The 57,671-nt window shown below is 43.1% G+C and carries 50 protein-coding genes (1 of these 50 running past the window's edge); 29 read left to right on the top strand and 21 right to left on the bottom strand.

Annotation, left to right across the window (positions count from 1 at the left end; all coding sequences use genetic code 11):
* On the bottom strand, positions 1-602 hold a 602-nt coding region (locus Q0R52_RS05520; RefSeq protein WP_366520855.1), incomplete at its 3' end, for a peroxidase family protein.
* A gap of 201 nt (positions 603-803) precedes the next feature.
* Complete coding sequence (locus Q0R52_RS05525; RefSeq protein ID WP_295792901.1) at positions 804-1,472, bottom strand: cytochrome b/b6 domain-containing protein; 669 nt, start codon at positions 1,470-1,472, stop codon at positions 804-806.
* Positions 1,473-1,839: 367 nt separating this feature from the next.
* Here Q0R52_RS05525 and Q0R52_RS05530 point away from each other — a divergent pair, with 367 nt between their 5' ends.
* The 3 genes from Q0R52_RS05530 to Q0R52_RS05540 all read left to right on the top strand — a co-directional run bounded on the left by Q0R52_RS05530 (position 1,840) and on the right by Q0R52_RS05540 (position 5,374).
* Complete coding sequence (locus tag Q0R52_RS05530) at positions 1,840-2,043, top strand: hypothetical protein (protein WP_295792902.1); 204 nt, start codon at positions 1,840-1,842, stop codon at positions 2,041-2,043.
* A gap of 103 nt (positions 2,044-2,146) precedes the next feature.
* Positions 2,147-4,180, top strand: a complete 2,034-nt coding sequence (locus tag Q0R52_RS05535; protein WP_295792904.1) for a glycoside hydrolase family 65 protein — start codon at positions 2,147-2,149, stop codon at positions 4,178-4,180.
* A 30-nt stretch (positions 4,181-4,210) separates the two neighbouring features.
* Positions 4,211-5,374 carry a glycoside hydrolase family 130 protein gene (locus tag Q0R52_RS05540; protein ID WP_295792905.1) on the top strand — a complete coding sequence of 388 codons (1,164 nt, stop codon included), beginning with the start codon at positions 4,211-4,213 and terminating at the stop codon, positions 5,372-5,374.
* Positions 5,375-5,601: 227 nt separating this feature from the next.
* On the opposite strand, the gene Q0R52_RS05545 is transcribed toward Q0R52_RS05540, so the two are convergent.
* The 3 genes from Q0R52_RS05545 to Q0R52_RS05555 form a co-directional block, all read right to left on the bottom strand.
* Positions 5,602-5,901, bottom strand: a complete 300-nt coding sequence (locus Q0R52_RS05545) for a hypothetical protein (protein WP_295792907.1) — start codon at positions 5,899-5,901, stop codon at positions 5,602-5,604.
* Positions 5,902-5,984: 83 nt separating this feature from the next.
* Positions 5,985-6,701 carry a pirin family protein gene (locus tag Q0R52_RS05550; RefSeq protein ID WP_295792909.1) on the bottom strand — a complete coding sequence of 239 codons (717 nt, stop codon included), beginning with the start codon at positions 6,699-6,701 and terminating at the stop codon, positions 5,985-5,987.
* A 208-nt stretch (positions 6,702-6,909) separates the two neighbouring features.
* A complete protein-coding gene (locus tag Q0R52_RS05555) occupies positions 6,910-7,494 on the bottom strand; it encodes a Crp/Fnr family transcriptional regulator (protein ID WP_295792911.1) in 585 nt (194 codons plus the stop codon).
* Positions 7,495-7,660: 166 nt separating this feature from the next.
* Here Q0R52_RS05555 and Q0R52_RS05560 point away from each other — a divergent pair, with 166 nt between their 5' ends.
* Positions 7,661-8,527, top strand: coding sequence for a phosphatidylinositol-specific phospholipase C/glycerophosphodiester phosphodiesterase family protein (locus Q0R52_RS05560; RefSeq protein WP_295792912.1), 867 nt, complete (start codon positions 7,661-7,663; stop codon positions 8,525-8,527).
* Between the two features lie 4 nt (positions 8,528-8,531).
* Here Q0R52_RS05560 and Q0R52_RS05565 read toward each other — a convergent pair whose 3' ends face one another.
* The 4 genes from Q0R52_RS05565 to Q0R52_RS05580 all read right to left on the bottom strand — a co-directional run bounded on the left by Q0R52_RS05565 (position 8,532) and on the right by Q0R52_RS05580 (position 13,451).
* The gene (locus tag Q0R52_RS05565) at positions 8,532-8,753 is read right to left on the bottom strand and encodes a YdeI/OmpD-associated family protein (RefSeq protein ID WP_252791238.1); all 222 of its coding nucleotides are present in this window, start codon (positions 8,751-8,753) and stop codon (positions 8,532-8,534) included.
* An 83-nt stretch (positions 8,754-8,836) separates the two neighbouring features.
* Positions 8,837-9,616 (bottom strand): GLPGLI family protein, encoded by a 780-nt coding sequence (locus Q0R52_RS05570; protein ID WP_295792916.1) that lies wholly within the window; start codon positions 9,614-9,616, stop codon positions 8,837-8,839.
* A 4-nt stretch (positions 9,617-9,620) separates the two neighbouring features.
* Positions 9,621-12,428 (bottom strand): outer membrane beta-barrel family protein, encoded by a 2,808-nt coding sequence (locus Q0R52_RS05575; protein ID WP_295792917.1) that lies wholly within the window; start codon positions 12,426-12,428, stop codon positions 9,621-9,623.
* A gap of 129 nt (positions 12,429-12,557) precedes the next feature.
* The gene (locus Q0R52_RS05580) at positions 12,558-13,451 is read right to left on the bottom strand and encodes a GH25 family lysozyme (protein ID WP_295792919.1); all 894 of its coding nucleotides are present in this window, start codon (positions 13,449-13,451) and stop codon (positions 12,558-12,560) included.
* Between the two features lie 66 nt (positions 13,452-13,517).
* On the opposite strand from Q0R52_RS05580, the gene Q0R52_RS05585 reads away from it, so the two are divergent.
* The 4 genes from Q0R52_RS05585 (at position 13,518) to Q0R52_RS05600 (ending at position 15,403) form a co-directional block, all read left to right on the top strand.
* Complete coding sequence (locus Q0R52_RS05585; protein ID WP_295792922.1) at positions 13,518-13,859, top strand: nuclear transport factor 2 family protein; 342 nt, start codon at positions 13,518-13,520, stop codon at positions 13,857-13,859.
* A gap of 155 nt (positions 13,860-14,014) precedes the next feature.
* On the top strand, positions 14,015-14,356 hold the full coding sequence (locus Q0R52_RS05590) for a hypothetical protein (RefSeq protein ID WP_295792923.1): 342 nt from the start codon (positions 14,015-14,017) through the stop codon (positions 14,354-14,356).
* Positions 14,357-14,417: 61 nt separating this feature from the next.
* Entirely contained in the window at positions 14,418-14,606 is a 189-nt protein-coding gene (locus Q0R52_RS05595) for a hypothetical protein (RefSeq protein ID WP_295792925.1), read from the top strand.
* 356 nt (positions 14,607-14,962) lie between these two features.
* The gene (locus tag Q0R52_RS05600) at positions 14,963-15,403 is read left to right on the top strand and encodes a response regulator (RefSeq protein WP_295792927.1); all 441 of its coding nucleotides are present in this window, start codon (positions 14,963-14,965) and stop codon (positions 15,401-15,403) included.
* Positions 15,404-15,500: 97 nt separating this feature from the next.
* Here the strand turns inward: Q0R52_RS05600 and Q0R52_RS05605 are convergent, their stop codons facing one another.
* From Q0R52_RS05605 to Q0R52_RS05620, 4 genes are all read right to left on the bottom strand, one after another.
* A complete protein-coding gene (locus Q0R52_RS05605) occupies positions 15,501-17,000 on the bottom strand; it encodes a response regulator (RefSeq protein WP_295792929.1) in 1,500 nt (499 codons plus the stop codon).
* Entirely contained in the window at positions 16,987-18,144 is a 1,158-nt protein-coding gene (locus tag Q0R52_RS05610; RefSeq protein ID WP_295792931.1) for an FIST N-terminal domain-containing protein, read from the bottom strand. Before Q0R52_RS05610 ends, Q0R52_RS05605 begins: the two co-directional genes overlap by 14 nt.
* Positions 18,145-18,149: 5 nt before the next feature.
* Complete coding sequence (locus tag Q0R52_RS05615) at positions 18,150-21,620, bottom strand: PAS domain S-box protein (protein ID WP_295792934.1); 3,471 nt, start codon at positions 21,618-21,620, stop codon at positions 18,150-18,152.
* A gap of 193 nt (positions 21,621-21,813) precedes the next feature.
* Positions 21,814-23,160 carry a sigma-54 dependent transcriptional regulator gene (locus tag Q0R52_RS05620; protein WP_295792935.1) on the bottom strand — a complete coding sequence of 449 codons (1,347 nt, stop codon included), beginning with the start codon at positions 23,158-23,160 and terminating at the stop codon, positions 21,814-21,816.
* Positions 23,161-23,510: 350 nt separating this feature from the next.
* Between Q0R52_RS05620 and Q0R52_RS05625 the strand changes: the two genes are divergently transcribed.
* Genes Q0R52_RS05625 through Q0R52_RS05650 form a run of 6 tightly spaced genes read left to right on the top strand, consistent with a single transcriptional unit; the run spans position 23,511 to position 32,889 of the window.
* Entirely contained in the window at positions 23,511-26,801 is a 3,291-nt protein-coding gene (locus Q0R52_RS05625) for a PAS domain S-box protein (protein WP_295792937.1), read from the top strand.
* A 1-nt stretch (position 26,802) separates the two neighbouring features.
* Positions 26,803-28,035: a glycosyltransferase gene (locus Q0R52_RS05630; protein WP_295792940.1), complete on the top strand. Its 1,233-nt coding sequence runs from the start codon at positions 26,803-26,805 to the stop codon at positions 28,033-28,035.
* 5 nt (positions 28,036-28,040) lie between these two features.
* Positions 28,041-29,354, top strand: a complete 1,314-nt coding sequence (locus Q0R52_RS05635; RefSeq protein ID WP_295792942.1) for an oligosaccharide flippase family protein — start codon at positions 28,041-28,043, stop codon at positions 29,352-29,354.
* 4 nt (positions 29,355-29,358) lie between these two features.
* On the top strand, positions 29,359-30,798 hold the full coding sequence (locus tag Q0R52_RS05640; RefSeq protein WP_295792944.1) for a hypothetical protein: 1,440 nt from the start codon (positions 29,359-29,361) through the stop codon (positions 30,796-30,798).
* Between the two features lie 4 nt (positions 30,799-30,802).
* Positions 30,803-31,699, top strand: coding sequence for a glycosyltransferase family 2 protein (locus Q0R52_RS05645; RefSeq protein WP_295792945.1), 897 nt, complete (start codon positions 30,803-30,805; stop codon positions 31,697-31,699).
* 11 nt (positions 31,700-31,710) lie between these two features.
* Positions 31,711-32,889: a glycosyltransferase family 2 protein gene (locus Q0R52_RS05650; protein ID WP_295792947.1), complete on the top strand. Its 1,179-nt coding sequence runs from the start codon at positions 31,711-31,713 to the stop codon at positions 32,887-32,889.
* A 668-nt stretch (positions 32,890-33,557) separates the two neighbouring features.
* On the opposite strand, the gene Q0R52_RS05655 is transcribed toward Q0R52_RS05650, so the two are convergent.
* Positions 33,558-35,621, bottom strand: coding sequence for an LruC domain-containing protein (locus tag Q0R52_RS05655; RefSeq protein WP_295792949.1), 2,064 nt, complete (start codon positions 35,619-35,621; stop codon positions 33,558-33,560).
* A 240-nt stretch (positions 35,622-35,861) separates the two neighbouring features.
* Between Q0R52_RS05655 and Q0R52_RS05660 the strand changes: the two genes are divergently transcribed.
* Genes Q0R52_RS05660 through Q0R52_RS05670 form a run of 3 tightly spaced genes read left to right on the top strand, consistent with a single transcriptional unit; the run spans position 35,862 to position 38,047 of the window.
* A complete protein-coding gene (locus Q0R52_RS05660; protein WP_295792950.1) occupies positions 35,862-36,725 on the top strand; it encodes a universal stress protein in 864 nt (287 codons plus the stop codon).
* 29 nt (positions 36,726-36,754) lie between these two features.
* Positions 36,755-37,171, top strand: a complete 417-nt coding sequence (locus Q0R52_RS05665) for a hypothetical protein (RefSeq protein ID WP_295792952.1) — start codon at positions 36,755-36,757, stop codon at positions 37,169-37,171.
* Positions 37,172-37,195: 24 nt separating this feature from the next.
* A complete protein-coding gene (locus tag Q0R52_RS05670) occupies positions 37,196-38,047 on the top strand; it encodes a universal stress protein (protein ID WP_295792954.1) in 852 nt (283 codons plus the stop codon).
* Positions 38,048-38,136: 89 nt separating this feature from the next.
* Here Q0R52_RS05670 and Q0R52_RS05675 read toward each other — a convergent pair whose 3' ends face one another.
* A complete protein-coding gene (locus tag Q0R52_RS05675) occupies positions 38,137-39,918 on the bottom strand; it encodes a hypothetical protein (protein WP_295792955.1) in 1,782 nt (593 codons plus the stop codon).
* 198 nt (positions 39,919-40,116) lie between these two features.
* Between Q0R52_RS05675 and Q0R52_RS05680 the strand changes: the two genes are divergently transcribed.
* The 12 genes from Q0R52_RS05680 to hemH all read left to right on the top strand — a co-directional run bounded on the left by Q0R52_RS05680 (position 40,117) and on the right by hemH (position 52,619).
* Positions 40,117-41,409 carry an acetyl-CoA hydrolase/transferase C-terminal domain-containing protein gene (locus Q0R52_RS05680; RefSeq protein WP_295792956.1) on the top strand — a complete coding sequence of 431 codons (1,293 nt, stop codon included), beginning with the start codon at positions 40,117-40,119 and terminating at the stop codon, positions 41,407-41,409.
* A 46-nt stretch (positions 41,410-41,455) separates the two neighbouring features.
* Positions 41,456-42,346, top strand: coding sequence for a universal stress protein (locus tag Q0R52_RS05685; RefSeq protein ID WP_295792957.1), 891 nt, complete (start codon positions 41,456-41,458; stop codon positions 42,344-42,346).
* Positions 42,347-42,476: 130 nt separating this feature from the next.
* Complete coding sequence (locus tag Q0R52_RS05690; RefSeq protein ID WP_295792958.1) at positions 42,477-44,867, top strand: heavy metal translocating P-type ATPase metal-binding domain-containing protein; 2,391 nt, start codon at positions 42,477-42,479, stop codon at positions 44,865-44,867.
* On the top strand, positions 44,864-45,022 hold the full coding sequence (gene ccoS, locus Q0R52_RS05695) for a cbb3-type cytochrome oxidase assembly protein CcoS (RefSeq protein WP_295792960.1): 159 nt from the start codon (positions 44,864-44,866) through the stop codon (positions 45,020-45,022). Before Q0R52_RS05690 ends, ccoS begins: the two co-directional genes overlap by 4 nt.
* 85 nt (positions 45,023-45,107) lie before the next feature.
* Positions 45,108-47,234: a cytochrome-c oxidase, cbb3-type subunit I gene (ccoN, locus tag Q0R52_RS05700; protein WP_295792961.1), complete on the top strand. Its 2,127-nt coding sequence runs from the start codon at positions 45,108-45,110 to the stop codon at positions 47,232-47,234.
* Positions 47,235-47,241: 7 nt separating this feature from the next.
* A complete protein-coding gene (locus Q0R52_RS05705) occupies positions 47,242-47,433 on the top strand; it encodes a hypothetical protein (RefSeq protein WP_295792962.1) in 192 nt (63 codons plus the stop codon).
* Positions 47,430-48,329 (top strand): cbb3-type cytochrome c oxidase N-terminal domain-containing protein, encoded by a 900-nt coding sequence (locus tag Q0R52_RS05710; RefSeq protein ID WP_295792963.1) that lies wholly within the window; start codon positions 47,430-47,432, stop codon positions 48,327-48,329. The genes Q0R52_RS05705 and Q0R52_RS05710 overlap by 4 nt, the downstream gene beginning before the upstream one ends.
* A gap of 3 nt (positions 48,330-48,332) precedes the next feature.
* Positions 48,333-49,706 (top strand): cytochrome c oxidase accessory protein CcoG, encoded by a 1,374-nt coding sequence (gene ccoG / locus Q0R52_RS05715; protein WP_295792964.1) that lies wholly within the window; start codon positions 48,333-48,335, stop codon positions 49,704-49,706.
* 3 nt (positions 49,707-49,709) lie between these two features.
* Positions 49,710-50,132, top strand: a complete 423-nt coding sequence (locus Q0R52_RS05720) for a FixH family protein (RefSeq protein WP_295792965.1) — start codon at positions 49,710-49,712, stop codon at positions 50,130-50,132.
* Positions 50,129-50,818, top strand: coding sequence for a sulfite exporter TauE/SafE family protein (locus Q0R52_RS05725; RefSeq protein ID WP_295792967.1), 690 nt, complete (start codon positions 50,129-50,131; stop codon positions 50,816-50,818). Before Q0R52_RS05720 ends, Q0R52_RS05725 begins: the two co-directional genes overlap by 4 nt.
* A 159-nt stretch (positions 50,819-50,977) precedes the next feature.
* Positions 50,978-51,322, top strand: coding sequence for a hypothetical protein (locus tag Q0R52_RS05730; RefSeq protein WP_295792969.1), 345 nt, complete (start codon positions 50,978-50,980; stop codon positions 51,320-51,322).
* A gap of 232 nt (positions 51,323-51,554) precedes the next feature.
* The gene (hemH, locus tag Q0R52_RS05735; RefSeq protein ID WP_295792971.1) at positions 51,555-52,619 is read left to right on the top strand and encodes a ferrochelatase; all 1,065 of its coding nucleotides are present in this window, start codon (positions 51,555-51,557) and stop codon (positions 52,617-52,619) included.
* 128 nt (positions 52,620-52,747) lie between these two features.
* Here hemH and Q0R52_RS05740 read toward each other — a convergent pair whose 3' ends face one another.
* The 6 genes from Q0R52_RS05740 to Q0R52_RS05765 all read right to left on the bottom strand — a co-directional run.
* On the bottom strand, positions 52,748-53,182 hold the full coding sequence (locus Q0R52_RS05740) for a response regulator (RefSeq protein ID WP_295792972.1): 435 nt from the start codon (positions 53,180-53,182) through the stop codon (positions 52,748-52,750).
* Entirely contained in the window at positions 53,179-54,318 is a 1,140-nt protein-coding gene (locus tag Q0R52_RS05745; RefSeq protein ID WP_295792975.1) for an ATP-binding protein, read from the bottom strand. The genes Q0R52_RS05740 and Q0R52_RS05745 overlap by 4 nt, the downstream gene beginning before the upstream one ends.
* Positions 54,319-54,581: 263 nt before the next feature.
* A complete protein-coding gene (hemN, locus tag Q0R52_RS05750) occupies positions 54,582-55,952 on the bottom strand; it encodes an oxygen-independent coproporphyrinogen III oxidase (RefSeq protein ID WP_295792978.1) in 1,371 nt (456 codons plus the stop codon).
* Positions 55,953-55,960: 8 nt separating this feature from the next.
* Positions 55,961-56,413: a lactate dehydrogenase gene (locus tag Q0R52_RS05755; protein WP_295792980.1), complete on the bottom strand. Its 453-nt coding sequence runs from the start codon at positions 56,411-56,413 to the stop codon at positions 55,961-55,963.
* Between the two features lie 83 nt (positions 56,414-56,496).
* Positions 56,497-57,549 (bottom strand): response regulator, encoded by a 1,053-nt coding sequence (locus Q0R52_RS05760; RefSeq protein ID WP_295792982.1) that lies wholly within the window; start codon positions 57,547-57,549, stop codon positions 56,497-56,499.
* On the bottom strand, positions 57,546-57,671 hold the 3' end of the coding sequence (locus Q0R52_RS05765; RefSeq protein ID WP_295792984.1) for a PAS domain-containing sensor histidine kinase. The gene runs 1,062 nt beyond the window's last position; only the last 126 of its 1,188 coding nucleotides appear in the window; its start codon lies off the right edge, out of view; the stop codon is at positions 57,546-57,548. The genes Q0R52_RS05760 and Q0R52_RS05765 overlap by 4 nt, the downstream gene beginning before the upstream one ends.

Consider the following 57,671-nt stretch of genomic DNA (forward strand, 5'->3'; position numbering starts at 1 on the left):
CGCTCATCTCCCAGCCATTCTTTTTCAGATCCCCAGTAAATATCTTCAGCCGGCTCCCAAACGTCGGCACGGCCACCGGCAAAACCAAAGCTTTTAAAACCCATCGACTCAAGAGCGCAGTTGCCTGTAAGGATCATGAGATCTGCCCAGGATATCTTTTTGCCATATTTCTTTTTAATTGGCCAAAGCAAAAGCCTTGCCTTATCAAGATTTGCATTATCAGGCCAGCTGTTAAGCGGCGCAAAACGCTGGGTGCCAAAACCCGCGCCGCCACGACCGTCAGAAACGCGGTACGTACCTGCACTGTGCCAGGCCATACGGATGAAGAACGGCCCGTAATGGCCGTAATCTGCCGGCCACCAATCCTGCGAGGTGGTCATCAACTCAAAAACATCTTTCTTCACGGCACCCAGGTCGAGGCTTTTAAACTCCTCAGCATAGTTGAATCCATGCCCCATCGGGTTGGTAAGCGATGAGTGCTGGCGCAGTATATTCAATTTTAACTGGTTAGGCCACCAGTCGCGGTTCCTGGTGCCACTACCCGCACTTTGCTTTAGGGCTCCATTTAAAAACGGGCACTTGCTGCCGCTTTCGCTGTTCATGTCGTGCAATATGCCCTTATCAGATGCATTATTTCCCATAGTTTTTTGTAATTGATTTATGCATCTAATTTATTACATTATCTTTTAACTTGATAGGCCGCCGGCTTTTATAAATTAATAATTTACATCATTATGGCTGATTTGCAGGCATCGTGTTTTAATCGGAGTGGCTTGCTATCAAATAGAATATAATTCAGCACATTACGCTTCGCCACCGTTGATCATGTCCGAGACAATCCCCTTATGCTTTTTCAGCTCGCCAATAATTACGCCGGCAATATGAATAACTATAAAGCCAATAATAAGGTACATCGTAAATTCATGTATATCCCTGATAAAATGCATCGCCTTAATTGCTGGTATACTATCCCTAAATGCCAGCGACAGGCCGGTTATTACCATAACTAACAATAACACATAAAATAAAGCATACGAAGTTTTAATAAGCATTTCATTCCGGGCCGCTATCCGGCTTTCCTGTCTTAATTTATACGAGTTTTTTGCGGCCTTAATCTTCCGGATAAGTTTTTGGTCAGCCAGTTCGAAAAATTCGAAGATTATACGAAATAAAAACAGCCCGGCCAATGCATAGCCCAGGTAGGTGTGTATTGCCCATACCTGGTCGCTTAAAGCAAAAGCTACAGGCTTAACTTCGTCGCGGGATACCTCAACGCCCTTTTCGTTTAGCTGGTCGGCTATAAAAGCTGCATTTTTCCATGGCTTCAGCACCGTGGAGTTGACCAGGACGGTTAATAACGACCCCGTAATTATTAAGGCATTTAACCAATGCCACAAACGGATGTTAAACGAATATTTTTTTGTGCGGGCTGTATCAACTGATGCTATAACCCCGGTTTCCAGTAGTTCCATATTTTGCTTTTTTTATTTGACAGTGCGAATAAACTCCAGCTCTTCGACGTGTCGAAATGAAATAGACCGCGGCAACAGATTAACCGACTACCTGTCTTTTTTAGCAGATGATGGTTGCAATTAAAAGGATTTAAAGCTGTGGTCGACTAAAAACGGTCTCCTGTCTATTACCGTCCCGGCATCGTCGGTTTACGGATGATTTCTTACCGGGATTTGCGATTGCTTGTTGTCCCTATGGGGGCTCATTTTTTTAATTGAACAGGAGTTTGCCTGTGAGTTTTTTTTTTGAATACTGTTCTTACATTACTTTTCTGTTTTCAAATTATTATTCATCATTTTACAGCTTATATTTTTAACAAAATTTATCATGAAACACGAAGACGTGGTTGCGGCCCTAAAAGTAATTGCTGATAAGGGGATGGCCATCAATTTAAGCAAGGATGACTTGAAAGATTTACAAACTTATAAGCTGATTGATGTTGTAAAAGGTGCAGAGAACGACAGGTCGCCGGCTTGTGCGTTAACCAAAAAAGGCAAGGTGATGCTTAAAGCGAATTCAAAACCTCAATAGTTTTTACCCGGATAGACCGGCAGAGACTGTAAAGTCCCGAAAATACACAACGGGGAAATTTCATCATTTTGTTTAGCTTAGATTTTTAAAACCAGTTAACTAAATGAGGAAGCTATTTTCGGTTGTGTTTGCAGCTGCCCTGTTTTGTGCCAGCCACTCCACAGCACAGGACAAATGGATAATTAAGGCTGATAAAATTGACCCCGCCAATTATTACGGCATTACCGTTGCCAACGGCATGATTGGCATCGTATCGTCGCCCGAACCTTTCAAAGTCAAAAATGTGGTGCTTGCCGGCGCCTACGATTTATATGGGCGGGGCAGGGTAAGCAATTTCCTCAACAGTTTTAACCTGCTGAACATGTACCTGGAGATTAATGGCAAGCGCATCAGCGCAGGCAACATCAGCAATTTTAAGCAACAGCTGGATATGGAGCATGCCGCGTTTACTACCAGCTTTGATTACGGCGATGAAGCATCCATAAAATACACCTATTACTCCTTGCGCCAGCTGCCATTTACCGTTTTGATGGACGTATCCATCATCGCCAAAAAGCAAATAACCGTTACCGGGGCAAGCGTAATGGAAGCACCGGATGCACTGAAAGAAGTGCAGAATTATTATAACGAGATTGACCGTCCACACGTAACCATCAGCCTGCTTACCTCAACAGCTAAAAGCCCGACCGGTAAATTACAGCTGTGCGCCTCAAATACTTTCCTGTTTAACGAAGTTCACGGCCAGGAACCTCGCGTGATACACGAAATGTGGGACAATAATATGCACCTGATGAAATTCAGCAAAAGCATAGCTGCCGGACAAACTTATAGATATGCACTGGCGGGATCGTCTATCACATCGGCCCATAATGCCGACCCGCTGAACGAAGCCGAGCGCCTAACCATGTTTGCCAAGCTGGAAGGAGTTGATCGCCTGATTCAATACCACAACAATGCCTGGAACGAACTTTGGAAAAGCGATATAAAAATTGAAGGCGACGACCAGGCGCAACAGGATGTGCACAGCATGCTTTACCATTTGTATTCCTTTTCGCGGGCGGGAACTAGCTACTCGCCATCGCCAATGGGATTATCGGGTTTAGGTTATAATGGCCACGTATTTTGGGATGCAGATTTATGGATGTTCCCGGCACTGCTGGTTTTGCACCCGGAGATAGCCCATTCAATGGTTGAATACCGTTTCGAGCGGTTAACAGAGGCTAAAAGGAATGCATTTGCCCACGGTTATAAGGGCGCGATGTTCCCCTGGGAAAGTGCAGATAGCGGCGTAGAAGAAACTCCCGTTTGGGCATTAAGCGGCCCCTTTGAACACCATATAACCGCCGACGTTGCCCTTGCCGCCTGGAACTATTATTGTGTAACGCAGCACAAGGACTGGCTGCGCGAAAAAGGCTGGCCAATCCTATCGGCTACGGCTGATTTTTGGGCAAGTCGTGTTGAACGTAATGGGCCGGGACATTATGATATAAAGGACGTTGTTGCCGCCGACGAGTGGGCCGAAAATGTGGACAACAATGCTTTCACCAACGCCGCCGCCAGTGCCAATCTGCGTGCAGCTACAGCCGCTGCAAAAATATTAGGCGTGAAAGCTGATGCAGACTGGGAAGATGTGGCTCAAAATATCCCGGTGCTAAAATTCCCTGACGGGGTTACCCGTGAATTTGCCGCCTATAACGGCGAAGGCATCAAACAGGCTGATGTTAACTTGCTAGCCTATCCCTTAAAAACCATCACTGACCCCGCACAAATAAAAAAGGATCTGGAGTATTATGAAACCCGGATACCCAATGAGGGCACCCCGGCTATGACGCAGGCGGTATTTGCGCTGCTGTACTCGCGCCTTGGCAATGGCGATAAGGCCTATCACTTTTTCAAGGACGCTTACGAGCCAAACCTTAACCCGCCATTCAGGGTAATTGCCGAGACCAAAGGTGGTACAAACCCCTACTTTGCAACGGGTGCGGGTGGAATTGTGCAATCATTACTGATGGGATTTGGTGGGTTGGATATAACGCCAAATGGTATCGTGCAAATCAAAAGCAAGTTGCCTGCTAACTGGAAATCTGTTACTATAACCGGCGTTGGACCGGGGAAGAAAACCTATAGCGTAAAATAAAACGCTTTTTATTACTCCTATTTACTGAATATGAAGATTAACTCTGTATTGTTATTCGTAATTGCAGCTGCACTGTCGGCCGGTTGCGGCCCTAAACAAAATAACGCTCTTGTTACTGCAGTTGATACTTCGCAAAACTGGGCGCTTATCCCGTTTAAAAAAGTTGACAGCCTGAATCCCGTGTTAAACCCCGGCACAGGTCGCTTTACCGACCCAATATTAAAAAAGACAGTTTTATGGGAAGAAAAAGATGTGTTTAACCCTGCCGTAGTAAACCGTAACGGCAAAATTTATATGCTCTATCGCGCACAGGATAAGGCCGGCACATCACGTATCGGTATGGCCGTAAGTACCGATGCGCTGCACTTTACGCGTATGCCCGCGCCTGTATTTTACCCGGATAACGATGCCTATAAAACGCTGGAATGGAAGGGTGGCTGCGAAGACCCGCGGATTGTTGCTGATGATAAAGGCATGTATTACATGACTTATACCGCCTACGATGGAAAAGTAGCCCGCCTGCTTGTTGCTACCTCGCCTGATTTAACGCATTGGAAAAAATATGGGAGTGTATTTGCCAAAGCCTATAATGGTAAGTACGCTAAATTGTGGAGTAAATCGGGTTCCATTATATCTGCTTATAAAAACGGGCAACCAATAGCCACAAAAATAAACGGCAAGTACTGGATGTACTGGGGCGACACCCAAATATGGACCGCCACATCCGACGATTTAATTAACTGGACCCCGGTTGAAATGAAAGCGGGAGAACAGCCGCCGGTAAAATTAAGGGCGACAGCTCTCGATATGCCACTGCTAAAAATTGCCTTGCCTACCCGTGAAGGCAAGTTTGACAGTGATTTGGTGGAATCAGGCCCGCCGGCTATGCTTACTGATAAAGGAATCTTATTGATTTATAACAGCCGCAACGTACCCGCATTTGGTGATAAAACATTGAGCGAGGGCACCTACGCCGCATCGCAGGTATTGTTTGATAAAAACGATCCAACCAAAATATTAAAACGATTGGATAGCTATTTTATGAAACCCGAAAAACCCTACGAAATTACAGGCCAGGTAAACCAGGTGTGTTTTGTTGAAGGGCTTACACAGTTTAAAAACAAATGGTATTTATATTATGGCACCGCCGATTCGAAAATCGCAGTTGCGGTTGACACGGTCAAGAAATTTTAATGCGTCAATTTGCCCCACCATCCTGGTTTTAGCCGTTACTGGGCAAAAAACTGTTAGCGATACCTGGTCGAAAACATCCGGACTACCTGGCGAATTTCGACATTGAAGATGATGATCGCATTTTGCGCGTTGAAAGCACAACAACCCAAATAAACAGCGTTGAAATTGAATCGCTGCTTAAGGGTATTGGTGTGTACTGCAAGACATTTATGAATTAAGCTCCGTGGCTATTTCGCAAGCGCCTGGAAAATTTCGGCCGACAACAAGCCACTGCCACCACCATAATGCTGCACAATAATAGCATCGGGGTTTAACGAATTAAAAGCGGTACGGAGCCTGCCTTCACTATCCGGTTCGATACCACCGCAAAGCAGCACAATTTTAAACGACTGGGTGCTAAAAAGCAAAACGGCTTCATCATCGGTATTTGCACCGATGCCCTCCCATTCGGGGTTATTGTTTATCAACCGCACCACCGTTTGCAAAATTTCCGGGTGCCTGCCTATGGCTAAAATTTTTGTCTTCATGCCGTCGCTATATCCTGTCCTTTGTCAAAAAACACAAAGGACAGGGTTCTTTTAATTTTGTTTTCTAATCTCTAATCACTATCTCAAAATTCCATCGGCACTTCCATCAGCAAAAACTCAGCGTCAGTTTCGGCGGTGATGATAAATTTGTCGGTGTCCCAAATGCCGTAGCCATCGCGGGTGTTTAACAGTTGGTCGTTAACCTTTACATCGCCGCTTAAAACAAATACATAAACGCCGTTACCTTTGCCTTTTACGGTATAATCTGTGCTTACGCCTTTATCAAACTTACCTAAGTGGAACCAGGCATTCTGGTGTATCCAAACACCTTCGTCGTCAGGATTTGGCGAAAGTATTTGCTGCAACTTGTTATGCCTGTCGTCGAGGTTCAAAGTAATCTGATCGTACCGGGGTTCAACATTCTTTTTGTTGGGATATACCCATATCTGCAAAAATTTTACGCGTTGTTCCCTGTCTTTGTTATACTCGCTGTGATAGATGCCAGTACCGGCGCTCATGGCTTGTATGTCGCCATTTTTTATCACGGCTACGTTGTTCATGCTGTCCTTATGTTCAAGATCGCCTTCAAGCGGTATGGAGATAATCTCCATGTTATCATGGGGGTGTTTTCCGAACCCCATGCCTGCATCAACGGTATCGTCGTTTAATACGCGCAACGCGCCAAAGTTCATCCGCTCCGGGTTGTAATAGCTTGAAAAACTAAATGAATGATAACTATCGAGCCAGCCGTGGCTTGCATGCCCGCGGGTTTCGGCTTTGTGTAATACTGTATGTGCCATTTTGGTTGTTTCCTCTTTTTGATTTTGTATAACAAAGGTACGGTGGCAATTTATCCGGAAAGATGATGTTTGTTAAGAAATGAGTGTACGCGAATGGCACGGATTTTTTCGAATTTCACGAATTAAAAAACGAATGAAGTCGTGTTTGATATTGGTTACTACAGTAGATTAGTGAAAATTTGCCTTAATTCGTGACATTTGTGTTTAATTATTTCTTTTTAATCAAACTACTCCTCATCCTGCTGAAAAATTCAGGTGTAACCCCAATATATGATGCAATCTGCTTTTGCGGCAGATGATCAATCAATGTTGGATATCGTTTACAAAAAATGCCATAACGCTCTTCCGCGGTCAGGCTCATGTTATCCACTATTCGCTGCTGATTGGCGACCAGTGAATTTTCGGTGAGAATACGGAAAAAGCGCTCGAACTTTGGCACTTCGAGGTACAGCTTTTCCTGGTTGGTTTTTGAAAGAATAATGCCTTCTGTATCTTCAAGGGCCTCTATATTTAATATGCCTGGTTTTTGTGATATCAGGCTATACATATCGGCAATCCACCAGCCGGGTGGTGCAAAGCTTAGTACATGTTCAATGCCGTTTTTGTCTACAGTAAACCCGCGCAGGCAACCGTTGGTTACAAAAACGGAATTCCGGCATATTTCGCCCTCGTTAAGGGTAAATTGTTTCCGCTTGATCTGGATGGGTTTAAGGTGCGACATAAAAATATCCCGCTCCGCTTCATCCAGGTGAATGTATTTCGAGATGTTGTTAATCAGCAGATCAAATGGCATATAAATTTAAGTTTGTCCCGGTTAAACCGGTTGCAGATCAAAGCGCCTGGATTCTGTATTTAAAGCGCTTAATATTACCCGGCTGTAATTTAACCATATGGTAACATTTAATTTAATAACCGCCCGGTAAATTTGTATTGAAAAATTTTAGCAATAACACTCAAAAATGCGTTCAGCAATTTTAAGCGTAAAATTACTAAAAACAGCCACACTTGTTTTACTTTTTCTTAGCCCCTTAATAGTTTTATCGCAATCAAACCCGCTGCCAAACGCATTTGCACATAACGACTATAACCACAACCAGCCATTATTTGACGCCCTTGAAAATGGTTATACCAACATAGAAGCCGATGTGTTTTTAGAGGATGATGAACTAATCATCGCCCATATCAATCCATTTTTCCGGCGGAGCAAAACACTCGAGTCGCTGTATTTTAAACCTTTAGCCCGTTACATAAAAAATAATGGTGGAGAAGTTTACAAAGGGTATACCGAACCCGTTATTTTAATGATAGATATTAAAACCGGTGCCGATAACACCTACGCGGCTATTGAAAAAGTGCTTATGCGTTATAGTAGCATACTCTCATCGTACGACCATGGCGTGGTTACGAAAAAACAAGTTACCGTTGTGCTGTCCGGGCATAAGCCGTACCAAATGTTAAAGGCCCAGCAAACCCGGTTTGCGTTTATTGATGAAGACCTGGTAAAATCAAAACAGGACACCACGTCGGCAAATGTTTATGAACTATCCAGCTGCAAATACTCAAAAATTTTGCGCTGGACCGGCCGGGGTAAGCTCCCTGATGAAGAACGTGTCCGGCTTTGCGCTTATGTTGCAATAGCCCATAAATTCCGCAGAAAAGTAAGGCTTTGGGCCTCGCCCGAAAACCAGGAAGTTTGGAGAGAACTATTAAATTGTAAGGTTGATTTGATATGCACGGATAAGCTAACCGAGCTTAAAGACTTTTTGCTATCTCGTTTGCCACAACGGGAAAATCCGGTGATGATGATAACCAACAACGCCAAATGACGACCTAAGTTTTCAGAGTTTTTTGCTCGTTTTGCAGCATAATCAAAGCCTTTGCAGCGCGTACCTTACGGGTATCTTCCTGTTTGGCCGAGCCCACCCAATCGCAATAACCCTGTTTATATCCCTTTGACAATCCATCGAAAAACGCCCTGGCTTTTGCATCAGTACTCAATAATGCTTCAAGTTCCGCCGGGGTTCCTTCTATGTGTTCACCTTTTTTAAGCATGTATTTTAGATTTAAGACGTGAGATTTGAGATAAAACTAATAAATATACTGAAAAACTTTGCTATCTCATCTCACGTCTCAAATCAAATTAAAAATGCTTTCCAATAAGTCTGTCCCCAATTACCCCAGTCTTTCATAGCGCTGTTTAGCGTTTTTAGCAAACCTTTGTTATCGGTAGGCTTACCTTTTTTGGGTGGCGTAAGTGCCTTGGCATCCACCACGCTTTCGGTTACCTTAGTGGCAAACCAGCTTATATTTTCATGCGGTAAAGCCACACCCAATATCATACCAGGCAGGCCGCTAAATGATTCGGGGCCGCCGGGCGTTGGTATTCTTTCGGTATAAAAAGCTACCACATACACCGAATCCAAAATAATGGCATTGGCGCGGCGGCAGGTATAACCGGCTATATCACGTGTTTCGTCGGTTATTTTCCATTTAATTTTCCGGGTGCTGTCTTTCACTAAAAACGTCTCTTCAAAAACAGATTTCTGGTTAATAAAGGTGCCTGTACTATAGTCGGTGAATATTGTATTGTTTTGGTTTACCATAGCATTGTTACTGAAAAACATCCTGCTTTCTTCGGCTTCCACGGGTACAAACTGGGCCTTGTCGTCGGCAAAGCTCAGCGTGCTTTTTAGTTTTTTAAATTGAGGCTGGTTTTTACGGTACGAATCGTAGGCCTGCTCCAGCCAGGTATCGTCTTTATACTGGTCTACCTGTTTTTTTAAAAGGGCAAACATATTTACCGACTTTTCATATTCAATTACGCCCGAGTTGGTGAAATGAGCATTTTGCGCAAATGCCGAAGTTATGCCAAGCAGCAAAGCGCCTATTAGTGTTATAATTTTGGTCTTTGTCATCTTTTTATTTTTTTGTGCTCAAGGCATTCATGCTATTAAAGTTCCAGGTTACTGTAAACATAAAATATCTTTTTATGGTAGTGTAGCTATTCTGCTGCAAATAGTTCCCATTTACCGAACGGCTAAAGCCTACGTTCTGGTTTAGCAGGTCATTGCCTGTTAATGCCAGTTTCAGATCATCGTTCTTAAAAAACGTTTTAACTATGCTGGCATTAAGCAGGGTCTTTTTCAGATCGTTATTAAAGGTCTGTGTTTTCGCTGTAAAGTCATAGTTTACGTCGGATCCTATTTGGAATTTTCCGGGCAGGTAAAAGTTTACGTTACCATCGGCATTAAACCCTCTGCCATTATTATTTATATTGGTAAGCAATGACGATTTACTGAACGTATAGCTAGGCCCGGCCGAAATGGAAACATCATATTTCTTTTCTTTATATTTCGAGAGCCGCAGCCGTCCGGAGTAAGTATTGTATGTGGTTTGATTCAGCGCACCGTTTGACAGGCTGTATGAAGTGCTGCCATTTGCGCTTACGTTGAGCCCCGCATTTATATCGAGTTTTTCAATTTTCTTATCATAATAAGTGTTAACATTAAAGTTAAATGGGGTTTTATTACTTAAATTAACATAATGAGTTACGGATTTGTCGGTAGCAAAGTCCGTAGTGACATCGCTTATGATAGGGTTGCTGGTAAACGAGTAATTTCCGAAAATATTAAACGACTCCCCCTTGATAACCTTATACGAGAAATACGACAGGCTGAACCTGTTCCTGAAAGAGGGCGTCAAATCCGGGTTGCCTACCACAAAATTGTTTGGGTTGTTGTTATCGGCTACGGGTTGTATCTGGTTAAGGCTTGGCTGAGCAGACGTACCGTTGTAATTTAAATTTACCGACTCCTGCTTTCCGATCTTATATTGGAAGTAAGCTTGCGGCGCCCAATTTATAAAGGTGCGTTTAAACGGCAAATCGGTAACCTGGTTTAGCTGGTCGAAGTTTACGCTTGATACTCTTGTACCAAAGTTAAAGGTGGTTTTTTTTGATTTTAAATTAAAAATAGCCCCCACCTGGTTTGATATTTCGTTTAACCTGTAGTCACTGCTATAGGCAGCTACCGGCACATCGTAGTTGCCCGGCGCCGACTGATCAAACGACTCCTGGTTTGAAGTTCCGTGGCTTGTTTTAAAAGCATAATTTGCTATAACCGAAAAGCTTTTAGTGATAGGCTCCGTATAGGTAGCATTGGTTGTAAGCACCGAGCTTTGGGTTGTGCTAGTTTTCTTCTGGTCGGTAAGCGCGGTGCTGTCAACAGCTCCGGCCGCGTCATAAAAGTCCTGGTTATATTTCAAAAAGCCATGCGAATTAGCCTGGTTTATGTTCTCAGCTACACTTAATGAAAATGTACGGCCTTTTTTCTTAAACTTTTTGGTGTAAAACGCGCTTACGTCAAATACTTTTCCGTCGGTGTTGTTGATTACATCCCGGGTGTTTGAGTTTACCTTGGCTCCGCTCTCGTACTGGCTCAAATAATCATAATTGCTGCGACTCTGGCCATGCTTTAAAGTGGCATCGAACATTATTTTAAGTGTCTGCGTTGTATCTAACTTTATATTAATCATACCATCAACTTTCTGACGGAAGATATAGTTATGATACGTCTTGTCCGATGCACTGTTTAGCGAACCCTGCGGCGTGTTGTTTTGGCTTAGCGTATTTTCAGTGCCATCAACTGTAAGCGATCCGATCTTATAATTAAAATTGAGCGTTGTGTTATCCTTATTAAGCTTAGTATCGTAGTGTACACCACCTGTACGCGCCAATGGTATGCCTTGGCCGTAATACTGGCCGCCAAACGAGTCGAGGCCGTCATCGCCTCCCCCGCTCATAAAAAACATCATGCCGCCATCGTCGCCAAACTCTACGTTTGCGCCCATGGTGCCCAGCTTTTGGCTGTCGTCCCAGCCAAGCCCAACTTTGCCATTATTACCGACGATACCGTATGCCGAAAATTTTGATTTGGCTTTAAAGCGGTTAAACAGCCCTGTGCCCTGGTAATAACCGTCAGAACCTGCACCACCTTCCAATTTACCGAAATAACCGTTCTTTTTGTCTGCCTTCAATTGTATATTAATGGTCTTTGTCTTTTCACCATCGTCAATACCGGTAAAAGTAGCCTGGTCGCTTTTCTTGTCATAAAGCTGAACTTTGTCAACCATATCGGCACGCAGGTTTTTAGTTACCAGCGTGGGATCATCACCAAAAAACTCCTCGCCGTCAACCAGTACTTTTGGTACGGTTTGGCCCTGAGCGGTAATCTTTCCATCTTTATCCACCTGTATGCCGGGCAGCTGTTTTAATAAATCTTCAACGGTGGCGTTGGGTTGTATCTTAAATGCCCGGGGGTCAAATTCGGTGGTATCGCCTTTTATTTTTATGGCGGCACGGGTGCCTTTAATTATAACATCGGCCAGCAGCTTTGCTTTTAACAGCATGCTTAATCTTCCAAAATCGTGGGTGTTTTTAGCGGAATCCAATGAAAAGCGCTCTACGTAATCAGCATAGTCCGGGTAAGTAACCAGCAATATAAATTTGCCTTTCCTAAGGTTACCAATTGAAAATGCGCCGGAAGTATTTACCCTTGTAAATTTTACCAATGTCGAGTCTTTTTCGTTCAACACACTTACAGTTGTGTTGGCGAGTTTAGCGTTTGACGTGGTGTCGGCAACGGAGCCCTTAATTGAATAAGAGTTCTGGGCAAATGCCGAAAACGTTAGCAATAAACAGAAAGTTAAGAGCGTAATTGTGAGCTTCATATGTTAGGTTTATCGAAAACTAAAATATAACTAAATTCTTAGTAATCGAAAACATTAACATAAATTAACACTTCTTATTGTATGGGCAATGCAATAAAATTGCAGTTAACTTATTTACAGGCAGTTAATTTATTTAACAAGCAGTTTCGTAAAGGCCACGCTATCGCCATTAAAGGCATCAAAATCGGTTATGTGGTTAATGCCGTTTACTTTTGCCTTGTCGCTATGCTGCCAAAAAGCCCATATTGTTGTTTTTGCTACATCTAATTTAGGTTGATAGTAGTGGGCTATCCATAAGGTGTAATCGTCAAAATACCCCTCCAGATTATCCTGGTAAAATTTCACGCCGGAATATATTACCGGCTTTATTTTGGTTTTTGCCTCAATTTGCTTTAAAAATGACTTCAGCTCTTCGCGCATTTTCGCCGGGGCAACTCCGTTCAGTTCCTCAACATCTACCGCCATTGGTAAATCGCCTTTTTCGGTTTTTACATTTTGCAGGAAAAACACCGCCTGCCACTTCCCGCTTGCCTTTGGCCTGAAATAGTGATAGGCACCGCAGATAATACCAGCCTTTGGCGCTTCGCGCCAGTTGCGCTGGAAATACGGGTCGACCAGCACTACACCCTCGGTAGCTTTTATAAAGGCAAAAGTGATGTGTACCTCATCTTCACGCATGGCCTTTACCCTGTGCCAGTCAATTTTACCCTGGTAGGATGAAACGTCGATACCATGAATTGTATATTTATCGGGGATACGTATGTTGAAACTTTTGTAGGTGCGGTAATGCGGGTCGTGGCCAATATCGCGTATCCACCGCCAGGTTGAGGTGAAGGTTTTGATAACATAGCCGTAGTAAAAAGGCGAAAGTAGGATCAATAAAAAACCGGCAAGTGCAACTTTCCATTTTGTGGTAAAAGCGCTGCTTTTTTTCTTTTTAGGCTGATACTTTCTTTTGGGCGCAGGTTTTTTGGCCGCAGGAGTTTTTTTTGCAGGGGTGCCCTTTTTGTTTCCGGTTGTCACAATGGCAAAAATACAAGAACCTTTTTGTTATTTGTGGGTTAAAATTCAGTAACCAATATTTATAAAATGGAAGCAGCAAAAACGGTGCAAAGCTTTTTACAAGCCCTAAATAACGAGGACTTTAAAGCCGCAAGGAATTATCTTGCCGACAATGTAAAATTTATAGGCGTTATGGGCACCCGCGACGGTGGTGATGTATACATAGCCGATATGGAGAAAATGAAATTCAAATACGACATCAAAAAAGTATTTGAAGACGATAATGACGTATCTGTTTTTTACGACATTAATATGGGTGGTAAAACTTTGTTTTGCAGCGGTTGGTACCATTTATCCCACGGCAAAATTGATTCGATAAAAGTAATTTTCGATCCAAGGCCATTGTTTGAGAAGGAAGAGAAAAAGTAATTCCGTCATCGTAGTTGATTTTTTAAGCGCACGTTACAAACCAGCATTTAATCGCCTCCCCTTCAAATCCCGCAGCTCGTGTATTAAAAAGCTTGCTAATGTTAAATTTGGTTAATAGCTTGGTTGATATGTTTTAAAACTATAATTTTACTTTAATGCGTTTTTTAGCTGTTTTACTATCTGTTTGTGTATTGTTTCTATCTTCATCATTTCTGGAGATAAGCAAGCCTGCGCAATCTGTGGCCAAACACATGTGTTGCCCCGATATGAGCGGTAAAATGACGTGTGCTAAAAAGATGAAGGACCGAGAAAATGGCTGCAGCAAACAAGGCTGCACCATGATATTTACCTGCGGACTTATCGGTTTTACAGTTGTTGAGCCACTGAACATTAAATTGAACGCCCCGCGTTTTGTTGAGAAACCAGTTTCCCTGAATAAAATTGGTGATATATCTGCCTACCATGGCACCAACTGGAAACCGCCAAAAGCCTGTTAATTAATACCCGGACAACCTAAACCGTTGTATTTATTAGTTAACATTCAAATTTAAAATCAAAATGAAAAAAATATGCTTAAGCGTTGTTGCGATATTATTCGCAACTGCTACCGTTATGGCTACCGAAGTTCCTGTTAAAGCTAAAAAAGCAAAACACGAAACCTGTAAAGTTTGCAATAAAGAAAAGTGTGCAAAGGATTCGAAATGTTCGCAGGAAAGCTGCGCGGAAAAATGCCCGATGAGCAACTAATTTATCATTAGTTTACCGGCCTCTTGCCCTTGGCAGGGGGCCTTTTGTTTTACCACCACGCTGTTACCATTGACAACAAGCCGTTAATTTCCTGCACGTTTTTGTTCATCCGCCGAACCGGAGTTCATTATAACTTTTGTTGTTTTGCCGCTGCCAAATAAAGTCTTCGCACAGAGGCTGAAAACTCCGTCAAAAAAAACCAACATTTGCCATGCTATGGCCCTGCATTCTATAAAATGGAAACGAAAGTCCTCTTGCTGGAAAATTACAAAAAACAAAAAAGCTAATTCACTAATTATCAGCAAACTAAATCACTGGCACTACATTGGCATTGCCAAGTGTATAATAAATTGACAATGGAGACCAACAATAACATGCGGATATTTTTAGTGGATGATGATGCTTTTTGCATGAACATATATAAACAACATCTTAACAGCCTTGGGTATTACGATGTTGTGGGCTTTAGCAACGGTCCTGATTGTTTAAATAACTTAAGCTTTAAACCCGATGTTATCTTTCTTGATCACGGCATGGATTTTTTGACCGGCCTTGAGGTATTAAAAAAAATAAGGGTTTCCAATCCGGATATTTTCGTGATCTTCCTTTCGGGGCAGGCAAACCTGCTTACGGCTGTAAAAGCATTAAAACTGGGTGCAACCGATTACATTGTTAAAGGAATATACGACCTTACCAATATAACCAAAGTATTAAATACAATTAAAAGCACCATGAGCCTGAAAAGAAACGTGATTGAAGCCGAGTATATTGAAAGGTTGCTACAATCAACCAAATAGACTGTCCTGGCCGGCGAGGGCTTACGCATTATGCAACAATTAGCGTATTAGCCAATAACTCGCAAGTGGATATATTTTTGTATCGTCTCCCAAAAAGCTAGTAGAGGTACTTTTTAATTTTTATGATCAAATCGTCAGGATTAAAAGGCTTTACCACATAGTCCTGCATCCCACACTCAATTACCCTATCGCGCACGTTACTGGTTGCCGACGCTGTTATTGCCACAATAGGCGTATCCTGGTTAAACTCCCTGATCCTTGTAGTTGCAGTATAACCGTCCATAACCGGCATTTGCAGGTCCATCAATACCAAATCATAGCTTTGCTGTTGCATCATTTGAACAGCTATTTCGCCATTATCGGCTACGTCAACAATAGCGTTCCAACCTTCAAGTAACTGGGTGGCATATAGAACATTAAACAAAGTATCTTCAACAAGCAGCAATCTTTTGTTTTTTAAGCTGAAACCTGCAATGTCATTTTCAAGTTGATCTACCTTTTCAGCATCAACAGTATTAAGTTCCAGCGTAAAATGAAATTTCGAACCTTTATCTAGCTCCGACTCAACTACTATATCGCTTTTAAACAGCCCCAGTATGCGGCGGCTTATGGCAAGGCCCAGCCCTGTGCCGCCATACTGCCTGGTGATAGATGTTGAAGCCTGCATAAAAGGCACGAAAATATTCTGCAGGTTTTCCCTTGCAATACCCACTCCCGTGTCATGAACCGAAAAATGAAGCACTGCCGAACCTGACTTTAATTTCTGCAAATCAATACGAACCGAAATAAAGCCGCGATGGGTAAACTTAACTGCGTTTGATACCAGGTTGTTTAATACCTGCCCAAGCCTCAGGGCATCGCCCATAAAATAATCAGGCAGCCTTTCGTCAAGGTTTAATGAAATCCTGTTTTCACGCTCATTGGCACTATTGATGTTGGCTGACACGATATCCTTAGTCAGCTTTTTTATGCTGAAAGGCGAATATTCCAAATCGAGCTTACCCGCTTCTATTTTATTAAAATCAAGTATATCGTTAATCAATACCAACAGGTTGTCTGATGCTGTTTTTAAGGTCGACAGGTTATCAACCTGGTCGGCGCGGGGGTTATTTTTAAGCAAAAGGTGCCCCATTCCTATTACTGCGTTTAAAGGGGTCCGTATTTCGTGGCTTATTATCGATAGGAATTCCGATTTAGCCAGGCTGGCTTTTTCGGCATCGTCTATTGCAATCAGCAATTGTGATTCAACTTGTTTGCGCCTGTTAATTTCTTCGTTCAGCAGGTCAACAATTTCAAGCAGGTCATTATCGCTGCTGATAACGTCACTGCTGCTATCGGCCTTTATATTGTTAAATGTTTCTTTAAGTTTTGTAATTGATAGTTTTCTTACATCAACCTCGTCCTTCAGTTTTTGGTTAATTTCCCCAAATTCTTCTTGGCTTACCATAAATGCATGGTCAGACAACTCCTTATCCCTGTCATAAGCTGCATACGAATCATTTACCGCTTCAATAAAACGGATAAAATGTTTGTTGGCAAGTAATTCGGGAGTCGAGTATTTTTTAAGTTGTCTTTCTAATAATTTATGGTTTGGCATTGTAATTAAGTTCTTCGCTAAAGGTAGTAATTGTCATGGTTTGATTATGCAGTTCGCACTTCGCATTTGTATTTAACGGCGATATTTCGCCGTATGAGTAAAATCCCGATAACAGGGTACCTTCACCAAATATTTCCTTTACTGCTTCAATTTCCTCATCAATACGCTTGCCAAGAATCAGTTTACGGCCAACGCAGCTTATCAGCAAAGCGAGTTTTGGCTTAGCCGGAAACTGCGTGAGCGCAGTTGTTGCAGCCTGTGTTGCTGCATCAATTAGCTTGTCGAAGTTAGCCTTCATAAACCGCACATATGATCCTTCCGGGATATCCCCGGCAAAAACCATGCTTTGTTCGTTATTGTCGATGGATAATATTGTGCGCACTACCGAGTTTTCGGTGCCTGCGGGCCGTACATACAGCGGGAACAGAAGGGCCGAACCTGGTAGTTCGTCGGCATATTTGCCAAGGTACTGCTTATAAAGGTCGAGGGCGCTTTTACCATCAATTTCGTAAAGCCGGTTTGAGACCGAACGAGTAACTACTTTTTCGGGGCCGAATATTTCCCAGCCACCCAACGATGCGTGCCCGACTTTCAGGCTGCTGCCATAAAATCCAACGGCTGCTATGTTACCTTTTTGCGGCTGTTGATTACAGCCCACAACTGTATAATTAAATTTGTCGCCATCACCGGCAAGGCCGCCGGTTACAGGAATGTTATCAGTATTTACATACTCAATTCCCCTAACCAATTCGCTGCCGTTTACCAGGCCACCGTCTGATATTACCATTACGTAGCTCAATCCATCACTGTTAAGCCCGTTAAAAAGGGCTTTCCCGGCCTCAAAGCTGTCGGGAAGATCGCTAATATTTAAACTGATCGTTTTAACTATAGTGTCTTCAAACTCTGCTATAACGATGGTAACAGTGTCATCCAGAACCGTATCATCATAAATTTCACCCGAGGTTGAGCATAAAACAATGTTAGCTGTTGGGTAACTGTGTCGCAGTGCGGCATAAATATCCTGTTCAACCAAAACATCTTTACCACCAAACCCTAAAACAAGTAAATTGCCGTTCCCTGTTATTTCGTCGCCTGCCTGGTAGGTAAATACCCCACCGCAGTATAATTTTTGTGCTACTTTCATAATATTTATCCCGGGTATTCGGCTTTTAAATTGGTAATTACGTTTAACAATGTCCGCTTCAGCGTTTCGAGCTTACCGGCCCAAATAGTACTATCCAAATCATCAACACTGCCGTTTTCTATATCACGCACCAGTTGTTTTATTGATACGATGTTTAAATTATCGATACTTGGCTTCATTTGGTGGGCTATCTTTCTTATTCTATCCAAATCGTGGATAAGATTTGCGGCCTCTATATCCCGCAGCATTAGGGGTGTTTGTTCGCAAAATATGTTAACCATTTTTTGCATAAATACCTCGTTTCCCCTGCTTATTGATTTCAGGGACGATAAATCATACAGTTGTTGTTCGCTCATAGTGCCGGGTGTTAAATTGGGTGAAAAATGTGGACGCTTATTCCATTTATCCATCATTTTTAAAAACTCTTCTTCGTTAATCGGTTTGGTAATATAGTCATCCATGCCTGCTGCCAAACATTTTTCGCGTTCGCCTTTAATGGCTTCAGCTGTAAGGGCTATAATCGGGCTGTTGTAGCCGCTTTTACGTATAATTCTTGTGGCATCAAACCCGTTTAGCCCGGGCATTTGGATATCCATTAAAATCACGTCAAAACTGTGACTTTTTACAAGTTCAACCGTGTTTGCACCGTTTACCGACTCGGTAACGTCGGCGCCATAATTTTGCAGTATTATTGAGGCAACCAGGCGGTTCAATTCGTTATCGTCGGTAACCAATATTTTTTTATTTTTTAAAAAATCTGGCTCAAAGTGTGTGTCCGTCTTTTCGGCCAGGTCATCTGGGCTGCCCTTTTTCAGTTTTATTATAAAGGTTATTTTAGTGCCCTCGTTTTTCTTGCTTTCGGCATAAATCTCGCCGTCCATTAACTCAACTAAATCCTTGCAAATGCTCATCCCCAAACCAGTGCCGCCATACCTGCGGCTAACTGACCGCGACTCCTGGCTAAACTTATCAAACAAATGGGTTAAATAGGAGTCGTCCATGCCAACGCCCGTATCCGTAACTTCCACCCTAATAGTCTGCGATGTATAGCTGTCATTTAGCAGTTTGAACGTTAAATCGATCGAGCCGTGCTCCGTAAACTTAATAGCGTTGCCGATTAGGTTCAGCAGTACCTGGTTCAAGCGGTATGGGTCGCCAATTAAAACAGGCGAAATATTGGGGTCGAAGTATGAATTGTGAAGTACAAGACCTTTCTCCTCGGCCTTGTGGGCCAAAACCTGTAGTACCCGCTCGGCCGATTTTTGGGGCTCAAAACCAATACTTTCGATATTAAGCTTACCTGCCTCAATTTTCGAAAGGTCGAGAATGTCATTGATAATTACCAGCAAGTTTTCTGATGCAGAGTGTATAACATCAAGAAAAAAGCGCTGGTCGGGCACCAGGGTGGTTTTTGAAAGCTGGTTGCTCATCCCCATTATGGCATTCATAGGCGTCCGAATTTCGTGGCTCATATTAGCCAGGAAAACTTCCTGCGTATGCGCCAAATTCTCGGCGTTTTCCCGGGCCTCAATCAACTCCACTTCTTGCTTTTTTTGGTCGGTTATATCCAAGTGGATACCGATAGAACCAGCCAGTTCACCCTTGTCATTATAGCGCGGGGCGCCGCTTATCAGCCACCATTTTTCCTCGCCTTGCTTATTTAACAGCTTTACCTGGTAGGCATCGGCAACGCCATCTTTGCGCAGTTCACGTTTTTCCTTAAATATATCCGCTTCGTCGCCTTTCGCAAGTAAAACACTGGCGTTTTTACCCAACAATTCATCTAACCTGTACCCGCTCATTTCACAAAAAGTATTATTGGCAAAAGTTATTGTTTCATAATTATCAACCTCTACCAGGCCCAGGTTCATATTGGCTATTATGTTGCGGTACTTGGCTTCGTTGATGCGTAAGGTTTCTTCAATGTTTTTTCGTTCAGTTATGTCTTGCATAAAGCCGGTGAACACCTTGGCACCTGTTTGCGAAATATATGAAAAGGACGAATGAACAGCCTGCCATTTTGCTCCCATCCCGGGTATGTTTAACAACGATTCGTCGTAAAATGGTTCGAGCGTGTCGCGGCTGTGTGCATTTTTTTTGATAATCCGTTCCTTGTCTTCGGCTTCTACATATTTCAGGTAATCCTTAAAATCCTCGGGCTTTATTCCAAATATCCTCTCGATAGCAGGGCTTATATACTTTAACCCTTCACTTCCGTCGGGCCTGAACTCATACTCATAAATAACGCCGGGAATATTTTCAGAGAGCGATTTAAATTGTTTTGCCCGCTGCTCCAACTCGGTTTCGGTTTGCTTTATCTGTGTTATATCAGTGTGTGTACCGGTTAGTCTTAGCGGCACACCGTTTAAATCATGTTCAATTACTGCACCCCTGTCCAGCACCCATTTTATGGTACCATCGTTATTGATAACGCGGTATTCAACGCTGTGTGAATCAATTACGCCGTCTTTATATTTTAAATAGGTTTCCTTGAGCATCTTTAAATCTTCGCGGTTCACTACGTCCCACCAAAACATCTGGCTGTCACCAATGTGGTGTGTAGTATACCCCTTTTTATCATCCGTTTTCGAAAAAATAGTTTTGCCGGTTTGCAAGTTATGTTCCCAAACATTATCCCCAATTTTTTCGAGCGCGAGCCTGAACCTTGCCTCCGATTCTTTTATCAGTTCTGATGCATTTTTCTCGCTTGTGATATTTTCTTCGACCGCGAAAAAGCCGATTAGTTCCCCGTTTGAATTATGAATGGGCTGCCCCTGGATCCGCAGCCAGTACGAACTGCCTGATTTTGAATAGTTCAAAATTTCGACGTTAAACGGCAATCCTTTTTTTATTTGACCTTTTAAGTACGCTATAGTTTGGGCGTCGGTATCTGGGCCTTGTAATAAATGACCAGGCTTTTTACCAACTGCGTCAGCTAATGTGTAGCCAGTGACCTTGTTAAAACTTTTGTTAACCCAGGTTATTACACCATTGTTATCGGTTAAGATTACAGGGTTAAGGTTATCTTCTGCAATTTTCGAAAGCACTTCCAGCTTTTCTTCCTTTTGCTTTTCAAGGGTGATATCCTCAACTATGGCAAAACATTTCGGTTCGCTGCTTTCGCTGTTTTTAAATAATTTGCCGTTTACCCGCCCCCAAAACCACGAGCCATCTTTGCGATAGTGTATCAGTTCTTCTGTAAATGATGTTTTTGTGCCAATTGACTTTGCAATACTTTGTAAAACTGATTCATTTGTTAACGGCCCTTTGCAGAAATCAAGGGGCGACCGCCCGATTATTTCGTCCCTGTTGTAGCCTATTTGTTTGCAAAAGCTATCATTAACCCAAAATATTGTTCCATCGGCGTTGTTAAATACTACGCCGTTGTCGTTTGCGCTTGCAACTAACGAAAGTTGAAGCAAATCCTGGTTATCATCACCCTGGACAACATCAAGCAACAAATTTTTTGTAGACATAAACTATTTAGCGATAAATAAACCAGCGCCCGGTCACGATTATGTTTAGTACACCGGGTTGCGTGGTTACATAACTAATAATCGTACCAATGTAACTGACAATTAAAATTCACTGATTATTAGATAGTTGGATGGACCCCAATAAAAAATCATTCCATTTTATGGAAAAAAGTCCAAATTCAGGATCGTGATATTATTTTAATTCACCGCTTTGCATCATTTTATAAATAGTGCTTTTGCCAATGTCAAGCGCCCGGGCGGTTGCAATTACATCGTTATTGTGTTTTTGTAGGTATTGCTTAATTATTTCGCAGTTTTGTTCGCGCAAAGTTTTGCCTTCCATTACAAATGTACCGCCTTTGCGGGTGGAGCTAAAGGTGATATCGCCTGCTTTTATTTCATTGTTATCGCACATTACCGCGGCCAGGTCAATTATGGCTTTTAGCTCTCTGATGTTACCAGGAAAGGCGTATTGCAAAAGTTTATTTTTTGCATCGGCTAAAATGGTTATTGCGCCCATTCTATTTTGCTTTGAAAAATCATCTGCAAAATACTTGGCAAGTATAAGCACGTCGTTTCCACGGTCGCGCAATGGGGGCAAATCAATTGGCAGGCCAATTATACGATAGTAAAGATCCTCTCTGAAGGTGCCTTTTTTAACTTCTTCGGCAAGGTTTTTATGCGTGGCCACAATAACCCTGATGTCGAGGTTAATCCGCTCGTTGCCGCCAACGCGTACTACTTCCCGTTCCTGCAGCACCCGCAATATTTTGCTTTGAACCGCTAGGTCAAGCTCGGCAATTTCGTCTAAAAAAATGGTGCCGCCGTTTGCTTCTTCAAACTTGCCAATTTTACGTGCTACGGCGCCTGTGAAAGCGCCCTTTTCATAACCAAACAATTCGCTTTCAATAAGCTCGCGGGGAATGGCGGCCATATTGACTGGAACAAAAGCTTTCTTTTTCCGGTCGCTGTTATAATGTATGCCTTTGGCAACAACTTCTTTACCCGTACCAGTTTCACCGGTTATCGACACATTGATGTTTGTTTTGGATGCTTTTTCCATCATTGCAAAAATCCTTTTCAATGCATCGCTTTGACCTATCATCGTTTTCTCGAACGAAAACCTTTGACCCAATTCCTCGCGTAGTTCTTCGACTTCTTTTTTCAGCGATTGTGTTTCGCGGATCCTGATAATGCTGTTCCAGAGTAAATCCTTGGTCGAATCGTCTTTTACCAGGTAATCACTCACTCCCATTTTTAACAGGCTAACAGCAACTGCAATATTCTCCTGCGAGCTTATCATAATAACAGGCACTGTTGAGTTTACTTCGCGTACTTTTTGGTATAATTTATCGCCTAGCATATCCGGCAGCGAAAAATCGAGTGTTATTAAATCGGGCTGCAGATATAACTTATCCAGCAGTTCTTTGCCGGTCGCGAAAAGGGATACTTTATAATCCGGGTTTAAACTAATATGATACCGCAGTATTTCGCCATACCATTTATCATCTTCAACAATAAAAATATTATAAGCACTCATAATAATGACAGGTTTTAGAGGATGAGCCCGCAAATTTGGATACGGAAATAACGGTTAAAAGTTACTTATATAAAGCTACTAAATACTAACAATGCAGCAACTATATGCAAGAAAACATATAAGCAACTATATCACATGCAGTTAACTCAAATTTAACAATTAAACAAAAATGTATTTTTCGAAAAAATACCGTTAAAACACGGGTTGCAGATGTTATTTTTTTTTGTAACATTTATATAATCGGTCTGCCCGCCAAACCCTATAGTTATAAAAAACGATATTATTAGTTCTAACATAGTATTGTTTCATTAGCAATCCGGGTGTTTTCAGCGGTTGCCCTATTGCTAATTATGCCAGAAAAACCTAACCTTCAGCCAACAAAATTCTTACCCAGCGAAATACAGGATGAACGGCGTATGGCCGACGAGAAGCTTTGCCGCGCGATGGTTAACAGCATTGTCGATTATGCCGTAATTTTAACCGACCCGAAAGGCTTAATTATAAGTTTAAATAAAGGAGCTGAATTAATCCTCCAGTACAAAGAAGCCGAAGTAATTGGGAAACCGATAGCTATTTTCTATTCGCCAGAAACACTTGCAACAGATGGACCGGGAATGAATCTGCAGGAAGCCCTTATTAGCAAGAATTACCAGGTAAGAGGTTCGCGGGTAAAAAAAGATGGCACTAAATTCCTGGCCAATATCCATTACATGGCTTTGTATGATGAAAGCCATGAGTTATTGGGATACACCAAGATAATTTACGAGGTAAGCAACAACGGATTAGCTGATAACTCTTCTAAAATAACCCATAACCCGGCCGAAAGCAACCTGAGTTTCCGTAAGCTGATTGAGAATAGCTACAGCGGTATAACATTGCTTGATGGCGCCCTGAAGGTTGTTTATCGGAGCCTATCGGCCGAAAAAATCGGCCGATGGAGCAATGAGTACGTAAAAAACCGGGGCATTGATGAGTTGATCCACCCCGACGATAAAAAGGTGCTGGTACGAGTGCTTGACCGCGTTTTTGAGTTACCCGGCTTGCCTGTACAATGCACATTGCGTTCAAAACATTTTGACGGCCACTATATTTGGCTTGATTGCGTTTATACCAATTTTTTAAATGAACCCAATGTTAACGCCATTGTGTGCAATTTTATTGATGTTACCGCAAAAAAAAATGCGGATAGCTTACTCGAGCAAACGGTAAACGAGCTGTCGGCCTATAAGTATGCGCTTGATGAATCAGCAATTGTAGCGATCACCGATCAAAAAGGCACCATACAGCACGTTAATGATAATTTTTGCAAAATATCAAAGTACAGTAAAGAAGAACTAATAGGGCAAGACCACCGTATTATTAATTCATCGTACCATGATAAAGCCTTTATAAAACAGCTGTGGACTACCATAGCTGGGGGTAAAATATGGAAAGGGGAACTTAAAAATAAAGCTAAAGACGGCACCTTTTATTGGGTGGATACAACTATAGTTCCGTTTATTAATGATAAGGGCAAACCATATCAGTATTTGGCAATCCGATCTGATATTACGGAACGCAAACTGGCGGAACAGGAAGTAAAGAAAAAAACCGGGCAGATTGAAAATTTGCTTGAGAACATCTTGGACGGTTTTATTGCGCTTGACGAAAACCTGTGTTATACCTACGCAAACAAGCAAGTAGGGATACTTTTGGGCATCCCTCCCAAATCGTTAATAGGCAAACATATCTGGGATGTTTTCCCAGACTTAGTTGACTCTGATTTTTATAAAATTGTTCAAAGAGCGTATAACGAAAAAATAAGTTTAAGCAATGAGGACTATTATCCGCCACTAAATTCATGGCAGGAAAACAGGATATACCCTGCCGAAAACGGCATCTCAATATTTATACGAGACATAACCGAACGTAAAATTGAAGAGCAGCAGGCGCTGTTGCTTGCTGAGATAAGCGCCATTTTTAACGAGCCCCTGGGATTAAATGAGATTTTATACAAGGCTTTAAATAAGCTGGCTGACTATGGAAACTTTAGCATGGCTGAAGCATGGCTAATTTCGCCGGACTTGAAAAAAGGCCACCTGGTAGTTAAATATGCCCCCACGCCTGCTATGCGTTTGTTTTATAAAGAAACTGAAGGTGCAAAAAGTCTTGTAAAAGGAGAAGGATTACCAGGAATAGTTTGGGAAACCGGACGCATTCAATTTATACCGAATCTTAATGAGAGCGACAATTTAATCCGTAAAAAGGCCGCCCAAAAAGCCGGCTTAAAAAGCGCTTACGGAATTCCCCTTCATTTTAAAAATGAGATTATCGGCATACTTGTATTTGGGCTGGACAGGTTAGAAAAACAGCAAAGCGTTTTTACTGCATTGTTTGAAAAGTTTAATAAGAATTTTGGCACAGAAATTAAGCGTAAGCAGCTGGAGGAAGAACTAAACCAGTTATTTAATTCCGCGCCCGATGTTATTGCCACGGCCGGGGTCGACGGGTATTGGAAAAAGGTTAACCCGGCAATGTTAAAACTGCTTGATTACACCGAGCTTGAATTGTTAAACCGGCCGCTGATGGAGTTTATTCACCCGGATGACCGGCCAGTGTCAACCGGCCAGCTCCAGGAAATTATTGAAGGCGAAGCAGCAGTTTATTTTGAAAACCGGTATCTAACAAGGGCAGGCAAAATAAAATGGCTGGCGTGGACTACCTCTGCAGCCTCGCCCGAAGGGTTGATTTATTGCGTTGCTAAAGACATTACAGACAAAAAAGAACTGGAAGACCTGCTTAAAAAAGCAAATAGCCTGGCGCGCATTGGTGGTTGGGAAATTGATTTGACGAAAGGGACGATGTATTGGTCTGATATTACCAAAGAAATTCATGAGGTTGACGAAGACTTTAAACCTGATTTGGAAAGTGGTTTAAGTTTTTATAAGGAAGGAGATAGCCGCGACTATATAACCAAAAAAGTTAAAGATGCTATTGATAGGGGAATGTCGTGGGACGTGGAATTACAAATTGTTACTGCCAGAGGGAATGAAAAGTGGATAAGATCGATAGGAGAAGCCGAAATAAAGGGTCATAAATGTATAAGGGTATATGGCAGTTTCCAGGATAAGGGGAATGCCCAAATTTCCATTATCACAACCAAAGGCAGTGTCTTTCACGAAACGGACATAAAACGCCTGCATAAGCTTTTATCATCGCTATATGACGATACCTACTGGGTTGTGCCTGCAAATTACGCCGAAGTGTTCGCAGCTGCTTTGCCGCATGAGTCGTTTACCGTTTACACACCATCCCTTGTACAGTTAAACTATAAAAATGTATACCAGCTTGCTGGTGAAAACGCGCAGGCCCATAAACTTACTATCTATATATCGCCCGACTTATCTCAAAACAGTATACCGACAGGTATTGCAAAAGCGGCTGATGTTACCATACTTGCTTTTAAGGCCAACGAAACATGGTCGCCGCTTGATAAGGAACTATTGGTAAAATTAAAAGCCACGGTAACCGGTAGTCCATTTTTTACCTGGCTTGTAAGTACCGACGAAGCAAACCTTGATGGCCTGATAGGCGAAATACCGAAAGAACGAAGCTGGCTGCGCCGAAAAATCAAAAAATTACTAACGCTGAACCTGAAATAAAATGAAAGAGCTAAAACCCAAACATATTGTATGTTTTGCCCTGCCTGCCTGGGAGGCTGATTACTTGCGATCGACAGTTGAGTTGATGAAAGGTCTGGCTACAAATAATATGGTGCTTTATGTTGATTATGCCTATACCATATCTGATTTGGTTAAAGGGATTTTAGGTAAAAAGAACTTCGACTGGAAGCGAATGCTGGGTATTAAGAAACGCTTAAGGAGGATAAGTGGCGACGATGGCAAAGGCCTTTGCGTATTATCGTTGCCACCAGTGCTCCCTTCGTTTATCATCAAATCGCACCGTTTTTTTGTGCTGGCAAATAAATTTAATGCAGCAATTACAGGTTATTATATAAACAAGGCAATTAAAACGCTCGGGATGCAGAACATTATCGGGTTCAATTCATTTCAGCCTTTTTTGGGTAACTATTGGGCCATAAATAATATCGATTTTACAGTTTACTATATCTATGACGACTTTACTAATGTGCCGTGGTTCCAGGGCTTTGTGGCGGTTGAAGAAGAAAAATTTATTGATAAAGCCAACCTGGTAGTTGTAAGTTCAGACGAGCTGAAAAAAAGACGCCACATGATTAACAGGCCGGTTGAGGTTGTTAATAATGGCGTACATTTTAACCAGTTTTTTAACAGCATAAAAAGCAGAAAACTTAACGAAGGCTATATAAAAACCATTGGTTATACCGGCACAATGGATAACCGGATAGATATTGATTTACTGGAAGAGGTTGTAAAAGGCATGCCCAATGTAAGATTTTTATTTATTGGCAAGGTTAGGGAGCAATACATTTACAACAGACTTTCAAAATATATAAACGTGTGCTTTGAGCCACCGGTAGCAACCGAAAAAATACCCTATATGCAGCGCCAGATTGATGTGGGCATTATACCATACGTGTGTAACGAATTAACAGCTGCTATATATCCCTTAAAGGCAAACGAGTATTTAGCCATGGGGCTTCCTGTTGTGGTAACCCCCTTCGCATCGTTAGGCGAGGCCGACAGCGTTGTATACACTGCCACAAATGCCAAAGCTTTTATAGCCAATATTGAAATTGCCTTAACCGAAAATGAGGAATGGTTAAAACAACAGCGATTAAACATTGCAAGAAAAGCCGACTGGAAACAGCGGTCGAACCAGTTGATGAAAATTATTGAGCAGTACCGTATCGGCGGGGTCTCAATTGAAGATAATATTTTACTTAAAAGCTGCTGATTATCATGATAAAGAAAATACTACACAGCAATACATCATGGTCGCTTTTTTCAAACGGGGCAACAGCATTGCTTGGTTTTGTAAACCTGGGGTTTATAGCTCACATCTACTCAAAAGACGATGCTGGCAAATGGTTTATGCTGATTACCGTATATACCCTTTTGGAGATGCTGCGCAGCGGATGGGTGCAAACACCATTTGTAAGGTACTTTGTAGTGGCAGAAACGGATGGAGAAAAGAAAAGGCTTACCGGCGCAGCGTGGCAACTGTTGCTTGGCTTTACATTGTTAATAGCGCTGCTTGCTTTACCTGTAGTTTATCTTTTTAAAATAGATAGCGGGGCCTTTTTACTTGTGAAAAAGTTCACGCTGCTATGGTTGTTGAGCGCTTTACCCTACCAGCTTTTACAATGGCAACTGCAGGCAAGGTCGCAGTTTAAAAAGCTTGCGCTGGCCAAAATATTTTTTACCATCAGTTTTACAACCCTGCTGCTGCTACAGTTAAAATTTCATTACAATATAGCCACAATAGCGCTGTTTTACGCGTTGCTGCAATTTGTAGCCGGGTTTGGCGGCTTTGCTTTAGGCTGGCTGCACTTCGGCACCTGGAAAACAAACCTTGGCGCCGAGCGAAGGAAACTCTCAGCCTTTGGCAAGTATAGCATGCTTACTATGGTAACCTCGAGCCTGTTGCGCAGCAGCGACCAGTTTATTATTGCCTTTTGGCTGGGGCCGGCAGCAGTTGCTGTTTACTCCATCCCGCAAAAACTAATCGAGGCTATTGAAATACCCGTGCGGTCGCTGGCATCTGTAGCGGTACCAAAGGCAACAGCATTGTTTCAGTCGCAAAAAACGCAGGAACTGCGGCTATTATTTTACAAACAGTGTGGCTTTCTTACCGCTTTGATCTTCCCGATGCTCCTGGTATTCCTTGTGTTCCCATCATACATAGTAAACCTGCTGGGTGGCGGCAAATATCAAGAATCGGCATTACTGCTGCAGATATTTTGTTTCTATGCAGCCCTGATCCCGTTAGACAGGTACTGCGGTGTTTTGCTAGACGCCGGCAACAGGCCGCAAAAAAACACTTTGAAAGTACTGGCAATGTTGGGTATGAATATAACACTCGATGTTGTTGCATTATGGTTGGGGGCCGGCGTGTATGGTGTGGCTGCCGGCTCAACCATAACTTTCTTATTAGGTGTAGTTATAGGCTGGGTGCAGTTAAAGGATATCCTGCAGGCATTTAAAGTACAGCTGTTTTGGAAAGAGGGTGTAACAAATTCTATCAATTCATTAAAAAGTATTCCAACGGTTTAGGGTTATGAGTTTGCAAAAAATATATAATTTATGGTTTGTACAGGTGCTGCTTATATCAGCGGTGGCAATAATCTTAGGTTTTATCATCACCCAAACTGATATTGTCGGTGCCGGTGGTTTGCTGGCCATTCCCTTTGTTATTATTTACCTTGTACTGCTTTCGCGCAGCCCTAAAATTGGTTTATACACGGTGTTGAACCTGGGCTTTTTTGCAAATGGGCTCATACGCTATTCAACTGCACCTTTTGGTTTGTCGCTCGATATCTTTTTACTGCTATCCTTAATAGCTGCCCTTAGTAAATCAACCAGCCGCAACTTTAAATATTTAAAAAACCCTTTTGTTTACGGTTTAGTAGTATGGACGGCCTTTACGTTTTTTGAAATTATAAACCCCGAGGCGCGCAGCTTTGCGGCCTGGTTTTACTCGGTAAGGGGCACTTCGCTTTATATGATTCAGCTGGTAATATTAACTATACTGCTTTTGAATGAGCCAAAGGAGATAAAAACATTTATTAAAGTATGGATAGTTTGGAGTTTAATAGCCTGTCTGTGGGGGTTAAAACAGCAGTTTTTGGGCGTTAACCATGCCGAGCAGGTATGGCTCGATGCAGGTGCTTACAAAACACACATCCTTTTTGGCCGGCTGCGGGTATTTTCCTTTTACTCAGATGCCGGGCAGTTTGGCGCCGCCATGGGGCATATTGCGCTGGTTTGCCTGATACTTTCTTTTGGCCCTGTAAAATTCAAACAAAAGTTACTACTATGGGGCCTTAGTGGTCTGTTTTTCTGGGGGATGTCGGTATCCGGCACCAGGGGTGCATTGTTTGTACCGCTTTCGGGCATAATGGTTTATTTGTTTTTAACCAAAAACTTCAAAATCCTTTCAGTGGGCGTACTGGTAGTAGGCTTATTGTTCGGCGCACTAAAGTTCACAAATGTTGGCGCTGGAAACTACCAGATCCAGCGTATGCGCAGCGCCATGGACCCTAATGACCCATCGTTACAGGTTAGGTTAACCAATCAAAAAAAATTGAGCGCCTACCTGGCATCGCGGCCTATAGGCGGCGGCATTGGCTCGGCGGGCTCGTGGGGGCAGCGATTTAGCCCCGGTACTTTACTGGCCGAGACACCTACCGACAGCTGGTATGTGCGTATATGGGCCGAAACCGGCATTGTTGGCCTTTGGGTACACCTGGGCATGATATTCACATTTATAATAGCCGGCACGGTAATGATATTTAAAATGAAAAACGATAAAATGTTGCGCCAAATGGCCATGGCGCTTTTTGCCGGCTTTGTAGGCATCGCTTTTGCCAGCTACGGCAACCAGGTATTGGGCCAGGCCCCTACCGGCGTAGTCACTTTTATGAGCCTTGCTTTTGTTTGGCTGGCCTACCGCTGGGACAAAAGAATTATACGGACTACACCAATAATAACTGATTAAAGGCATGAAAACTGACAAAAAATATCCGCTGGTTTCAATCATTTCGGTAAACTATAATACCGATGCGGTCACGGTTGAAATGCTGAAATCATTGCAGCACATTACGTATCCTAAGTTTGAGGTAATTGTTGTTGATAATGCATCTGCTATTGACGCCAGTTACATTGCTGAGGAGTTTCCTTCGGTTACTTTTATCCAAAACTCAAAAAACGAGGGATTTGCGGGCGGAAACAATCGTGGTATTGAAAAGGCCAAAGGCGATATCATTTTACTACTTAACAATGATACCGAAGTTGAACCCGGCTTTATTGAGCCAATTATCGATTTATTCACCATGGATGAAAGCATCGGCATCGTGAGCCCTAAAATCCGTTATTATCAAACGAAAAGTATTATTCAATATGCCGGCGGCACCGCTATCAATTCGTTTACGGCCCGCGGCAAATTTATCGGCACCGGCGAAATTGACGCCGGCCAATACGACGAGCCACACCAAACGCATTTGGCGCATGGCGCAGCCATGGCTATCAGCAAAAAGGTTTTTGATAAAATAGGCCTGCTGCCAGAAGACTATTTCCTGTATTACGAAGAACTTGATTTTAGTGAACATGCTCAACGAGCCGGGTTTAAAATATGGTACCAGCCGTTGGCTTTGGTTTACCATAAAGAATCGATGAGCGTAGGCAAAATGAACCCATTAAAAACTTACTATCAGAATCGGAACAGGCTGCTCTTTATCCGCCGCAATACTTTCGGTATTAAAGGCCTCATCAGTAAGCTGTTTTTTATAACTATAGCCACCCCTGCTGCGCTCCTCAAATACTCGCTGCAGGGCAAATGGGAATATGCAGCCAATATCTGGTGGGGATTAACCTGGAACGCACATTATAAACGCAATTAATTTTTAAAGACATGTACTATATAAACGGATTTGTTTTCTATTTAACCCTGGTGGTTTTCATTTTCCTTGCTTTCCAGGCCCTGTACCTTTCTATATTTTCAGTGGCCGGGCGCATCATTCCCTCTAAAAAATACCCGGCGAGCGATGAAACGGGGAGCTTTGTAATTTATATCCCATCGTACAAAGAGGACGCGGTGATTGTTGATACTGCGATGGCTGCCGTACTGCTGGATTACCCGGTGCACAAAAGAAAAATTATAGTAATTGCGGATTCGTTGCAGTTGGCAACTATCGTCAAACTGCGCAGTTTACCCGTCGATGTTGTTGAAGTTGCTTTCGAAAAAAGCACGAAAGCAAAAGCACTCAACGTGGCACTGCTTCAAACCAAAGGCGATTTTGATTATGCCCTGGTGCTTGATGCCGATAACATTTGCGCTAAAGACTACCTGCACAAAATGAATGACGTTTTAAAAATGGGCTTTAGAGTTGTACAGGGCCGCAGGGTCGCAAAAAACACCGATACCACCTATGCCCTGCTCGACGCTATAAGCGAAGGTATAAATAACCACATTTTCAGAAAAGCCCACCGTGCGGTGGGATTATCGTGCGCCATAATTGGTTCCGGCATGGCGCTTCATTATAGTTTATTTAAAGAAATTTTACCCGAAATAACAGCGGTTGGCGGCTTCGACAAAGAGATGGAACTTAGGCTGCTGCGCAAAAAAGTAAAGTTTGGCTATGCCGAGGAAGCGCTGGTGTACGACGAGAAAACCACCCGGCAGTCAACATTGGCCAACCAGCGTCGCAGGTGGCTCTCGGCGCAGCTGCACTATATGCAACGCCACCTGGCCGATGGCTTTGTGCAACTGGTAAAAGGCAACATTGATTTTTTCGATAAAGTAATACAAACGACGTTGCTGCCGCGTATCTTCCTGCTTGGTGTTACGCCAATTGCATTTTTCCTGTCATTGATACCAGGACCATCATTATCTCCACTATACTGGCTTGTTTTATGGCTAACAACCTATATTGCTATTCTGTTAGCCGTGCCTGCCGAATATTTTAACAGGCAATTGTACAAGGCCGTTTGCACCTTACCTGCTGCGTTTTTCACTATGTTTAAACTGTTTTTCAAACTGCGTAACGCCAATAAAACCTTTATACATACGCCACATGGCGAGGTACAATAAGAAAAAGCGGGGTTTAGTTTAAAGATTTTCCGGATATATAAAGCGCCTTAACGGGGTGCTTTTTTTGTTTCCTGGCCGCAGTCAGCGGTCAGTCATGATATTGGCTTTCGAGCTTCCGTACCGGCTAACCCGAACCTCTTCAATATACTTATTTTGAATTAGTTAGATTACTGATAGCATTTACTAACGGCGCATCAACAGCCGCTTTTATACTCAAAACCGCGAATTAAGAGGGATAAGTGTGTATTATTCCCTGCGGAAAAAATCCATCACAACGGACAAACTGCCTTTACCTCCTGTAAATATAACTATTATAAGGAATAAACCGCCTTTATCCTCTGTGAAAAACGGGGTAAAATGACCAGCAAAAACCATCCGTAAAGGCCCTAAGCGCTTCCATGGATAGTTTTTATAGCAAGACATAAAAGAACGCGGCACACAAGAATTTATGCCCGGAAAATTGATTAAAAGAATGAGCGATTATATTTAGCAAAGCATAGCTTTTTTTTACGTCGACTGTCCAAGGATTTCATTTTATGTATCGCTACCATTAAGTGGTTGAATGAGTCCCTTTAGGAAACCTGCTATCAAGCATCAAATTTCCCTCCACAAAAAAAGGCCGGGGATAAACCCCGACCCTCCAGTTGTTGATTGTATAAAACCTTTACTTATTTTTTGTAAATCATTGATTCATTACGATTGCCCGCTGTATTTAGATACCAATCCTGGTGCAAAGTGCCGCCGCTTTTTGCCCATTGCAAAAAGTAATTGTAAGATTTGGCAATGGAAACGCCTTCGGCAGAGTAATCAAACGGCGCAGCAAAGTTTAGCGCTGACGGCCAGCCTTTTTGGGTTTTGTAATATATACCAAGGCCCGTGTTGGTATTATCCTGCAGTGTTCCGAATAATCTTTTATCGGCTAAATCTGTTGGCAGTGTGTTTGGCAGGTGCACTTCGTAGCCCCTGCGCTGGTTGCTTATCAGGAACGGGTTAAACGGAGCAGTACCCAAAGTGCTTGCCGATAATGGCGTTGTAAAGCCCATGTAAATATGCACGGTGTCGCTCATAATGTATGGCGCACCAATTTGGGTGTTAATGTAATAACCGCCCGGGCGCTTAATTATAGCCTGGTAATTATCAAATGGTATTATCACCGCTTTGCTTTGCCCGGCTTCGGTTCCGTTACCGCTTTGTGTGGTGTAGTTACCAATTAGCTTTTGACCGGAAACAGTTTTTACCTGGCCTGGGCTGAATGGAAATTGTATACCAAACCCACTTACATATGATGCTCCCGAAGCTTCCACAGCATAGTCGGCATACATTTCAACAGCAAGATTTTGAGCATTGGTAACGGTTTTATAACGGTAGCCAATTACCAAATCATTTAAATCATAGTCGCCGGTTGCAGGCCATAAGTCTTCAAATAAAAGCGTACCAAAAGTGGTTTTTGAAGGATAATAGCTTACATAAGCCCTTGTTGGGTCGTTCGGGTACTGGTCGAAGGTATCTGTTACACCATCACCGTCGGTATCTTTAGGCTGATCAACCGGTTGAACGTTTTCGTTAGATATCGCAGCAGGTGGGTTTGAAGTTGCATAAAATACAACGTCATTAAAATCATTATCGCTGCCTGATTCACGGTTTTGGTCATCAAAGCCTATCATGTAAAGCTTTTGCTTTTCAGCATATAACAATACCGTGTGCTTTTTTAACTCCGCTTTAGTTTCGGGGTTACAAGCGGTTGTAGAGTAAAATTTTGTTGCATCGCTGTTAACTTCTTTGCCATTCCAGGCATTGGCAAACAGTACAAAACCAATTGAAGTACCGGCGCTAAACTTGCCAAGTTTTATTTTGTTGCCGGGGCGTAAGTTTCCACCGGAGCCGGGAAGTGACGCATTTGGAAAAATATAAGTTACCACTTTAATATCGGCTGCGCTTTTTGGAGGGCTGTTGGTTGGGTAAGTATAATAACCCAGCGAGTTCAAATAACCCGCTCCTTCGCTTACAAAAGTTATCCAAACATCACCGTCTTTAACAATATTTAAATCGGCTGTGGCTGATGACTGCAGGTATTGCGGATGTATTTTTCTTACGTCAACGGTTTCCGGCAACGATGCATTCAGGAACGTCAGTAAATCCGCGGTTATAACGTCAGATGCAGGCACAAGATCTTTAGGAACTCCTGAGCTATCGTAAGGACCCATATAGGTATAGGTAGCATTACCGGCCGATGCAAGCGGATTAAATGAGTTAAGTGCACGCATGCCTTTAGGGACCCGCTCGGTATAACTGCTTTCTACAAAGCTGCCACTGTAGCCTGCCGCGCCACCAATGGTACCACTAACCGCACCGTTGCTGATTACTGCTTTGGCATTGCGCATAAGGCCAATGTATTTGGCATCAATAACCAATGTATCCACATGGGCTGGCACGTTTAGGGTTGCATTCAGCGCGCCTGATGCGTTGGTTACCACAGTCGCAACAGGGGATGTTGTTGCCGGGTCGCCCGTATATATATCTACAGGTACGCCGCCAATCGGCGCATTATCTCCTGCAGCAAGGTTAATGCTTACGATAACATTTTTTGTTGTGTTAAAATTAAATGAGGCAGGCGCTATCAGGCTGTCGGTGGTTACAGGTGTAACAGGGGTAGTATTAGTTAAATCGTTTTTCTTGCACGATAATATAAAAGCACTTATCCCGATAATTAAAAATGTAATTTTTTGTTTCATGATTTTTTAATTGAATGTCGGTATTATCTATTTCGATACCAGGTATGCAATGCAAATGCCCTTAAATAATCACCTGATTATGAGCGTTTTGAATTTTTAATATGTTCCATATTTTGGAATTTTCCCATTTCGGGCTACTACGGGGTTGATGTAGCATCACATGATTATATGACTGGCATCACTTTTTGAGCAAAAGTCAATCCCCAACTTTACACTATTGAAATTCAAAACTTTAATGCCATGTTAACACTATTACTTGCTACTGATTTTTCGGCCAACTCAAAGGCAGCGGCCCGATACGGCTACCAGCTTGCAATGCAAACTAAGGCCAATGTTGTTTTATGCAATGCTGTTATAGTACCGGCGGAGGTACCCCAGGCCGACATGGCGCTTTGGCCGGCTGATGAATTTGATCTGCTGATCCGCGACAGCGAAGAGGTATTAAAAGATTTTAAAAAAGAGTTAGAAGCGTTGGTACCAAATGATGGCTTTAAACCTAATATTACGTGCATAACCGAACCTGGTTTAGTTACCGATGTACTCGCGGGTACGGCCGGCAAACATCATGCTGACATAATTGTAACTGGCACGCATAGCGGCGGTAATTTAAGCCGTTTCCTTGTGGGTGACCATGCCTCCCAGCTTATTGAACACAGCAAAGTGCCTGTATTAATAGTACCCGCAAATCCTTCGTTACAACCCATCCGGAAAATTGCATTTGCAACAGAACTTGTTAATATGGAGCGCGACCTGAAACCAATTTGCGATTTGATAACCTGGGGAAAACTGCTGAATGCCGAAATAATAATTACCCACATAGCCGACGAAAAGTATGAGGCTTTCAAATATCAAAAAGGCCTCGCTGAATCGTTACTAAGCCTTGCCGATAAATCTCACTTTCCCGACATTCATTACCGGATGATAAAGGACAACAAAGTAGAGGATGGGCTGGAATGGCTAAGCGAACACGGGCAACTTGACATATTGGCTATGGTACACCAGCACCGGAACCTGTTTGCCGAGCTCTTTAGCCACAGCCACACTAAAAAAATGGCCGCAAACCTGCAATTGCCCCTAATGGTTTTCCCGGCATTAACTCACTAATTATTTATCATTCTATTAAACTGTAACATATGAGTACTTTAACTCCCGACCCCGAACTTGAAAGCGAACTGCAGGAACTATATATTTTAGTAAGGCACTGGCAGCAGGATATTGGTTTTATGGAAGAAGAATTGCAATTTTTCAAAAATGTGCTTAATAAATACCAACCGGAAAATCCGGGCGATAATGTGGAATTAAAGACTACCGTATTTGGTAGCGAGATAGCAAAGCAGGAAAAGCACTTAGCCGCCCTTAAAACAAAAATTCCTGATTTTTTGCATTTTCTTGAACCATTTATAGGCGACATAAAAAAGGACATGGATATGAGCTTCCTGGCAAAATATAACCAGCTGCAAACCGAACTTCAGCAATTATTTACCGATGTAAAAACTACAAAATCGTCGCTGTTTAGCTATACCGAAGGACTAATGACCGACCACAAATAAACTTACCCGAGTAATAATATAAATATGAAGACCATTGCCGTACTAGCTGATTTTTCTGAAAATTCAATGCATGCAACCCGTTTTGCAGTGCATATCGCTAAAAAAATGAAAGCCCGGGTTTTGCTGTTTAGCATAAATGCCGTAACAGTGCCTGCGCAATTGCAATTGGCCGGTGGCCACCAGGATTTATTTGATTTTGGCACCGGTAGCCCACTTGCCGATTTTGCGATAAAAACAGAACTCGATATGGCCGACCGGTATTTTCCAGGCTCGTATTTACCCGAAATAACTTTTGAAGCCGGCAGCAGCGAATTGGAAGATGTAATGACATCTATTGCCCATAACAACGAAATTGCCCTGGTTATAACAGCCCCAACAACAAATACCGATTTGGCAACTTTTATGTTAAGCGATGCCTGCACCAGGATAATAGACTGGGCTGCCGTACCGGTGATGGTTGTACCGCATTGCGCAACGGTGCGAAACTTTGAAAAAATGGCTTTTGCTACTACCCTGCACGAAGAGGATATAAATTCAATTGCCGAGTTAGGTGCGTTAATGGAAGTGTTTGCAGCCGAGTTAATGGTGGCCCATTTGAATGAAGACCCCGACAACCTGCAAGTACGCGACGCCGAGCAAAAATTAAACCGCGACCTTTATAAAAAGCTCCACTGTGGTGGGGTTTACTTCCGGTCGATTGATGACACGAAACGTGATAAGGACTGGAATTGGTTAAAAGCCAATAAAAAAACCGAACTACTGGCGCTTATGCAGCACCCACGCGAACAAATGACCAAATTTTTTACCAGGGGACAAAACCTGCATGCTACTCATCATATCACTATTCCAGTTATGGTTCTTCCAAAAAGGCCATAACAGCAATTGGTTTAAAAATATAAAGGCAGCCTACATAATTTGTGAGCTGCCTTTTTTAATGGTTTAAACTTCCGCTTTTAGCTGCCAGGTTATACCTGTATGCCGCTTAACTGCTCTTCGGATGTTGTTAAGTCATGCAGCCACTCCTGTAAAAGTTGCGAAGTTTGGCTGGTCGATTCGGCAAATAACTCTTTGTAATAGGTTATGCCTTCCTGCAGCTGCAATTTAAATTTCGATAATTGTTTTTTCTTCTTGTCATTAAGTTCATTGATCTGCGCGCGGAGGTCGGTTTGCAAATAATCTATATATAGGTTAAGCTCCTTTATAAACATGTGCGGGCGTTTAATTTTACCCAACAGGTCGGTAGCGCCATATATATGGTTTACCATTTGCTCAAGGCTGTAAATCCCCGAAAAGTAAGCCAGGTTGGGGCCGGGACAAATAGCTACTGCTTTATTTTCCCTGGGTTTAAGCATATCGTATTTTATATAAGCCGATGAACACAAACCTTCGCAAAGGCACAGTTTCTCAACAATAGTTTCATATTGTTTTTCATATTCAGCTTCGGCAAGTTCAAGGGTTTCCAGCTGCTGCAGTTTCAGGTTCTGGTATTCCCTTGATGCTGTGCAGATGGGTTTGTCGGTAAACTCCGTATTAGTGCATAAGTATTTTTTTGTACAGGGGCTACCGGGGCGATTATTCTCCAGCCGCTTAAGCCGCTGGGCCTCGGCAGAGCTGTTTTTAAAGTTATTAAACAATATGCCCAGCGGTGATGATCCGCTTAGATAGAAGTCATCTTCGCCTGCACGCTCTAACTGGTGGAGTGTATCGTTATCAACGTTTGTAACTTCGGGCACCAGTAAAAAGGGGCTGCCCCATCCGGTGGCGTCCACCTGGTAATGCTTCAGTAAAAATTCATTTTCTGATGCTGTGCCTATTCCGCCCTGCACGCTTAGTTTCTGGCGCGGGGTTGCATCGCACCTGATATTTTTTTCAAACAATGCATAGTGGTAGCTTTGAAATAACTCCTGCACCATTTCAACCCGCTTCTGTTTAAACTCCTCCAGGATTGGCCCCAGCAAAAAGCCTTCGGTGGCGAAGGCGTGTCCGCCGCAGTTTAACCCCGATTCGACACGGAACTCAGACACCCATAATCCCTTTTTAGCTAAAAATTTTGCTTGGATAAAGGCCGAGCGAAAATCGCTTACTTTTAGTATTATTTTTTTACGCAGCTGCCCTGCGGCGTCCGGGGAAAAATCGGCGAAGGACTCAAGGTAACTGTAAAGCCGCGGGTTCATCCCGGCCGACATTATAACAGCCGATTGCAGGTTACTTTGCGCAAAGCCGCGAAGTGCCGCCAGGGCATCAGTGTTTTGTTCGCCGGTTGATTCGCCCTGCGCCGTATAGTTCATCTTATCAACTTTCGACATTATGTTAACATCAATACTGCCGGTAGTCATTTCCTGCTTAAGCAGGTGCTGAAAATATTGTCTTTGGCGTTCGTTCGGATAGTCCATCATAAGGTCATACCCCTGCCGCAGCTGCGAACTTTCGGGCAACAGCTCAAAATACCGGCACAAATCATTTCCGGGTTCAAAAGGCAGTCGCTTTAATTCTGCAAATTGGCGGTCAACAAGTTTGGCAACAAGGTTTAAATAAGCGGTAATGCGCGCTGCACGGTAATCAGTATCTTTTTTGGTTATCGGGGTGTAAGCTTCCCCGTTTAGCTGGCTGTGGTATTTGCGCATCCGCTCGATAAGTTCGTCGTCGACAATTGACATTACCGACGAAATGCCATACTTAGCAACTTTAAGTGGTGTATCAATGGAGTATCCTAATCCCAGTACCGGGATGTGAAATTTATGGCCCATAGTAAATTATTAGGGTGTAACAGACCGTTTCAGTAACAATCTTGTTTTTCCCACAAAGCTACGTCGGGCGCATGCTTTAAAAACTGACGCAAATCACTTTTTAAACATTTGCATATCATTCTTTATAAAAACATAACAAGGCAATTTTGAAAAGCAAAAAACAAGGCGATTCGTCGCCGACAATCAATTTTTAAAATTATGCTTGATACAACCTACATATGCGCCGAAGAGGCTTTGAAATACGTAAAATCTGGTGACCGTGTTTTTATTCACGGTAGTGCGGCCACGCCGGTACACCTGGTTGAAGCGCTGCAAAACAGGCATAACGAACTTCACGATATTGAACTGGTAAGTATTACCACCCTTGGCGATGTTAGCTTTGATACGCCTGAGCATAGAAAATCATTTTATTTTAATTCGTTGTTTGTTTCAGCAACTACCCGGTCTGTTGTAAATAGTGAAAACGGCGATTATGTGCCGATATTTTTAAGCCAGATACCATTGCTTTTCAGGAGAAACATTTTGCCGATTGATGTAGCCCTTATACAGGTATCGCCGCCGGATAGCCACGGTTATTGCTCGCTGGGTACTTCTGTTGATATTGCCAGGGCTGCGGTTGATGTAGCCAAATACGTAATTGCGCAGGTAAACCCATTTATGCCACGTACACATGGGCAGGGTTTTGTTCACATCAGTAAAATAAATACGATGGTTTGGCATGTTGCCGATTTGCCTGAAGTTGACTATTCGGCGGGCGAGAGTGATATTGTTCAGAAAATCGGTTACAATATCGCGTCGCTGATCGATGATGGGGCTACACTACAGCTGGGTATCGGCAGCATTCCCGACCAGGTTTTGAAAAACCTGGCAACGCACAAAAATCTTGGGTTGCACTCCGAAATGTTTTCGGACGGTGTTATCCCGCTCATTGAAAACGGAAATATTGATAATAGCCGGAAGAAATTAAATCGTGGCAAATCAGTAACTGCATTTTTAACCGGAACCCGCAAATTATATGATTTTGTTGATGATAACCCGGGCATAAGGGTTATGGATATTGGCTATGTTAATGATACCAGCATAATAAGACAAAATCCAGGGGTTACAGCCATAAACAGCGCTATTGAAATTGACCTGACCGGGCAAGTATGTTCCGACTCGATTGGCACGTATCAATATTCGGGCATTGGCGGACAGATGGATTTTATACATGGCGCTTCGCTGTCAGAGGGTGGCAAACCCATTATCGCTTTGCCATCGCAAACAAACAAGGGCATTAGCCGTATCGTGCCGTTTTTAAAGGAAGGCGCAGGCGTGGTAACCACCCGCGGACATGTGCATTGGATTGTTACCGAGTATGGCGCAGTTAATTTATTTGGAAAAAGCCTTAAGCAACGTGCTAAGGCACTTATCGAAATTGCGCATCCTAACCATAGGGAAACACTTGAGCATGCTTATTACACCAGATTTGAAAAAGAACTGGTGATGTAACAACAGGTAATGCTTATTAAACCAGTACCAACTTAATACCCGGATTATGAAAACCATATTAGTACTAACCGATTTCTCCATTAAGGCCGACTATGCAGCCCACTATGCATTAAAGCTAGCTGCAAGTATAAAGGCCGATTTGTTGTTGTGTAACGTCTTTCCCGAACCTTCTACCGATTATATTTCGGCCCAAACCGGCATACCGACGGTAAACGCCAACCGGTTTGAAGAAGAAAGCATCGGCGATTTAACTGAATTGGCCAGCCGGCTAACCGTGGAGTTCGAAAAAAATATACCCGCTGGCGAATTTCTACCGGTAATAGAACCTTGCAGCATGGCCGGCTCTGTAGCAAATGCAGTCAACTGGATAACCGCTAACCGTCATATTACAATGGCGGTAGTTGGCACGCATAGTAATGGCTTGCTGGGCGCCATTTTCCAGGGCGACCACACCAACGAAATAATTGAAAAAGCCAATTGCCCTGTTTTGGTAGTACCCTTCCAGGTACCTTTTCATGGCTTCAAAAAAATATCTTTCGCTACCGATCTCAGTTATAATGGCGTGGAGGTGCTGCACAGTTTGTATGGGTTCGCCAAATATTTTGGTTCCGAAATATTAATTACTTATGTAATTGAAGAAAACTCATCAGATAAAGAAGAACAGCACGTAATAAAAAAGTTTTATAATCAAATTCCAACATCGGCAAATAACCTCAACGTTCAGTACCGTACCATCAAAAGTAATAGCGTTGCTGCTGGTTTGAGTTGGCTATCGCAACACACTGACATCGACCTTTTGGTGTTGGTACACCGCAAACGCAGTTTTCTCCAAAAAATATTCGAAGAAAGCATAACTCAAAAACTGGCTGCGCATCTTGTAAAACCTATGCTGGTTTTTCCGGGCACAAAAGTTTATGAATCGCTTCCGGTTTTATAATAACCGGTGCATTGAGATATTTTTTGTAAGCAAGAGCCCAAAAGGTGACGTAAGTCACACTTTTAACCGTTAAAAATCATGTGTTGCCAACGCCTAACAACGCAGTTTTGATGAAATTAAAATTGTTACAATGACGGAAAGCTCAACACTTGTAAAACCCGCCTGCTACCATTGCGGAGATGACTGCCTTACTACAGAATTTGTTAGCGACGGCAAACAGTTTTGTTGCCACGGCTGCAAAAGCGTATACAACATTTTAGCGGGATCGGGCATGTGCAGCTACTACAGCTATAATTCGCACCCGGGCGCTACCAGGGCCAGAGTTGATAAACGCTTTGATTATTTAAGCGAACCTTCGATACTTTCAGAACTGCTGGATTATACCGACGACCGTATTTCCATCATCACCCTTTATATTCCGCATATCCATTGCAGCTCGTGCCTGTGGCTGCTGGAGCAGTTAAATAATTTTAGCCCTGCCATACATTATTCAAGGGTCGATTTTTTGAAAAAACAACTCATCGTCAGGTTTGATAACCGCCAATACACCCTGCAGCAATTGGTTGAGCTACTTTATGATATAGGCTACGAACCGCTCATCAGCCTGCAGGACATCATCAAAAAACAAAACACAGCCGACAAGGGTAACCTTGTGCAGCGAATAGCCGTAGCCGGGTTTTGTTTTGGCAACGTAATGCTGCTAAGTTTTCCCGAGTACTTCGGCCTTTCGGTTTACGAGCAAACGTTTAAACACTTTTTTGGGTACATCAATATCCTGTTCAGCCTGCCGGTAGTTTTTTATAGCGGCCGCGGTTATTTTGTAAGCGCCTGGAATAATTTAAAGGCCAGGGTGCTCAATATCGATTTCCCACTTGCATTGGGTATTGCAGTACTTTTTGGGCGCACCGTAATTGAAAACCTGGCCCATACCGGGGCCGGCTTTGCCGATACGCTTTGCGGACTCGTGTTTTTTTTACTGGTTGGCAAATTTGTTCAGCAAAAAACCTATCACCATATATCGTTCGAGCGTGATTACCGTTCGTTTTTCCCGGTGGCGGTTCAGATTTTGGACGACGGCGTTGAAAAGCCGCTACCGCTTGCAAAGCTAGTAATGGGGCAACGAATAGTTATCCGGCATAACGAAATTATACCGGCCGATGCCATTCTGTTAAAGGGCAATGCTTTAATTGATTTCAGCTTTGTAACCGGCGAATCAGTTCCCGTAAATCGCACCCTCGGCGAGATAATTTATGCCGGCGGCCGCCAAACCGGCGAGGCTATTGAACTGGAAGTTGTTAAACCCGTATCGCAAAGCTACCTGACCCAGCTCTGGAACAACGAGGCGTTTACCCGTAAGCAGGATAACCGCATGAAAACGTTCAACGAAACGGTAAGTAAATATTTTACTGTTGTATTGATCATAATTGCAGTTGCATCGCTACTGGCCTGGCTGCCCTTTAACTACCATACGGGTATTGACGCTTTTACGGCAGTGCTTATTGTTGCATGCCCCTGTGCGCTTGCATTAAGTACGCCGTTTACCATGTCGGCAGCCCTGGGGATTTTTGACCGAAACCGGTTTTACCTGAAAAACACTGCCGTTGTTGAGCAACTGGCACGGGTTGACACATTGGTAATGGATAAAACCGGCACCATAACAAACGGCACCAGTAAACGCATTATACTTGGCGGCGACCTGACCGACAAGCAACAGCAAATAATTTACACAGCTTGCCGTAACTCCATCCACCCATTAAGCCGCATGATAACCCAATATTTAGGTGAAATGCGGGCACTGGATATTACTAATTACAAGGAAATACCCGGCAAGGGCATAAATGCAACTATTGCCGGCCACAAAGTGCAGGTAGGCAGCGGCAATCTGATTTTTGGGTATTTTTTTGAGACGAAGCAAATGACTCGCGTTCATTTAATGATTGACGGCGAATACCTGGGTTATTTTGGATTTGACCAGGAGTACCGCGAAGGGATGGAAAATATTGGGTTGCTAGCCCCTCAATATGATTTATACTTACTATCGGGCGACCAGGACCATGAAAGAAATGAACTGGTCCGTTTTTTTCATAACGATGCAAAAATGTTTTTTGGAAAATCGCCACAGCAAAAGCTTGATATTATTAAAAACCTGCAGCAAAACAAGCACAAAGTAATGATGTTGGGCGATGGCCTCAACGACTCGGGCGCGCTGAAACAAAGCGACCTCGGCATAGCTGTTACCGACAACGTAAACAACTTTTCTCCGGGCAGCGACGCTATTCTGGATGGACAGTCATTTAACAAATTACCCGCATTCCTGCGCTTTTCGAAGGATACGGTTAAAATTATCCACCTGTCGTTCCTTATATCGCTAACCTATAACCTGGTTGGGTTAAGCTATGCAGTTACCGGTCGGCTTTCACCGCTGGTTGCCGCTATTTTGATGCCCTTAAGTACCGTAACAATTATTTCATTCACCACGCTGGCCACACATTTTGCAGCGAAAAAGCGAAAATTAATATGAATATCATCTATTTCCTTATCGGTTGCAGCGTGCTGATGGCACTGGTTTTCCTTGGAGCCTTTTTTTGGGCGCAGCGCAGTGGGCAAAACGACGACCTGTACACCCCATCGATGCGGATTTTGCTGGATGATGAATTAAAAGATGATAAAAAATGATTTTAATCATTTGTAAACCATAACCGTCATCATTCTGTCAGTTATCCAGCCTTAATAGTTTTACACCCATAAAATACAACACTTTATGCAGCCCGAAAATTTTTATTATGACAACAAAATCGTCCGGAATTTTGGTATAGCTACCGTAATCTGGGGGATTATCGGCATGACTGTAGGCCTCATCATAGCCATACAGCTGTACCATCCTGGGGCCAATATGGGCAACCAGTACACCACGTATGGCCGTATCAGGCCGCTGCACACCAATGCGGTTATTTTTGCATTTGTGGGCAACGCCATTTTTATGGGGGTTTATTATTCCCTGCAACGCCTACTAAAAGCAAGGATGTTTAGTGACGTTTTAAGTCGTATTCATTTTTGGGGATGGCAGCTTATTATACTCTCTGCAGTCATTACCCTGCCGCTGGGCTTAACCACATCACACGAGTACGCAGAGCTTGAATGGCCGATAGATATCGCCATTACCGTTATCTGGGTAGTATTCGGATGGAACATGTTCGGTACTATTTTTAAACGCCGCGAACGGCACCTTTATGTGGCCATTTGGTTTTACATAGCCACGTTTATTACTATAGCAGTTTTGCATGTTGTAAACTCGTTCGAGTTGCCGGTATCTGCTTTTAAAAGCTATATGGTTTATGCAGGCGTACAGGATGCACTGGTACAATGGTGGTACGGGCATAACGCGGTTGCGTTTTTCCTGACCACACCATACCTGGGTATGATGTATTATTTTTTGCCAAAAATGGCGAACCGCCCGGTTTACTCCTACAAGTTAAGTATCCTTCACTTTTGGGCACTTATATTTATTTACATATGGGCAGGTCCGCACCATTTATTATATACCACACTACCGGGCTGGGCACAATCATTGGGCGTAGCATTTTCAATTATGTTGATAGCCCCAAGCTGGGGAGGTATGATCAACGGTTTGTTAACCCTCCGTGGCGCATGGGATAAGGTGCGCGATGATGTTATCCTGAAATTTATGGTAGTTGCCCTTACCGCTTATGGTATGGCAACCTTCGAAGGGCCTATGTTATCATTAAAGCAGGTAAATTCAATTGCCCACTTTAGCGACTGGATTATAGCCCACGTACACGTTGGTGCCCTTGGCTGGAACGGCTTCTTAACCTTTGCTATGTTGTACTGGTTGATACCTCGTATTTATAAAACCGAGCTTTTCTCCAAAAAACTGGCCTCGTTCCACTTTTGGATAGGCACATTGGGTATACTGTTTTATGCCATACCTATGTATTGGGCTGGCTTTACCCAAAGCCTTATGCTTAAGGAATTTACTGCCGAAGGCATGTTAAAATACCCCAACTTTCTTGAATCAACCTTGCAGATACTGCCTATGCACATGATGCGGTCTGCCGGTGGTGCCATGTATTTGCTAGGTGTAATAGTTATGGCCTATAACCTTACCCGCACCGCTTTGCAGGGCAAATTGGTTGCCAACGAAGCTGCCCAGGCCATGCCATTAGCGCCGGTGCATACCATTGCCCGCGAAAGCGCCTGGCACCGCAGGCTTGAGCGCAAACCTATTCAAATGCTCATCGCAGCATTACTGGTTATATTAGTTGGTACGTTTGTTGAGTTGATGCCTACATTAACTATATCATCAAACATACCAACAATAGCCGCGGTAAAACCTTACACCCCGCTTGAGTTACAGGGCAGGGACCTTTACATACGCGAAGGTTGCGTAAACTGCCACTCGCAAACTGTCAGGCCATTCAGGTCAGAAACCGAGCGTTACGGTGAATACAGCAAAGCCGGCGAGTTTGTTTACGATCATCCATTTCTGTGGGGATCAAAACGCACCGGGCCCGATCTGGCACGCGAAGGCCAGAAATATGGCAACGCCTGGCACTATAATCACCTGATGGATCCGCGCCTCATGTCGCCAGGTAGTATTATGCCCGAGTACAGCTGGTTGCTTACCCAAACCCTTGACACCAGTTTAACCGTTGCCAAAATAAACGCCATGCGCACGCTGGGGGTGCCTTATGCGCCGGGTTATGAAAAAGTTGCCAATGCTGAGCTTGACAAACAAGCGAAAGCAATAGCCGCTAATTTAGGCGCCGACCACATTAAGGTAAAAAGCGATAAAGAAGTGATAGCAATTATTGCCTACCTGCAGCGCCTTGGAACCGACATCAAAGCAAATAAAACAGCCAATAAATAATCATATTATGTTTAAGCAATTCACCGAAAACATTAACGCAAACCAGGCCTACCTGTTATTCTCGCTGGGCATATTCTTTGTGTTTTTTATTGTAGTAGCCATAATGCTTATCCGCATACGCAAGTCTCATGTCGATCATATGAGCGATTTGCCTTTGCACGATAGCGATACCGAAACACCTCAATCATTACAGTTATGAAATACCTGCGAATAATTTTTCTGTTAGTTATACTAATAAGTGTGCAGCCTGTTACTGCGGCTGCCGATAGCCTTTTGCCCGGCGAAACAATGGATTACATTGGCTATGGGGCTATTGTTTCAGTACTGCTTTTGCTGATTATCGCAATGCTTGTTTTATTGAAAGCATTCAAAGTGCTGACCCGCGTTGTACTGAAATCAGAAGGGTATACCAACGAGCAGATCACTGCTGAATTGGAACCGGCGAAGAAAGAAAAGAAACCAAAGGCCGAGGTTTGGCAAAAACTGCTTTCGTTACGACCGATGGCCGAAGAGAAGGAATTGTTGATTGCCCACGATTATGATGGCATTGAGGAATTGGATAACCCAATACCTGCCTGGTTTATGTGGCTATTTTATACCACCATTGCATTTGCTGTGTGTTACCTGCTGATATACCATGTGTTTAATGCCGCACCACTGCAATACGAGGAGTATAAAATAGAACTGGCCCAGGCCGATGTTGCTAAAAAAGTCTTCTTAAGCAAAGCTGCTAACCGGGTTGATGAAAATAGCGTAAAGCTTGTGCACGACCCTGCTGTGCTTGCATCGGGCAAGGCAATTTTTATGTCAACCTGCGCAGCCTGTCACGGCGAGCACGCACAGGGCAATGTTGGCCCCAACCTTACTGACGATTATTGGCTTCACGGGCATAAAATTAACGATTTGTTTAAAACCATTAAATATGGCGTGCTCGCAAAAGGCATGCCTACCTGGGAGAAACAATTGTCGCCGAAGCAAATATCAGATGTTGCAAACTATATAAAATCGCTGCACGGCACAAAACCAGCCGGCGCAAAAGAGCCACAGGGAACTAAGGAAGAAGACGACGACAATAAACTTGTGTCTAATAACTAAAAAATGGACGGACTACTGGTAGCTGAGCAAAGCAAAAAACGCAAATGGATATACCCGCTGATCCGCAAGGGCAAGCTGTATAAGTGGAGGTCGTGGGTTAGCTATGCCTATCTTATCCTGTTTTTTGCAGGGCCATTTTTGCGAATAAAAGGACAGCCCCTATTAATGCTAAATTTCATGGACAGGCAGTTTGTAATCCTGGGGCAGGTTTTCTGGCCCCAGGATATCTTCCTGTTTGTGCTGGCCACGCTGGTTTTTGTGGTTTGCGTGGTGCTTTTTACCATTGCATTCGGCCGTATATTTTGCGGGTGGATTTGCCCACAGACCATTTTTATGGAAATGGTTTTCAGGAAAATTGAAGAATGGGTTGAAGGCGATGCAAATCACCGCAAGAAAGTAGATGCCGGGCCGTGGACACGGGAAAAAGCACTAAGAAAAACCGCAAAGCATTTCTTATTTGTATTGGTATCGTTTTTAATTGCGAATACTTTTTTGGCTTATATAATTGGCAGTACCAGCTTGTTAAAAATTATAACCGAGCCTGTTAATTTACATTTAGTTGGTTTTATAAGCATTTGGGTATTTACCATTATTTTTTATCTTATATATAGCCAGGTTCGCGAGTTGGTATGCACCGTTTTTTGCCCGTATGGCAGGCTGCAGGGCGTATTTCTTGACCCGGATACACTGGTAGTTGCCTATGACGACGCCCGAGGCGAACCGCGCGGAAAGCTTTCAAGAACGGCTGATCCCCTAAAAGTAAAAGGAGACTGCATTGATTGCGGGCTTTGCGTTGCTGTTTGCCCTACAGCTATTGATATACGGCATGGCACTCAAATGGAATGCGTTAACTGCACGGCTTGCATTGACGTGTGCAACGATGTTATGCACAAAATAAACAAGCCTTTAAACCTTATCGGTTTTTACTCGGAGAACATGATCCACAAGCAGCAAAAGCCAACCTTTACCGGGCGTATGGCAGGCTATAGCGGTATTATTGTTGTACTTATGACGGTGCTTTGCTATTTTATATTCAGCCGCGGCGATATGAGTATAGAAGTGCTGCGCAGTGCGGGAATGCTTTACCAGGAACAAAAGGGTGGCTATATCAGCAATATTTATAATGCCGAAATCATCAATAAATCGGCTACGGGGAGGGATATCAGTATTAATACCGACGACCCATCGATAAAAATAAAGTATATACAGGCGCCGGGCAAAGTAACGGCTGGAGGTTCGGCAAAAACGGTGTTTTTCCTGATGGTGCCGGCTTCGCATATCACTTCGCCAAAAACAGATATTAAAATAAACCTGGTATACGATAAAAAAGTAGTGCAAACAGTCAGCACTTCATTTGTAGGACCAATAAGCAATTAAAATATGAACTGGGGAAAAGGAATAATATTAGGAATGGCGATTTTCATGCTTTTTATAATCAGCATGTGCGTGTATATGTTCAGGATGCCTGCTGATGAGTACGATCACCAGTATTATGAAAAAGGGCTGAATTTTGACAAAGATTTTGCCAAAGAAAAACAAGTTGTTGCCGACCATGCCCAGCCTGCAATTAGTATTGAAGCCGGGCAGGCACATATAGCGTTTACAAAACCTGCAAACGGAACAGCGCGGTTTATCAGGCCATCCAGTGAAGCGCTCGACAAAACGTTTCAACTAAATACAAATACCGGTAGCAGCACCAGTTTGGCGTTAAATGGTTTAGTTGCCGGCAAGTGGCGGATTGTACTGGATTGGAAAAGCGGCGATAAAGCCTACCTGTATCAACAGGAAGTGTATATAAAATGAATACCAACTTAATAGCATTTTTCATCGGCTTGTTTGGCAGCGTACATTGCATTGGTATGTGCGGGCCGCTGGCATTTGCTGTACCCTCATTTCATTCGAGCTGGTGGCTGGTAGTGGCCGATAAGATAACCTATAACCTGGGCCGCGTTATTACCTATTCGTTTTTAGGATTATTAATAGGATTGCTGGGCAGGCAGCTTTGGCTCGCCGGGCTGCAGCAGGGTGTAAGCATTATCAGCGGCGTACTTATTATTGCTGCCGGGCTGTCCAGGCTACTTAAAATTAAATTTTCGCAAAGCGGGTACATCTCTAAAATACTGGCTCCTGTAAACAGGCTCCTAACTTATGCTCTTAAGCACAAGGCCGGCCATTTGGCAATAGGCTTACTTAACGGTTTTTTACCCTGCGGTTTTGTTTACCTGGCCCTGGTTGGCGCAGTTAACACTTCGTCGCCTTTTGCATCGGCACAATACATGTTTTGGTTTGGTATGGGCACTTTCCCGTTAATGCTAATAGCTACGGTAAGTTCGGGCCTTATTGGCCCTTCTGTGCGGCGCAGCATAAACCGGGGCATGCCTTATGTTATGGTATGTTTGGGCCTTTGGTTCCTGGTTCGAGGTTTGGGCCTCAATATTCCTTATCTCAGCCCTGCAAAACAATCTTCGGGCGTAACCATTTGCCATTAATTTCTCCCGCAATCGCCTCTTATATTCTTGCCATCATGCTTACGAATGTTTTGAGACAATCCGATCGCTGATAAAATGATAAACGTCATTTTTTGCCCGGGTTTCTGTCATGGTGTGAGCACCTGTGTTGGCTGATATTTGCTGTATAAAAATTCAACTATGGCAACTTCAATTAATCATGCCGGACAATGGACTCAAGAACCGGCAACAACAACTCCAACGAACATTTTTAATAAGTGGGCCGCCTTTACTCAAAGCCAGTCCGAAAACAAAACCTTTTGGTTTTTATTGTCGCTTGTGTTCCAGGGTGTATTTTTTCTGCCCCTGCCAGCCCTGCTGATTTATTATTTTAACGCGCCTACACTTATTGTTGTGGTAACGCTCACCCTGTTTTTTGCAAACATTATTGCAGGCATGGGCGGAGCCGGAATAAAAGCTTTGCTTAAGCTGTTTGCAGCAAGCATCGTTATACAAGTATTAATGGCAATTATCTGCATAATTTAACTAATCTGCCCGGCAACGGGCGAGACTTGGTCAATTAAATAATATACTGTTGATGGGAAGCTTGCCAGCTAAGTGTGGCAAGGCCCGGAATATGCTGCCCGCTCTCCCATAACTGGTTTATCGCCCGGTGTTTGGTTGCGCCGGAAACCACTTTGTGGGTGAATGATTAGTGAAGAAGAAAAGTGGACTGGGGCGGGCGGCAATACTGGGTTCTAAAACTCTGATAATTAAAATGCGCAAAGGAATTTTATTGGTTAATTTAGGAACGCCCATTAGCCCTTCTGTTAATAATGTACGAAAATACCTGGCCGAGTTTTTAATGGACCCCAGGGTTATCACGCTTCACCGCTTCCTTCGTTTTTTACTGGTTCGCTGCATCATAGTCCCTTTCAGGGCGGCGAAATCAGCCAGGTTGTACCGGAAAATATGGGACAGCCAAACCGGTTCGCCCTTATTGCATTATAGCAACATGCAGCGGCAACTTCTAAAAATGGAGCTTGGCCGCGGGTACGTTGTAGAACTTGCCATGCGTTACCAATACCCCTCAATTGAACTGGCACTAAACAAGTTAAAAACAGCTGGGGTCGAAAGTATCCGCGTTATTCCAATGTTTCCGCAATATGCCTCGGCCACCAGCGGGTCGGTGATAGCTAAAGTGATGGAAACAATGAACAAATGGGATGTTATTCCATCGGTATCCTTCGTCAATTCGTTTCACGATGATGAATTTATGATTGAAGCTTTTGCTGAAAATGGCCGAAAATACCCCGCTGAAAATTATGATCATGTGCTGTTTAGTTTCCATGGTTTACCCGAGGCCCAGTTGATACAATGCGACGCTTCCGGCAGCCATTGCCAACGTAAAAAGGGATGTTGCGACACGCTTACGTCTGTAAACTTTAATTGTTACGCAGCCCAGGCACATCATACAGCGAGGCTGATTGCCATCCGACTGGGTATCCTGCCTGGTAATTACACCGTATGTTTTCAGTCGAGATTAGGCAGGGCCGAATGGATAAAACCATATACCGCCGACGTAATAGCGAACCTTGCACAAACCGGCTATAAACGGCTGCTGGTTTTTTGCCCAGCGTTTGTTGCCGATTGCCTGGAAACAATTTACGAAATCGGGGTCGAATACCGGGAAATGTTTTTGACAGCAGGCGGTCAGCACCTGCAGTTGGTTGAAAGCCTGAACGGGTCGCCCATATTTATAAAAGCCTTACAAAATATGGCTTCGCAAAAAGCACCTGTTTTGGAACATCATGGAGTTAAACGTTTATGTTTATCACATTAAATATTATTGCAAGGCCGGCTATAACTACCAAGACTAAAAAGACTACTGCCAGTACTGTAAGGATTGAATTTAAGTTCATTTTTTATAAGTGTGATACTTGAATTAATGTATTAAGGCGCATCTGGTTTTTAGAGCTCTTCTTCAAAATATTTCATTGCCAAATCTTCAACCATGTGTGGTTTAAGTGGCTTATGCAAAAACGTCGATATGTCGCTATTTTTAAGCGCGCGCTCTTTATCTGCAGGATTTATTGATGTAGTGAGCATTATAACCACCATCCGGGCCTTCAAACTGTCATCCATTTTCCGGTATTCGTCCATAAAATCCCAGCCACTTAACCCCGGCATATTTATGTCTAAAAAAATCACCCCGGGCCGCGGTATATGTTCAGTACCGCTGTACTTGCCTGTGTAGGCTAAAAAATCCAGCGCATCGACTGCATTGTTTATAGCCGTTACCTGCACGTCAACGTCGGCCCTTTCAATCATTTTGGTATGGATAAAATTTGTGGCGGCGTCATCATCAATTAGTAACACACCCTTAAACCCCTTGTATTTTTTCATACAGATTTAACTTTTATTGGAATTGTGAAATAAAAGGTACTCCCGGCGCCGGGATTCGATTTTACAAATATTTCGCCTCCGTGCGACTCAATAATTTTTTTGCAATGCGCCAGCCCTATCCCGTTACCATCATAAACATCGCGAGTATGCAGCCTTTTAAAAAGCCTGAATATTTTTTTTGCAAATTTTGCCTCTATCCCGATCCCATTGTCAGTTACCGCAAAGCGCCAGAATTTTTCGTCGCCGGTGGCGCCAATATTTATCACAGGTTTTTTGTGTTGTTCTCTGAACTTAATTGCATTTGTAATCAAGTTTTGAAAAAGCTGCCTTATTTCTAATGGGTAGCCGGTAATAATTGGCAGGTTATCATAAACTATTACTGCCCCGGTTGCCTTGATGGTTGCATCCAGATCCCGCTTCAGTTCATCCAGCAACAAGTTGCAGTTTACCTGCGCCATAGTTTTGTCGATCCCGATACGCGAGTAGTCGAGCAAGCCTGTAATCAAATATTTCATGCGGTTTGCTGCCTGGTTAATAAAATCAAAATAAGTTTTTGAATTTTCGTCCAGCGTTTCGGCGTATTCCAGTTGTATCAGTTCAACAAAATTGGTAATGGTTAGCAGGGGCTCCTGCAAATCGTGCGAGGCTATATATGCAAACTGCTCAAGTTCTTTGTTTTTGCGCTCAACCTCAAGCAAATGTTTTTTTATTGTTGTTTCCGCCTGCATTTTTTCGGTTAAATCGCGGGTAACTTTGGCGTATCCAACAACGTTTTTATTTTCATCGTGCAATGCCGTTAGGGTAATTGACCCCAAAAACGCCGTCCCGTCCTTCCGTATCCGCCAGCTTTCATGATACGTGGTGCCCAGCCGATCGGCTTCGGCCAGGGTAGTGGCCGGGGTGCCTTTTTTGCGATCACCATCCGAATAAAACAAACTGAAATTTTTTCCAATTATTTCTTCTGCCTTGTAACCTTTAATTTTTTCGGCACCCTTGTTCCAGGTTTCAACATTACCTTCTTTATCCAGCAAAAAAATGGCATAACCGTGTATCTCTTCCATCATTTTTAGTAACAGAAGTTGATTGTTATTAAATTTTGTATGTTCAGTTAAGCCGCTGCCGTGCGAAATATTCAAAACGTATTAAGTTTGCTGATATTTATTTAAAGGTTATGTGTGATTCAGGGCTCCTTCCAATCTTTGAGTTTACAGAAGATTTTTAGCAATATTCCAGCAGGCAATTATCACCCCAACAAGGATGATTAAGCCAATAGCAACAAACATCACTACCGAATACAAAGGCTTTTCAATCATTTTTATTCTCAAATAGCGGTGAGTACATTCCTTAAATAGCTAAGTTAAATGTTGAAACATCTATAAAAAATGACATTAATCACTTTTTATATAGCCATGCTAAATAATTGTGTTGTTGGCTTATCGGCCCAAAGGCGCTCATCAAGCGCCATGCAAATGTTGCGCAGGTAGCGTTTGCCAAGAGGTGTGACTTTTAGTTCCCACGAGTTGAGTTCAATTAACCCGTCATCAGCCAGGGGCCTAAGCCGTTCAATGCCATCAAACAGGGCATCGCAGCCGTCAACATGGTAGTTCCAGGTGGTATAGCCTTTACACATAATGTTTAAAATGTGTTTACGCATTATCAAATCGGTGGGCGTTAATATATGCCCTTTAAAAACGGGCAGCTCGTCGTTATTTACAAGCTTCAGATATTCTTCAACAACTTTTACATTTTGAGCAAACCCATAGTACGAATCGCTAATGGCCGATACACCCAGCCCGATAAGCATTTGAGTGTGCTGAGCCGTATAACCCATAAAGTTGCGGTGTAGTGTACCCTTGGCCTCTGCTTCAAAAAGCTGGTCATCAGGCAAGGCAAAATGGTCCATACCAATTTCTTTAAAGCCATGCCCTCTCAGCAGGCTGCGGCCTATCTCGTAAAGTTTGCTCTTGTCGTGTGCATCGGGCAGATCTTTTTCAGTAAATAAACGCTGGCCGGGTTTAATCCAGGGTACATGTGCATAACTGTAAAACGCAATCCTGTCGGGCATTAACTCGGCCACTAGCCTGATCGTTTCGGCAAGGCCCTGCATTGTTTGCAGCGGCAGGCCATAAATCAGGTCGTAGTTTATTGATGTATAGCCTATGGCCCTCGCTGCCCTTGTTATCGTTTCAACCTGTTCAAAACTTTGGTGGCGGTTAATAATGGTTTGCACTATGGGGTCAAAATCCTGTATGCCAAGGCTGATCCTGCGGAAACCGAGGTTATACAAGGTAAGCAAGTGCTCAATAGTGGTATTTGCCGGATGCCCCTCGAAACTAAACTCAGCTCCGGGATGAACATCGGCGTCTTGCAAAAGACCAGAAATAAGCCTGTGCAAATTAGCCGAACTAAAAAATGTTGGCGTACCACCACCCAGGTGTATTTCTTTAATAAGTGGTTTACCGCCCATAATATTCAGGTACATTCTCCATTCCTTAAGTACAGCTGTAATGTAAGGGTCTTCAACCTGGTGATTTTTAGTTATGCGGGTATTGCAGCCGCAGTAAGTACAAAGGCTTTCGCAAAACGGCAGGTGAATGTAAATACTTATACCTTCGTTCCCGTTACTTTCAATAAACGACCGTTTTACCGTTTGTTTCCAGTCGGTAACTTTAAATGCGTTGGTGTCCCAATAGGGCATTGTTGGGTAACTGGTATAACGTGGCGCCGGGACGTTGTACTTGTTGGCAAGGTCGTTAATCATATTTTCCATGGCTAAGGTTAAACAGTTTTTTCGGGGGTAGTTTTATTGCAATCTTTGGCGCAGGCGCAAACCTGGCCAACGCATTTATTGAGGCTCCACAAATCAAGACTTTTGATTGTTTGGTCGGCTATTTCCTGCAACGCTTCATTGGCTAAAAGCGGCCCGCCGGGCGGATAGTTTTGAATATTTGCTATTTTTATACCGTGACTGGTCAATGCTGTCTTATCAAGGTGGCCGGTGCCGGCGGACCTGGTAACAATAAATTGAATGCCCAGGGCAGCCAACTGTTCAGCCACTGGTGCTGATAAGTCATCATCTTCAGTAACAATAACCGCGTTTTTCCCTTCGGCGTAAACAGCCGTATCAACCCCTAAGGGATTGGAAATAAGCGTTATATCGTGCTTTTTCTGATTAGCTTTCGCCAGGTATTCTTTTTCAAAGGGCTTGACACTAAAGGCAACAGCTTTCATCCATTATAATATTTATAAGAACAAAGCTACCGTTATACCAAACCACAGAGTATGAGCGATGTCAGCCCAAAAAGTGATCTGTGTCAGTTTTTCATTTTAGCAAGCTTTTCGGGATTAATTACTGTAATCAGGCTTCCCTTCTTGTCAATCAGTCCTTCGTCTTTAAAATCCGACAGTGTACGGCTAACAGTTTCGGTGGCCATACCGGCCATTGCAGCCAAATCCTCGCGCGTAATTTTAAAACCTTCGGCACCGGCAGGCTGCTGTTTGTAAAGCCGCATCATAGCCTCAGCCATCCGCTTTCGTACCGAATGGTAGGCCAATTGCAACAACTGGTCTTCTTTTTCCCTTATATTATTTGCTAAAATCTTGATGAACTCGCGCGCCACTTCGGGGTACAGGTTAAGCAATTGCTCCAGCTGGTCTTTAGGGATAAGGCACAGGGTGCTATCTTCAAGGGCAGTAGCCGTATCGGAGTATGGTTCGTTTGACAGGAGGGCGTTAACACCCAGGTAATCGTCATCATTAAAAATACCGGTCATTAGTTCGCGCCCATCCTCTGCCAGCTTTATAGTTTTTACTTTGCCGCTAACAACAAGGTAAAGGCCGTTGCCTTTATCGCCATCGTAATAAATGACCTGATTTTTTTTAAACTGGCGGGCCTTTCGTTCACTTATAATTTTCTTCAGTTCATTAAACCCGTCATTTTTAGCTATCAGGTTATTTAAACGGTCTAATGATTTGCTATAGAAATTTTGCTGCAATTCCTTTTTCTTTAGCCTGCTTTCAATGGCATTTAATAAATCCATGTCATCAAAAGGCTTGGTCAGGTAGTCGTCGGCCCCCATTTCCATTCCCTTTCGTAAGTCAAGGCGTTCGGCTTTCGCAGTTAAAAATATAAAAGGCGTAGCAGCTGTCGCCAGGTTTTTGTTCAGCATATACAATACGCCATAGCCGTCAAGTTCGGGCATCATTATATCGCACAAAATAATATCCGGCAAATTTTTCAGGGCCAGGTCAACCCCGGTTTTACCGTTATCGGCCTCAAATACCGTGTAGCCGGCTAACTCAAGAATTTCAACCACATTTTCGCGGATGTCGTTATTATCCTCAATTATTAATACTTTCTTGCTCATGATATTGGAAATGTAATAGTGAATAAGGTTCCCTGGTTAATATTGCTGCTAAATTCAATTTGCCCGTTCATCAGACTGGTATAACGCGCCACAATATTTAAGCCCAAACCGGTACCCGGAAT

The organism is Mucilaginibacter sp., assembly GCF_025359345.1.
Lineage (GTDB): Bacteria > Bacteroidota > Bacteroidia > Sphingobacteriales > Sphingobacteriaceae > Mucilaginibacter.

Bases quoted from the DNA above. Each gene is read 5' to 3' on its own strand.
- Q0R52_RS05630 (WP_295792940.1), top strand. From the start codon at position 26,803: ATGAAAGAGCTAAAACCCAAACATATTGTATGTTTTGCCCTGCCTGCC.
- Q0R52_RS05650 (WP_295792947.1), top strand. From the start codon at position 31,711: ATGTACTATATAAACGGATTTGTTTTCTATTTAACCCTGGTGGTTTTC.
- ccoS (WP_295792960.1), top strand. From the start codon at position 44,864: ATGAATATCATCTATTTCCTTATCGGTTGCAGCGTGCTGATGGCACTG.
- Q0R52_RS05645 (WP_295792945.1), top strand. From the start codon at position 30,803: ATGAAAACTGACAAAAAATATCCGCTGGTTTCAATCATTTCGGTAAAC.
- Q0R52_RS05760 (WP_295792982.1), bottom strand. From the start codon at position 57,549: ATGAGCAAGAAAGTATTAATAATTGAGGATAATAACGACATCCGCGAA.
- Q0R52_RS05675 (WP_295792955.1), bottom strand. From the start codon at position 39,918: ATGGGCCATAAATTTCACATCCCGGTACTGGGATTAGGATACTCCATT.
- Q0R52_RS05755 (WP_295792980.1), bottom strand. From the start codon at position 56,413: ATGAAAGCTGTTGCCTTTAGTGTCAAGCCCTTTGAAAAAGAATACCTG.
- Q0R52_RS05560 (WP_295792912.1), top strand. From the start codon at position 7,661: ATGCGTTCAGCAATTTTAAGCGTAAAATTACTAAAAACAGCCACACTT.
- Q0R52_RS05680 (WP_295792956.1), top strand. From the start codon at position 40,117: ATGCTTGATACAACCTACATATGCGCCGAAGAGGCTTTGAAATACGTA.
- Q0R52_RS05555 (WP_295792911.1), bottom strand. From the start codon at position 7,494: ATGCCATTTGATCTGCTGATTAACAACATCTCGAAATACATTCACCTG.
- ccoG (WP_295792964.1), top strand. From the start codon at position 48,333: ATGGACGGACTACTGGTAGCTGAGCAAAGCAAAAAACGCAAATGGATA.
- Q0R52_RS05570 (WP_295792916.1), bottom strand. From the start codon at position 9,616: ATGACAAAGACCAAAATTATAACACTAATAGGCGCTTTGCTGCTTGGC.
- hemH (WP_295792971.1), top strand. From the start codon at position 51,555: ATGCGCAAAGGAATTTTATTGGTTAATTTAGGAACGCCCATTAGCCCT.
- Q0R52_RS05585 (WP_295792922.1), top strand. From the start codon at position 13,518: ATGGAAGCAGCAAAAACGGTGCAAAGCTTTTTACAAGCCCTAAATAAC.
- Q0R52_RS05705 (WP_295792962.1), top strand. From the start codon at position 47,242: ATGTTTAAGCAATTCACCGAAAACATTAACGCAAACCAGGCCTACCTG.
- Q0R52_RS05545 (WP_295792907.1), bottom strand. From the start codon at position 5,901: ATGAAGACAAAAATTTTAGCCATAGGCAGGCACCCGGAAATTTTGCAA.
- Q0R52_RS05550 (WP_295792909.1), bottom strand. From the start codon at position 6,701: ATGGCACATACAGTATTACACAAAGCCGAAACCCGCGGGCATGCAAGC.
- Q0R52_RS05725 (WP_295792967.1), top strand. From the start codon at position 50,129: ATGAATACCAACTTAATAGCATTTTTCATCGGCTTGTTTGGCAGCGTA.
- Q0R52_RS05620 (WP_295792935.1), bottom strand. From the start codon at position 23,160: ATGAGTGCTTATAATATTTTTATTGTTGAAGATGATAAATGGTATGGC.
- Q0R52_RS05685 (WP_295792957.1), top strand. From the start codon at position 41,456: ATGAAAACCATATTAGTACTAACCGATTTCTCCATTAAGGCCGACTAT.
- Q0R52_RS05665 (WP_295792952.1), top strand. From the start codon at position 36,755: ATGAGTACTTTAACTCCCGACCCCGAACTTGAAAGCGAACTGCAGGAA.
- hemN (WP_295792978.1), bottom strand. From the start codon at position 55,952: ATGGAAAATATGATTAACGACCTTGCCAACAAGTACAACGTCCCGGCG.
- Q0R52_RS05540 (WP_295792905.1), top strand. From the start codon at position 4,211: ATGAAGATTAACTCTGTATTGTTATTCGTAATTGCAGCTGCACTGTCG.
- Q0R52_RS05600 (WP_295792927.1), top strand. From the start codon at position 14,963: ATGGAGACCAACAATAACATGCGGATATTTTTAGTGGATGATGATGCT.
- Q0R52_RS05655 (WP_295792949.1), bottom strand. From the start codon at position 35,621: ATGAAACAAAAAATTACATTTTTAATTATCGGGATAAGTGCTTTTATA.
- Q0R52_RS05525 (WP_295792901.1), bottom strand. From the start codon at position 1,472: ATGGAACTACTGGAAACCGGGGTTATAGCATCAGTTGATACAGCCCGC.
- Q0R52_RS05710 (WP_295792963.1), top strand. From the start codon at position 47,430: ATGAAATACCTGCGAATAATTTTTCTGTTAGTTATACTAATAAGTGTG.
- Q0R52_RS05535 (WP_295792904.1), top strand. From the start codon at position 2,147: ATGAGGAAGCTATTTTCGGTTGTGTTTGCAGCTGCCCTGTTTTGTGCC.
- Q0R52_RS05615 (WP_295792934.1), bottom strand. From the start codon at position 21,620: ATGTCTACAAAAAATTTGTTGCTTGATGTTGTCCAGGGTGATGATAAC.
- Q0R52_RS05660 (WP_295792950.1), top strand. From the start codon at position 35,862: ATGTTAACACTATTACTTGCTACTGATTTTTCGGCCAACTCAAAGGCA.
- Q0R52_RS05690 (WP_295792958.1), top strand. From the start codon at position 42,477: ATGACGGAAAGCTCAACACTTGTAAAACCCGCCTGCTACCATTGCGGA.
- Q0R52_RS05625 (WP_295792937.1), top strand. From the start codon at position 23,511: ATGCCAGAAAAACCTAACCTTCAGCCAACAAAATTCTTACCCAGCGAA.
- Q0R52_RS05635 (WP_295792942.1), top strand. From the start codon at position 28,041: ATGATAAAGAAAATACTACACAGCAATACATCATGGTCGCTTTTTTCA.
- Q0R52_RS05670 (WP_295792954.1), top strand. From the start codon at position 37,196: ATGAAGACCATTGCCGTACTAGCTGATTTTTCTGAAAATTCAATGCAT.
- Q0R52_RS05595 (WP_295792925.1), top strand. From the start codon at position 14,418: ATGAAAAAAATATGCTTAAGCGTTGTTGCGATATTATTCGCAACTGCT.
- Q0R52_RS05575 (WP_295792917.1), bottom strand. From the start codon at position 12,428: ATGAAGCTCACAATTACGCTCTTAACTTTCTGTTTATTGCTAACGTTT.
- Q0R52_RS05605 (WP_295792929.1), bottom strand. From the start codon at position 17,000: ATGCCAAACCATAAATTATTAGAAAGACAACTTAAAAAATACTCGACT.
- Q0R52_RS05530 (WP_295792902.1), top strand. From the start codon at position 1,840: ATGAAACACGAAGACGTGGTTGCGGCCCTAAAAGTAATTGCTGATAAG.
- Q0R52_RS05610 (WP_295792931.1), bottom strand. From the start codon at position 18,144: ATGAAAGTAGCACAAAAATTATACTGCGGTGGGGTATTTACCTACCAG.
- Q0R52_RS05740 (WP_295792972.1), bottom strand. From the start codon at position 53,182: ATGAAAAAATACAAGGGGTTTAAGGGTGTGTTACTAATTGATGATGAC.
- Q0R52_RS05730 (WP_295792969.1), top strand. From the start codon at position 50,978: ATGGCAACTTCAATTAATCATGCCGGACAATGGACTCAAGAACCGGCA.
- Q0R52_RS05720 (WP_295792965.1), top strand. From the start codon at position 49,710: ATGAACTGGGGAAAAGGAATAATATTAGGAATGGCGATTTTCATGCTT.
- Q0R52_RS05565 (WP_252791238.1), bottom strand. From the start codon at position 8,753: ATGCTTAAAAAAGGTGAACACATAGAAGGAACCCCGGCGGAACTTGAA.
- Q0R52_RS05590 (WP_295792923.1), top strand. From the start codon at position 14,015: ATGCGTTTTTTAGCTGTTTTACTATCTGTTTGTGTATTGTTTCTATCT.
- Q0R52_RS05640 (WP_295792944.1), top strand. From the start codon at position 29,359: ATGAGTTTGCAAAAAATATATAATTTATGGTTTGTACAGGTGCTGCTT.
- ccoN (WP_295792961.1), top strand. From the start codon at position 45,108: ATGCAGCCCGAAAATTTTTATTATGACAACAAAATCGTCCGGAATTTT.